The following is a 43342-nucleotide window of genomic DNA, read 5'->3' on the forward strand; positions in this document are numbered from 1 at the left end:
TTTTGCGCCAGAGCAGGCAGCCCATAGACTTGGCGAACGATTTATTTTTTTAAACAACCCATGCCACAAAACCCATTGACCCTTTTGGTTGACTTGAAGGAGCAACAAACATGGTGACCTGCTACCTGCGTTACATCATTGACCCGTACAAGCTCAAGGAATTTGAGCACTACGGCAAGCTCTGGATTCCCCTGGTCGAGAAGTTTGGCGGCCAGCACCACGGCTACTTTCTGCCCTCAGAAGGGGCCAGCAACGTGGCCTTGGCGATGTTCAGCTTTCCCAGTCTGGCGCTGTATGAGGACTACCGAATCCGATCTTTGCAAGACCCGCAGTGCCAGGCGGCCTTCCAATACGCCGAAGACACCCGCTGCTTCATCAGTTATGAGCGCAGTTTTTTCAGACCGGTTTTCGGGTAAAGGGAAATCCCATCCACACACACCGGTCTGAAGGCGCTGGGCCGCCGGTCAGGACCTGCGCCAGCTGTGGTAGCGCTCCAGCCAGGCCAATACTTTTTGCGGTGCATGGGCTCGCTTCCATGCACCGGCGACGTATTTGTTGGCTTCTGCCAGGGTGGGGTAGGCATGGAGGGTACCGAGGATCTTGTTGAGTCCCAGGCCGTGTTTCATGGCCAGTACAAACTCGGCCAGCAAGTCCCCCGCGTGTTCACCAACGATGGTCACCCCCAGAATCCGATCCTTGCCTGGAACCGTCAGGACCTTGACAAAACCATGGGCAACACCATCGGTGATGGCACGGTCCAGCTCATCCAGGCCGTACCTGGTCACCTCGTAGGGGATAGCCTTTTCTTTGGCATCCTGCTCGTTCAAGCCCACGCGCGCCACCTCGGGGTCGATAAAGGTCACCCAGGGCACGACCGAATAGTCGACCTTGAACTTTTTGAAATCACCAAACAGTGCGTTCACGGCGGCATACCACGCCATGTGGCCGGCGGTGTGGGTGAATTGATAGGGGCCAGCCACGTCACCGGCAGCATAGATGTTGGGGTACAGGGTTTCCAGATAATCATTCACGCCGACAGTGCGCTGGGTGGGAATCCCCAGCGCTTCCAGACCATAACCCTGCAAGCGGGCAACCCGTCCCACGGCGCAGAGCAATGCGTCGAATTCAATGCGTTGCTCCTGACCCTGATGCTCCACCACGATGAATTTGCGATCACCGGCACGTTCACACCGCAAAGCCTGGTGGTCTGTCAACACGTCGATGCCATCGCGCATCAGGGCGGCACGGGCCAGGTCGGAGACCTCGACGTCTTCACGGATCAGGAGGCGAGCGGCCATCTCGATCTGGGTCACCCGGGAGCCCAGGCGGGCAAAACACTGCGCCAGCTCACACCCAATCGGGCCGCCACCGAGCACCACCAGACGCGCTGGCGGCGCATCCAGCTTGGCAAATTCCTCCCACAAGGTGTCGCTGGTGACATAACCGACGTCCTCAAGTCCAGGCAATGGCGGCACCCAAGGCCGTGCCCCGGCAGCGATGACGATGGCGCGCGTGGTCAGCCGTTGGGTGCCGCCATGGTTCAGCTGGATGTCAACCGTCCATGGATCGATGATGCGGGCCTGACCTTCAAGAACCTCCACACCCAGTTGCGTGTAGCGCGCCACGCTGTCATGCGGAGCCACTTCGGCAATCACCTTCTGCACCCGGGCCATGACCTTGCGAAAGCTGAGCTTCGGCTCAGAGGCGCTCAGGCCGTAGTGCTCGGCATGACGCATCTGGTAGGCCACACGCGCCGACTTGATCAGGGCCTTGCTCGGCACACAGCCATAGTTCAGGCAGTCCCCCCCCATTTTGTGCGCTTCAACCAGCGTCACCTTGGCTTTGACCGCCGCCGCAATGTAGGACGTCACCAAACCGGCGGCACCACCACCGATGACGATCAGGTTGCGGTCAAAGATGCGCGGCCGTTGCCATTGGGCATACACGCGGCGACGCTGCAGAAGCGCCATGACCTGTTTGGCCAGCATAGGAAAAATGCCGAGCAATGCGAAGGACAGCAACAGGCCGGGCGACACCAAGCCAGACAAACTGGTGATGCGGGCCAGCTCGGTGCCAGCGTTGACATAAACCAGCGTGCCGGCCAACATGCCCAGCTGGCTGACCCAGTAATAGCTGACGGTTCGAACCGGCGTCAGGCCCATCAGCAAGTTGATCAAGAAAAACGGAAAGATGGGCACCAGTCGCAAGGTGAACAAGTAAAGGGGGCCGTCTTTGGTCATGCCATCATTGATGGCTTGCAGACGATCACCAAAACGACGCTGGAGCACATCACGCAGCACATGACGTGAAGCCAGAAACGCCAGCGTCGCCCCGATGCTCGAAGCAAACGACACGATCAAGGTGCCCATGAACAAGCCAAACAAGGCCCCGGCAGCCAGCGTCAAAATCACCGCACCCGGCAGCGATAGCGCCGTGACCATCACGTAGACGGCAAAAAAGATCATGCCAACACGGACCGGAGACGCCGCACGTTGTGCTTCAAATTGCCCGAGATTGGCTTTCATGCCGTCCAGGGTCAGATAGTGGTGCAAATCCAGCGCCAGGAACCCCCAGGCCAGCAAGGCAGCGGTGCCGAGAATCAGTATTTTTTTCATGGGTTGCCCATAGGCGTTTTGACTTCGGTGAGGCAACAAACGATGTCCCTGTACAGACATCGTCGGGCGTGATATCCGGATTCTTACATTGCGGACGAGCGGCAGGCCTGATGGGACAGCCATCAGCCGCGAACTCAGCGGCCATAACTGCATCCCGCCTGTCCTGGGCCACAGCAGCAACCACATTTCCGATACGCGACAGGCATGTGACCGGCCCTGCGGCAGAGGGTCAGGCAACGAAGCGCACCACCTTGGCCAGCACCCGTTCATCCTTGAGTATCTTGGCATGGCCCAGGTTTTCGGTAGCCAGCAGCTGCGCGCCGGCAATGGCGCGGCTGTAGGCCAGGCCGTCAGCAAAACCATTGATGCGGTCGCCACGGTCATGCACCACCAGCGTCGGCACGGAAATGCGCGGCCCCACAGCCTGGGGTTCGAACTGCGGCATGAGAATACCCTCGCGCGCTTCGATGCGCTGCTGCATGGCTGCGCGTGTGGCTTCGTTCAGACCGAACATGCGAGCGAACAGCCGGGTGTACTCATGCGGTGAAGCCGGCGGCGCCAGCAGCACCAGCCGCTGCGATTGCACACCGCGACTGATAGCGTAGGCAGCTGCATTGGCGCCAAGCGAATGCGCCACCACGGCGTGCAGCGTGTGTCCCTGCTGCTGCAGGCGCGCGGCCAGGTATTCCACGGCACGAGCAAACTGCGGCAGGTTGCTGACCATACCGGTGCTGCGTCCGTGCGCCGGCATGTCCACCATGACTGGCTGCAGACCCTGGGCACGCAACGCCTCTGCCAGCGCCAGCATCTGGCCAGCGTGACCGCCCCAGCCATGCACCAGCAGCACGATCGGCCCGGGGGCGGCGGTGGCTCGTGTGTAGAGTGTCAGGCTGGCACGTTCGAACGGCCAGCGTTCGGTCTGCCAGCCGGTCTGCCAGTTTCGATGCTGGCTCAGCCCGCTGAACGGACGCACCGGCAGCGGCGTGCCGAACAAGCGGTAGGCGGCGTGCACGGCCAAGCTGGGCCACAGGCGCTGCGAGGCGCCCAGGCCCAGGCGGAACAGTCGCATGGCAGGACTCTTGCTGAAGTAGGTCGGGGACGATGTTGAGGCGGGGGATGTCATGGCAGTATCCTGCGAGTGTGTGGTGTGACGCGACCTGGGTTGGGCTCAGTAGAAAATCCAGTCGTTGTTGTTGCGCGGCAGATTGCGCACCAAGGCGAAGACGGCGATCACGCCACGAATCAGCAGATAGAGGCCGAGACTGAAAATGACAATCCACATGGCAATTCCTTTCTTAGCACGATTGTGCGAAATTTAAGAAAAAATAGGGCAAACATCAGGAGCAACGGATTGGCAGGGGTTAAGGCTGGTAGCTCTGCAGCAAGCGCTGCCAGGTGGCCCTGGCACGCTCAGCGGCAGTCGGGTCGCGCAGGAAACGTGCGTCGTGCAACAGGCCAATGGCAATGCCGTAGATCTCGCCGACCAGTTGTTCTGGCATGGTGTCCGGTTTCAGGTGGCCGGCTTCCACCGCCTGTAACACGGTACGGCGCAAGGCGGCACGCCAGCGTGAAATTTCCTGGAACAACAGGTCACGCAGCTCACCTTCGCGGTCATCCAGCTCGAAGGCGCCAGCGGTGAAAATGCAGCCGCTTTGGACTTCGACGTCACGCATGCGCACGATCCAACGCTGCACAATTTCGTTCAGCCGCGGTAGTCCCTGGGGCTTTTGCATCGCGGGCACAAACACGTCGGCCAGGAAACGCCGACCGAATTCCTCAATCACCGCCTTCTGCAATGCCTCGCGCGAGCCGACGCGCGAGAACACGCCGCTTTTGGACAGGCCAATGCGATCAGCCACCGCCTGCAACGTCAGGGCTTCCAACCCCTCGGCCGCGGCGAGGTCGAGCGCAGCACCGACGATGGCGGTGCGTGTCATTTCGCTCTTGGCGGTTTTGGCTTCCAGATTCATGATGTACATAATTTAGCACACTTGTACGAAATTACAAAATACCCCAAACATTGGGCAATAGGTGGTTTCCAGCCATCTTCGATGTGAACCACGGCAACGTGTCGCCTGGCATGGGGGTCTGCCCTACTTGTTCACCTTTGGACCATTCGGTCGGCAAACAACCCCATTTCCGATAGACGCTCGCGCAACAACTTGATCATCAACACTTCGCCTCCCTTCGTTTCCGCTGCCCGGTCTCCTACCGCGCCACGCGACCCCATTCCATTTCGTAGGTTGTCACCAGCACCTGGTTCGACAGGCGGTTGACCTCGGCTGGCACGCGGGCCATGTCCAGCGGGAAGTCAAACAACGTCGGCAGGCTGTGCAGGTCCAGGAAACGCAAGCCAGCGGGCAGCGCAGTGGGCAGGCGGTAGGGTCTCCGGCTGGCAACCACATAACCCCATTCGCCAAAACTCGGCACATGTGCATGGTAGGGCGTGGCCGTCAGGCCGGCTGACTCGATGGTGGTCACCACGGTCCAGAAGCTCTGGCGTGCCACCAGCGGTGAAGTGGTCTGGATCACCGCATAGCCGCTGGCCGCCAGGTGTTTGTCCAGCAGGGCGTAAAACGAGTTGGTGTAGAGCTTGCCGATGTTGAAGTTGGTCGGGTCGGGGAAGTCCACCACGATCACGTCAAACACCTCCGGCGTGTGCTCCAGCCAGCTGAAAGCGTCGGCATTCACCACTTTGACCTTCGGTGACTGCAGGGCACCACCGTTGAGTGCCGAGAGCACCGGCTGATGTGTGAACAGCTCGGTCATGGCCGGGTCCAGCTCGATCAGGGTGACACTCCCGACGCCGGGGTATTTGAGGATTTCGCGCACCGCCATGCCATCGCCGCCGCCCAGTACAGCGACTTTTTTCGCCCCCCCATTGGCCGCATAAGCCGCCATCACCGGGTGTACCAGGGCCTCGTGGTAACGGTATTCGTCACGCTGGGCAAACTGCAGGTTGCCATTGAGAAACAAGCGGTAGCCGGCACGCCCCTCGCCCGGGCCATGGCTGACCACAATCCGCTGGTACGGTGTGGTCTGGGCAAACACCACCCGGTCCTGGTACAGCTTGTCTTCCGCCCAGGTGGTCACGTGGTCGGCGCCAGCCAGGCCCGCCGCCAACGCGGCAAGCGTGAGTCCGCAGGCCAGGGCGTGCGCCCGCAAGCGGCGCAGCTCATGACGAAACAGCCACAACGCCCATACCGCCACGCCGGCATTCATCAGACCAAACAACAGACCGGTTCGCACCAGCCCCAGCTGCGGCACCAACAACAGCGGAAACGCCAGCGACACCGCCAGCGCGCCCAGGTAGTCAAAGGTGAGCACTTGTGACACCAGGTCTTTGAGCGCCACATTGCGCTTGAGGATGCGCATCACCAGCGGAATCTCCAACCCCACCAGCGTACCGACCACCAGCACCAGCCCGTACAGCAGCAGCCGGAAGGCACCAGGCAACATGGCATTGGCGACAAACAACAGCGCCGGCAAGCAGCCCCCCACCAGGGCGACCAACAGTTCAATGCGTAGAAAATGGGCTGGTAACTGGCGCTCGAAAAAGCGCGACAGATACGAACCAATCCCCATGGCAAACAGGTAGCTGCCGATGATGGTGGAAAACTGCAGGACCGAGTCGCCCAGCAGATAAGACGCCAGCGCCCCTGCCGCCAGTTCGTACACCAGCCCGCAGGCCGAGACGACAAACACCGAGGCCAGCAGCGCCACCTCCAGCGGGCGCGGCCCGCCTGACCCCGCCACCGCCATCAGTGGATGGCGGCCGCCACGATCAGACAGATGCCCAGCGACATGGCTGCCACCACCATGGCCAGCGCCTTGTTTTGTTTCTCAACGATTTCTTCCCACAGGTTGTAGGGCGTGAGTTTGTCAATGACGATGAAGGCCAGCCAGAAAATGACCACCCCCATCAGCGCAAATACCAGTGAGCCCAGCAACACCCCCGGCCTGATCCATTCCATACCCATGCTGATCTCCTTCAAAAATGTGAATGACAACCACGTCTCATTTGTGTCCACCGCCACTGGAAAAACCACCAAATGACCCGCCCGAACTGCGTGAGCTGCTGCTGTAGGACGACGAGCAGTTTTCCACCGCCGGATCACAGCTGGAACAGCGGCTGATCAGCATGGCCAGCAACAGCAACACCACAAAGATGACGATCAGCGTGCGCACACTCATGGCGGCGTTGGCACTGGCCGGGCCAACATCCCCCCGCTGGAACAGGTCTTTCTTCTCATCCAGCTTGAAGGCCTCGGCCACCTTGGCACTGTCGATCTTGCTGCCAAGCGACCAGACCTGTTCCGTCGCCGATTGCTCCAGCGACAGCAGGTTGGCACCGCTGGCAAAGTCGCGATTGGCGGTACGTTGCCCGCGTGTGACCTGCCAGTAGAACTCGCCCAGTGCGTAAGTCGTCTCGGCATCGTAGCTCTCTTTGAGCCGGTAAGTGGTTCCCAGGTAGGCTGCGGTCTGGCCGTTGCTGCTCAGCACAGGAGCGCCGGTGGCGGGTTTGACCACACTCCAGCCCTCGGTGGAATCCACCAGAAAAATGAAACCCCGCTTCTGGTTGTAGAGCAGATATTCTTCCCAGCCAAAGTGTTCGTCCGGGTCACTGGGGTCCACACCCATGCGGTGCTGGAAACCCACCACCTGCCAGGACCGGCCCTGCAGCTGACCCACACTGCCCAGGGCAATCAAAGGCTGCACCGGCTCGTCCTGGATGGCGTGTTTGAGCTCGCCGCCTATACCTTGTGACACATCAATCAGGCTGTTGCAGGCCCCACAGGTGATGCTCTGGCTGGTGGCCAGCGCCACCGTCACCGGCGCGCCGCAGTTCGGGCAATTGAACTGGCGGCCGGCCTCGGTTTTGGCCGATTCGTCCCGCAGGCCAGTAAGCTGCAGGTCTTCCAGCTGCACCGACTGGCCCAGAGCCACGGTTGGCGGTTGACTGCCGTAGTCCAGGCTCAGCACCGCTGCGTTGCTCTGGCTGCGCAACTCCACCATGGCAAACGACTGGCCCAGCGCGGGCAGATGTGGCAACTCGCCTTGCGCGGCCAGCAACATCACCGGCGTGTTGGCCGCCACGCTGAAGGACTGGCCATTGATGGTGGTGCTGGCGCCAACGCGGAAACGCTCGGCGGGCGGCAACTCACGCGGCACGGCCTGAGGGACGGCCCACACATAAGCGCCGTTGTCTTCACTCAGGTAGGCGCTGCTGCCGTCTGCCAGCACGGCATGCCATTCGGTCCAGGTGCCTTCAGGGTATTTGTATTGCAGCCGCCCCACCAGGGTAAATGCCTGGCCCTGCCACTGACCCGCGCTATGCAACTGCAGCGGGCTGTGGTCTTCAAACAGCTCGGCCATCTTGCCGATGCGTGAGAGGGTCTCGCCATCACGCACGATGCTGCTCTGGCAGTAGCCACAGACCGCATGGGTAGACTGCGCGCTGGCAAACGCCACGGGCGCGCCGCAGCCCGGGCAAGGTGCACGGTAATGGCGCTGACTGGGGCTAGTGGCCATGCGCCTGTCTCCCCATGCGACCCATTCGGGGGTACTTCTTCATAGACCCGATCAAAAAACAAGCCATGGCAGGCTGCAAAACCGGTTCAAACCAGTTTTTTCAACAGTTCCGCCTTCTTCGCATCAAACTCTGACTGCGTCAGGATGCCCTTGGCCTTGAGATCACCCAATTTTTCCAGCGTGGCCATCACCTCTTCAGGCTTCACACTGGCCACTGACGCTGCGGCAGCCGGAGCAGACTGCAAGCCGGCGGCCAGGTTCTGCGCCAGCACCTGACCCAGCGCCACGCCGGCGCCCAGCCCCATGGCGTCACCGGCAATGCCGCTGCCGCCGCCTGATCCGGCGCCTTCAGCAAACTTTGGAATGGCTTGTGCCGTCTGGTACTGCATGAACTTGCCCATGTCGTTGCCAACCATGCCCATGCCGATTTTTTGATCCAGCACCTTTTGCAACTCTTCGGGCAATGAGACGTTCTGCACCGTCATGCCGTCGAGTGTCAAACCGATCTTCTCGAATTCGGGCGCCAGCTGGCGTGTCAGCGCCTGGGCGAAGCTGAGTTGATTGGCCGCCAGATCCAGAAAGGCGATGCCACTGCTGGCCACGGCGTTGCTGATGTTCTGCAACACCAGGCCACGCAACTGGCCGTCGACGTCCGCCGTCTCATAACGCTCGCGGGTGCCCGACACCTGGGTATGGAACAGTTTCGGGTCGGCGATGTGGAAGTTGTAGTTGCCAAAGGCACGCAGGCGCACCGCGCCAAAGTCAGCATCGCGGATGGTGATTGGCTGCGGGGTGCCCCACTTCTGGTCGAGCTGCTGGCGTGCGCTGAAAAAATACACGTCACTCTTGAACGGGGACTCAAACAGCTTGTCCCAGTTTTTCAGGTAAGTCAGCACCGGCAGGGTTTGTGTGGTGAGCGTGTAGGTGCCGGGACCAAACACGTCGGCGACCTTGCCTTCGTTGACAAACAGCGCCATCTGCGACTCGCGCACCACCAGCTGGGCACCGTTCTGGATTTCCATCTCGGCCATCGGGAAACGCCAGACCAGTGTGCCATCGTCGTCTTCGGTCCACTGAATGATGTCGATGAACTGTTTCTTGATGAAGTCCATGAGTGCCATGTGCTGCTCCTAAGGGGATGATGCTGCGGCAATGATACACAGGCCCCAAATGACAACGCCCACCCTGGCAACTCTGCCAGGGTGGGCGCGCATCGCCGCCAGTTGAACCGGCTGCGATTTATTCGGCCACGCTCACACGCACCACTTGCTCGCCGGCCATCGGATTGGCGGACTGCGTCTGGGCCATCATGACCGGTGCCGGACGGGTGACCCGGCCAAAGCCACGGCTGGCCAACTCGCGGCGCACCGCCTCGACACGGGCCAGATCCTGCGCGTTGCCACTGCGGCGGTATTGCGCCTGGGCTTTTTGCAGCGTTTGCATCAGGGAAGCCACTTCATGTGACATCACCGGCGTCTGCGGATTGGCTGTGGCAACCTGAACCACGGGTTGAACCGGGCTGGCGGCAGCGCCTTCCTGTGCCAGTGCGGAACCGGCGGTCACTGCCAACAACAGCGTCAACAACAGAGAAGAAAAAGATTTGTTCATGAAAAACTCCCAGATCGGTGAAAAAGTCAGCCAGTCACAAAAACCGGCCCCAAGTCTTAATGTGACCCGAAGGTAACGCACTTTTTTGGCCCCTTCATGACAAACGTAACGCCCCGGCCTCTGGCGTGACATTGGTTACAAGTGCTTGCAATTGGCGGCTGTTTTGTCCGGGATAAGCGACGTTGCAGCCCGGTTTGGGCTATGCTCACCGGCAGTTTTCAAAGTTTTTGACATGTCTTGGTCGCCCACCACCACCGCATCCCCCGCTCGTCTCCAGGTCCCTGCCATGTTGCTGGCCGCAGGTCGCGGCGAGCGCATGCGGCCCCTGACTGATCGTTGTCCGAAACCCCTGCTGCTGGTGCGGGGCAAGTCCCTGCTGCAATGGCAACTGGAGGCGCTGCTGCGTGGCGGCTGTCACCGGGCCGTCATCAATACCGCCTGGCTGGGCGACCTGATTCCCGACACTTTTCAAAGCCATTTTGCCATCCAGCCCGGACAAAATAAGCCTGACATGCTATTAAATATAGAGCAAATTCAGATCAGCTATTCCCACGAGGGGCGTGATTTTGGTGCGGCATTGGAGACTGCTGGCGGCATCTGCCGCGCCCTGCCACTGCTGTGCCCGCCAGCCGTTGAAGGCGGCGGCGAAGTGTTCTGGGTGCTGGCCGGTGATGTCTTCACGCCTGGTTTCGAATTCAATGGCCAGGCGGCCGCGCGTTTTGCGCGCAGTGGCCTGCTGGCCCATTTGTGGCTGGTGCCCAATCCGGCGCACAACCCGCGCGGCGATTTTGGGCTGGATGCCGCCAGCGGACTGGCGCTGAACCTCGCCGCCGACGACCCGCGCCCGCGCTACACCTATTCCACCATCGGTCTGTACCACCGCGCCCTGTTTGCGCCACCCTGGTGTCCCATCCCCGCGGGCAACCCGCAAGGCACCAAGGCCGCACTGGCGCCGCTGTTGCGCGCCGCCATGGACCAGGGCCTGGTGTCGGCTGAGTTGTACACCGGTGATTGGACCGATGTCGGCACCCCGCAGCGGCTGGCCCAGCTCAACACCGACTGAAAAATCTTGCTACCCTTGGGCCTCGGCCGGTTTGGCTGACCCGCCTTCACTTTCCACCTCACCAGACTCACTTATGACTGTTTCCAGCAACTCCGTTTATGCCCGGCGCCGCGCCGAACTGGCCCGCCAGATTGGCCCGGGTGGCATTGCCGTCGTGCCCACCGCTTCCGAGCAGCAACGCAACCGCGACAGCGACTTTCTGTTTCGCCACGACAGCTATTTCTACTACCTCTGCGGCTTTACCGAACCCAAAGCGTGGCTGGTCATCACCGGCGACGGTCACACCACCCTGTTTTGCCAGCCCAAGGACCTGGAGCGCGAAATCTGGGACGGCCTGCGCCTGGGGCCGGAGGCGGCGCCGCCAGCCCTCGGTGTGGATGCCGCGTTCTCGGTGACCGAACTGGATACCCGGCTGCCCGGCCTGCTCGACGGGTGCCAGACTGTCTGGTACCCGTTTGCCATCCACCCGGGGCTGGAGTCGCGCATGGACGGTTGGCTGGGCAGTTTGCGCACCCGCGTGCGTTACGGCACGCTGTGCCCGCAACAGCAGCACGACCTGTGTGCCGTGCTGGATGAGATGCGTCTGGTCAAGGACACGCATGAACAGGCCATCATGCGCCGCGCCGCGCAGATCAGTGCCCGCGCCCACATCCGCGCCATGCAGCGTAGCGCCCGGATGCTGCGGGCCGGCCAGGAAGTGCGTGAGTACCACCTGGATGCCGAGTTGCTGCACGAGTTTCGCCAGTGTGGCTCGCAGTACCCCGCCTATGGCTCGATCGTGGCCGCCGGGGCCAACGCCTGCGTACTGCATTACCGGGCTGACGCTGGCCTGGTGAGAGACGGCGAGCTGGTCCTGATCGACGCCGCCTGCGAGTTGGACGGCTACGCCAGCGACATCACCCGCACCTTTCCGGCCAACGGCAGCTTCACCGGCCCCCAACGCACCTTGTATGAACTGGTTCTGGCCTCGCAGGACGCCGCGGTGGCGGCCACCAAGGCCGGCGCCCGGTTCACCGACCCGCATGACGCCACCGTCAAGGTGCTGGCGCAGGGCATGCTGGACGTCGGCCTGCTCGATAAAAACAAGGCGGGCACACTCGACGATGTGATCGAGAACCGCAGCTACTTCCCGTTTTACATGCATCGCACCGGCCACTGGCTGGGCATGGACGTGCATGACTGCGGCGCGTATACCGAACCCTCGGAAATTGGCCAGGTCAGCACCCGCAAGGACGCCTTGACTGGCGACATCATCCGCAACCGGCCAGCACGCATCCTGCGCGCCGGCATGGCGCTGACGATTGAGCCCGGCATCTATGTCCGCCCCAGCGCGAATGTGCCCGAGCAGTTCCACAACATCGGCATCCGCATCGAGGACGATGCCCTCGTGACCGACTCGGGCTGCGAACTGATCACCCGCGACGTGCCGGTGCAAGTGGCCGAGATCGAGGCGCTGATGCGCTGAACCGTGCCCCATTCCGCCACGACCTCAACCACGCCCGACACCATGCCATTACAGACCTCTGAGCAACTTGCCGCATTTTTCAACCAGCACGGGGTGCGTGATGTGGAGTGCATCTTTCCCGACATGTCAGGCTACCCGCGCGGCAAGCTGATGCCTGCTGCCAGCTTTGCCGCCGGCGCCGAGCTGCGCATCTGCCAGGCCATCCCGATGCAGGCGATCACTGGCGAGTATTCGTACAACCCGGTGTTTCCCGACTCGGACCCCGACGTACGCATGGTGCCCGACCACCACACCCTGACCCTGGCACCCTGGGCCAGCGTGCCACGGGCGGTGGTGGTGCATGACTGCCTGGAGCTCAATGGTGAGTTGTGCCAATTTGCCCCGCGCAGCACCCTCAAAAAGGTGCTGACCCGCTACGCGGCACGGGGTTGGCGCCCGGTCGTCGCGCCCGAGATCGAGTTTTACCTGACCGCAGCCAACATCGACCCGGCACAGGCCTTGATGCCGCCAGCCGTGCGCGGTGGCCGCGCCGAGGTGGGACAAAGCGCCTTCAGCCTGAACATGCTCAATGAACTGGCGCCGTTCTGGGACGAGTTCCGCGCCGCGCTGGCCACACTGAACGTGGCGGCCGACACCTGGATCCACGAAGTCGGCCCGACGCAGTACGAGATCAACCTGATGCATGGCGACCCGGTGGCCGTGGCGGACCAGGCCTTCCTGTTCAAATACGCCGCCCGCGAAATTGCGCTGAAACACGGGCTCAATGCGGTCTTCATGGCCAAGCCGATCGCGGGCAGTGCGGGCAGTTCCATGCACCTGCATCAAAGTGTGGTGGATGCCGATGGGCACAACATCTTCAGCCAGAAGGACGGCAGCGAGACTGCGCTGTTTGGCCAATTCATCGCCGGGCTGCAGACCTACGGGCCGGAAGTGATGCTGATGTTGGCCCCCAACGTGAATTCTTATCGCCGCTACGTGTCGGGCAGCCAGGCTCCGGTGAATCTGCAGTGGGGTTACGACAACCGCACCACCGGACTGCGTATCCCAGCCAGTTCCTCCGCTGCACGGCGCGTGGAAAACCGTGTGGCCGGGGCGGATGCCAATCCCTACCTGGCCATCGCCGCATCGCTGGCGGCCGGTCTGGCCGGCATCGAGGCGCAATTGCAGCCCTCGCCCCCCCTGGCTGGCAATGGGTATGACGCCGCCCACGGTTTGCCGCGCAGCATGGAAGCGGCCCTGCCCAGGATGCAGCACAGCCATTGGGCCCGCGAGGTTTTTGGCGAGGATTTTGTGACCGGCTACTGCGCGGTCAAGGCCCTCGAATACGATCACTTCCTGAACGAAGTCAGCGCCTGGGAGCGGCGTTTTCTACTGCCCCAGGTTTAGCGGGGCATCGCTCCGGCAACGTCGGGGAACATCCGCTTACGTCTGCTTACAGGCCCCTGTCTGTGCCCGCCTAGAATGATTTGATGAAAAAATCAAATCAACTGTTGGGCCTCATCCTGGCTGTTGCGGCGCTTCACGGCACCGCAACAGCAGCCGATGTTGGTGTCTCGATCAATATCTCGCAACCCGGGTTTTATGGCCGTATTGACGTGGGCCGTGTGCCCTCACCCGTGGTGATCTACCCGCAACCCATCATCATTGAGCAAGCACCGGTGACAGTGGTGCGCCAGCCGATTTATCTGCGTGTGCCGCCTGGGCATGAAAAGCACTGGGACAAATACTGCCGGCGTTACAACGCCTGTGGCCAACCGGTGTATTTTGTCCAGGACAGCTGGTACCGCGAAGTTTACGCACCGCGCTACTATGGCCCGCCGGCAGGCCGGGACAACCGCCGTGATGATCGGCATGACAACGGCCATCGTAACCACAAGAAAGACAAAGGCCACGGCGGGGATTGAGCCGCCTGCTGCTTTTCATGACAACGCCATAGGGCCCGTGTTGGGCATGACCTGCATGGCAGCACGCCAGCAGGCCTGCAGGTTGTCCGCCACACATGTGACAACACCTGCATCCAGCTTGCCATCGAGCACCTGCTGGTGCAGGATCAGCAGGATGTCCTCGGGAGTCATGGCCTCACGGTAGGGCCGACGCTGTGCCAAGGCCTGAAACACATCGGCCACGGCAATGATGCGGGCCTCCAGCGAGATCGCTCCTTCACGCGTGTGGTAAGGATAACCGGTGCCATTCACACGCTCATGGTGCTGGGCGGCCCACAGAGCCACCTTTTCCAGTCCCTTGATATTGCACAGGATGTTGTAGGTGTCAAAACTGTGACGGCTCATGATGCGTTTTTCGACTTCGCTGAGTGGTCCGGTTTTTTCCAGCAGCTCATCGGGTACACGCAATTTGCCGATGTCGTGCAGCAAGCCAGCCAGTTCCAGCATGTCGCAGCGCTCTTCACTCAGCTGCAAATGTTCTCCCAGGTAACGCGCCAGGCTGGCGACACCGTCCGAGTGCTCCTTGGTGAACTGACTCTTGGCATCAACGATGCTGGAGAAGATGTGCATCAGGCTGCTCAGGTCTTCAAACGCCATGCCCTGCTGACGCGTCTCGGCCAGCCAGGTCGCCACATAACCGTTGACATGGTCACTTTCCAGCATGAACCAGAACGCTTCTGATTCAGACAACGCCATGAAGGCGTCCACCAGCTCGGGGCAGAACCAGTCACCGCGCCGGCTCAGAATTTGCTCGCGGATGTCATCCTTGCCCAGCAGGATGTCGGTGCCCGATGTCACGTATTTCAGGGTCAGCACATCCACACGGTCCACCAGGTAAATGCAGTTGGCACAACGCTTGATTTCGGGGGGTAAATCCAGGTTTTGCAGCTTGGTCCAATGGGTGTGGTGATGGCGCACGATCGGCGCCAGCGGACGCAGCAGGGCACAACTCTCCAGCAGGCAGGCGCCGATCTCGCAATGCTCACCTTCGAGCTCCCACTCCAACTGGGCCAGCTTGGCATGCACCGCCGTTTTTGACACCCCGCTGTCGTGCAGGATGGCCGCCTGAAACAGGTCGTCCAGTTGGGCCTTGGGCCACTTCAGCCACTTGCCGCATTCAGCCGCCATGAACGCCACCCGCTTGCCATGATGGATGTGTGTCACACCGACCAGATCCAGCGCGTCTGACAGCGAGTAGATGGCTTCATGCAGATTGATCTGAAACTGGGTCATGCCATACCTTTCATGGAGTCAATCGACGGTCATTATGCCCACGGCACAGCCATCATGGGCCAGAGTCAGGTCATGGTCACCAAATAATACTATTTTGATAGCTACAGACGATTTGTTTATGCGGGCTAAGGCCCGATTTCTTAGACATTTCCGCACAGAACGGCCCCCTCATCACCCGCATTGGGATGGTCTGCAACGGCTTCTACAACGCAGCGGCGGACCACCCCGACCCCGGGCATGGCGGTGACCTCCTGGCGCGGCTGCCAGGGCGGGTAAAGGCCGGGCATACAATGCCGCTCCCATACATCAACCGGCAACGCCACCGCGGTGGTGCGCTGCCGACTGTCGGAGACATCCATGCCCAACACCCCCAACAAGGCCGATGACAAACGCGCTCAACTGCGCCGCGCCGCACTCGACTATCACGAGTTCCCCACCCCTGGCAAGGTGTCGATTGCCCCGACCAAACAGCTGGTCAATCAGCACGATCTGGCACTGGCCTATTCACCGGGTGTCGCCATTCCTTGTGAGGAAATCGTCAAGGACCCGGCTGCCGCCTACAAATACACCAGCCGCGGCAATCTGGTCGCCGTGATCACCAACGGCACCGCGGTGCTGGGGCTGGGCGACATCGGCCCGCTGGCAGGCAAACCCGTGATGGAAGGCAAGGGGGTACTGTTCAAGAAGTTCGCCGGCATTGACGTCTTCGATATCGAAATCGACGAAAAGAAGGACCTCGACAAGCTGGTGGACATCATCGCCTCGCTGGAACCCACCTTCGGCGGCATCAACCTGGAAGACATCAAGGCGCCGGACTGCTTTTATGTCGAGCGCAAACTGCGTGAGCGCATGAAGATCCCGGTGTTTCATGACGACCAGCACGGCACCGCCATCACCGTCGGTGCGGCGATCCTCAACGGCCTGAAAGTCGCCGGCAAGCAGCCCAAGGATGTGAAGCTGGTGACTTCCGGCGCCGGTGCGGCGGCACTGGCCTGCGTGGGTCTGCTGGTCAAACTCGGCATCCCGCGTGAAAACGTCTGGGTCACCGACATCGCCGGCGTCGTCTACGAAGGTCGTACCGAGTTGATGGACCCCGACAAGATCGTCTATGCCCAAAAGACCTCGGCGCGTTCACTGGGTGAGGTGATCGACAACGCCGACATTTTTCTGGGCCTGTCCGCCGGCGGCGTGCTCAAGCCCGACATGGTCAAACGCATGGCCGACAAGCCCATCATTTTTGCACTGGCCAACCCGACCCCGGAAATCACGCCGGAGGAAGTCAAGGCGGTGCGCAGTGATGCCATCATTGGCACCGGACGCTCGGATTACCCGAACCAGATCAACAACATCCTGTGTTTCCCGTACATTTTCCGCGGTGCCCTGGATGCCGGTGCCTCCACCATCACCGTCGAGATGGAAATGGCCGCGGTGTACGCGATTGCCGAACTGGCACAGGCAGAGCAAAGCGAGGTGGTAGCCGCCGCCTATGCCGGTGAGCCGCTGGTTTTTGGGCCGGAATACCTGATCCCCAAACCGTTTGACCCGCGCCTGATGATGAAAGTGGCGCCGGCCGTGGCGCAAGCCGCTGCCGACAGCGGCGTCGCCTTGCGTCCGATCAAGGACATGGCCGCCTACCACGACAAGCTGGAAAGTTTTGTCTATGCGTCCGGCACCATCATGAAGCCGATCTTCAGCGCCGCCAAAATGGCTGCCAAGAAACGCGTGGCTTATGCCGAGGGTGAAGAAGAACGCGTGCTGCGTGCCGCACAGATCGTGGTGGATGAGCGGCTGGCCCGCCCCACCCTGATCGGCCGCCCCAAGGTGATCGCCGAGCGTGTTGAGAAATTCGGCCTTCGGCTGCGCGAGGGGGATGATTACGACGTCGTCAATGTCGAGCAGGATGCGCGTTACCGTGATTTCTGGCAGACCTACCATCGCATGACCGAACGCAAGGGGGTCACCGTTCAGATTGCCAAAATCGAAATGCGCCGACGCCTGACGCTCATTGGCAGCATGCTGCTGCACAAGGGCGATGTGGACGGGCTGATTTGCGGCACCTGGGGCACCACGGCCTTACATTTGCAATACCTGGATCAGGTCATCGGCAAACGTGCCGGTGTCAACACCTATGCCTGCATGAATGGCCTGATGCTGCCAGGGCGTCAGGTGTTTTTGGTCGATACCCATGTCAATTACGACCCCAGTGCCCAGCAGTTGGCCGAAATCACGACCATGGCAGCGGAAGAAATGATGCGTTTTGGCCTGCGACCCAAAGCGGCCCTGCTGTCACATTCCAATTTTGGCAGCAGCAACCAACCCAGCGCACTCAAGATGCGGGACACCCTGGCGCTGTTGCGTGAGCAGACGCCGTGGCTGGAAGTGGACGGCGAGATGCATGGCGATGTTGCCCTGGACGGTGCCACACGCGCTGCGCTGATGCCCAACAGTACCCTGCTGGGTGATGCCAACCTGCTGGTGTTGCCCAACATTGATGCCGCCAACATCGCCTACAACCTGCTCAAAACTGCAGCGGGTGGCAATATTGCCGTGGGCCCGGTGTTGCTGGGTGCAGCCAAGCCGGTACACATCCTGACCGCCAGCACCACGGTGCGGCGCATCGTCAACATGACGGCCCTCACGGTCGCCGACGCCAACGCAACCCGATAAACGAGACAGCTAAGTAAGCGCAAACTTAGCTTTCTTTTCCCGGTTTCACATTGCCCATTTTTAAGGCAATGACTTGCTTTTTTTTGACAGATCAACGACACTAACGCCCTTGGATGTCCGGGTTTACCCGGGGTTTTATCGGGAAAAGGTGTCATGCCGCGTTTTAATAATCTTAAGTTAGTCCTTGCTGGCTTATGTTTCACCGCGGCCTTGGTGACGGGATTGGCGCAAGCCAGAACGCCCATCTCAACTGATCTTCAAACCACCATCGGTCTGGGTGAATTGCCCCGGCAGGGCATGCAGACTTACACCTTGATTCATCAGGGTGGTCCGTTTGCAAGCGAAAAGGATGGTGTGGTGTTTGGTAACCGGGAGCGGTTATTGCCTGCCAAAAAACGAGGTTATTACCGTGAATACACCGTTCCGACGCCCGGACTCAACCACCGGGGTGTCAAACGGATTGTGTGTGGGGGACAACCCCGAGTGCCGGATGTCTGCTACTACACCGCCGATCACTATGCAAGTTTTCGCAAGATCGTGCCCTGAAATTGAATGTCTACTTTGAAAAGTGAAGAGAGAATAAATATGTCACTTGCTCAAGCAACCCTCAAGCCACCGGTCAGCGTGGCTGACACGCCCCTGAGGGGCGTGCGACCCAACATCGTCCAGTCGATCCGGGCATTTCGTGTGCCCGATCTGCAGGAGGCCGCCCAGGCCCTCGGGCACCACTTTCTGTATGCCAATCTGGCCAACGCCCAGAGCAAGCAGGATGTGCTTGACCTGATCAGCCAGCAGTTCATGCTGACCGTGGCCGTCGGCAAGAACTTTGACTCGCTGTACGACAGCATGACCGACCCGGTGCACAAGTCCGGTCCACAACCAGGCTTCATCGCCGTTCTGGAGCACATCCCGGCCAATGCCAAGTTTGACAAGGAAGCACGCGAACAACTGCTTGACATCTTCCGCGATACGGCCGACTACTGGGGGGACCGGAAAATCCCCTTCAGGTGCTTCTATTCTTTTCTGTAGCCCGTTCTGCACACACCAGCCAAGCAGAACGGGCGAACGAGGCCAGCGCAATCAGCGGCACACCTGCACCAGGCAGCGGCGCGATTGAACTCCTGACAGAAAACGGCGAAAAAATGCCCACTGACAAACTGTTGGACATTTCGCCTCAGGCACTGCGCATGAGCAGCCCCTTTAACGCAGGGTACTGGACCACTGTCTGACAATCAGCCCCAGGCCCGGGTGCGGGCTTGCCCCTGAACCTCAAAAGCCTGAGTCCCTCAGGCTTTTTTATTGGGCGGCGGCATCCAGCGCCAAGGCCAGCGCAACGTAGTCTTCCACCGGCACCTCCTCGGCCCGGCGCTGGACATTGAAATCACCGGCAAAGTGCCTGGTCTGCAACCATTGCCCCAGCGTGTGGCGCAACAGTTTTCGACGCTGGCTGAAAGCCACCTGCACCAGTTCACTGAGCAGATCCACCCTCACCAAAGCAGGGTTGTCGCGCGGCACCATGCGCACCACCGCGCTGTCAACCCGGGGTGGTGGCTCGAAACTTTCGGGTGGCACAAACAACACGTTGTCCATGGCATAACGCCATTGCAACATGACACTCAGCCGCCCATAAGCTGCCGTGGCCGGGCGTGCCACCATACGGTCAATCACCTCTTTTTGCAGCATGAAATGCTGGTCTTCAATCACATCCACATACTGCAGCAGGTGAAACAGGATGGGGGTGGAGATGTTGTAGGGCAAATTCCCCACCACGCGCAGTTTGCGGGCGTCAGCCGGTTCCCGTGGGATCTGCGCAAAATCCACCTTGAGCACATCCGACTCGATGACCCGCAGTTGATCATGAGCGCGCAGCCGCCGGGCCAGATCACGGTCAAGTTCGATCACCGTCAACACCCCCAGACGCTCCACCAGAGGCTGAGTCAGCGCGGCCAGACCAGGGCCGATTTCCACCATCGCCTGCCCAGGCTTGGGGTCAATCGCGGCCACGATGGCATCGATGATGCCGCCATCAGCCAGAAAATGCTGACCGAACCGTTTGCGGGCAATATGCGGGCCGGGTTTCAAGGGTAGATGCTCACAGTGGTGGTTCACGCATTTCCACATACGCCCGGGCGCGGATGTCCTGGACCCAGGTACGGTAGGTTTCGTCGAGTTTCTTCTCGCGCAACGTCGCGCGAATGGCCTCGCGCTGCTGCTCGGCACTCAAGCTGGCCTGCCGGCGCTCGAGCAACTGGATCAGGTGCCAGCCAAACCGGGACTGCAAGGGGTCACTGACCTCCCCCGGCGCCAAGCGGTTCATCACGGCTTCGAATTCAGGCACAAACATGCCCGGGCTGGCCCAGCCCAGGTCACCGCCCTCAGCCGCACTGCCGTCCTGGGAGTTGGCGCGTGCCAAGGCGGCAAAGTCTGCCTTTCCGGTGACCACCTGCTTCTTGAAATCCAGCAGCTTGTCGCGTGCTTGGGCATCACTCAGCCGGGTATTGGGCAACAGCAGGATGTGCCGGGCATGACTTTGGGTGACGACCATGGTCGGCTGGCCCGGCCGGACTTTTTCCACCACCTTGAGCACATGAAAACCCGCGGGCGAACGCACCAGTGCGGCGACATCACCCACCGAGAGTTGCTGCGTGGCCTGGACAAACAACTCCGGGTAACGGCTGGTCGGACGCAGGCCCAGCTGGCCACCCGTGCTCAGATCCGAGGCATCGGAAAACTCCCGCACCAGCGCGGCAAAGTCTTCGCCGCCACGCGCCCGCTCCAGCGCCCGCTGTGCCCGCGCCTTCAGGGCATCGAGCTGCACAGCGCTGGGAGATTCGGGCACGGCCACCAGAATCTGGGCCAGATTGATCTCGATGTTGCCCGAGGTGTCGGTTTGCTGCTCACGCTGAAATTGATCCACTTCCAAATCTGTCACGCGAACACGCCCCTCCACATCCCGCTCACGCAAGCGCTGCATCAGGATCTGGTCGCGCAACTGGGCACGGAACTGGCTCGCCGTCTGACCCTCACGTTCAACCCGGCGCAGCAGCTCGGGCACGTCAATCTGATTTTGCCGGGCAATCAGCTGCACGGATTCATCGACGGCAGAGTCCTCCACACGCAGTCCGGATTCACGCGCCAGTTGCAATTGGGCTTTCTGATTGATCAGACTTTCCAGCACCTCGGGGGCCAGCAACTTAACGTCGGGCAGCGGACGGCGTTGCTGGGCAAATTGCTGCAACACACGCTGAATCTCGCGCCGCACCTCATTGTTGGTAATCGGCTCCGAATTGACCACCGCCACGATGAAGTCCGACGGGGTGGGCGCGACACTTGCCGTCGCGATGGTGGGGCTGGGCGCCAGGTTCAGGCTCTGGGCCTGGGACGGCAAGCTCATCGCCAACGCCGCCAGCGTGAAAATCAAAGGTATCGGACGATAGGTCATGTTGGTTCAATCGTAATTGCTGAAACGACTTGGTACGCCAGTGGGCTCACGCAAGTTCTGGTAGCCGGAAATATTGTCCTTGAGTGATTTGAGCGGATTCACCCCAATGCGGGAAAAGCCGACAAACTCCAGCTGGAACATGAGGCGCTGGGTCGCGGTCACGGTGCTGGTTTGCAGCCGCTCAAACACAATGCGGCCGAGCCAACAACCGGCATCGTATTCAAAGCCAAGCACCGAATCGACCAGCTTGCCCTCGTTCATGCTGTAGTTCAGCCGGCCGACACTGTACCAGCGACCCTCACCCAGCCCCTGTCCATCCCCCTGCGCCTGACCACGGTCGCCCCACAGGTCAGACACGGGCCATTGCCAGCCGACATCCAGCTGTTCGCTGGTGTCACGCTGGTAACGGTAGGCGGCAGACAGCGTGCGGTAGCTGCCCGGGCGATAACGCGCGCCCAGGGTGGAGCGCACCGACTTTTCGGTGTGCGGATTAAATTGCACCGTCGCATCCACACTCCAGCGCGGGTTCCAGTTGACTGAGCCGCCCAACAACACGTCACTGATGCGGTCGGTCACGGCGGCACCACCGGGCAAGGTCACATTCTGATCACGGAAACGCAGGCGTTGCGCCATCCCCACGCGGACCGCCTCGGCGCCGGTGTCAGGGTCCAGCAGTCGGCTGGTCACTCCCAGGGTCAGCAGATCGCTGTCGGAGATACGGTCATTGCCGACAAAAGCATTCTCAGAAAAAATGGTGGCCATGTTGAAGTCACTGGCACCCGAGTCATAGTTGGGCAGCAGACTCTGGTCGCGGTAAGGGGTGTTGACGTAAAAAGCGCGCGGCTCCAGTGTCTGGCGCAGCTGGCGGCCAAAGAACTGGGTATCGCGCTCAAACACCAGGCCGCTGTCGATACTCAGGGTCGGCAACACCCGGTTGACCTGGCTGTCACCATTGGCCAGGCGGGCATCAAACTGGTATTGGGTGGCATGCAACTGCAGCTTGGGCGTGATGTAGCCGGCGGCAGCCTGCCAGGGCCGGCTGACTTGCAGCAGCGAGAACAGGCGCCGCCCATTGGGCTGCCCGGTCAGGGTGCTGTCTGACTCGAACCGCGTGAAATCCACATCCATCGACAGGTTGACCCCCTGCGCCAGGCTGCGCCCATAGTGGGTGGTCAACTGGGGCAGGCGGTCGTAGGGCGGCACGATGGGTGCCGTGACATCCTGCAGGGTCTGCCATTTCAGCGTGCGCACGCTGCTGCTGAACGGGCCATTGGTCCACGACAAGGTGGCATCGTTGGCCAGCAGACGCTGCGTCAACGATACATTGGTGCGGGTGAAATCGCGCCAGTAGTTGTCATCACTGACGCGGTTCAAGCTCAGGTTCAGCGCCGCACCGTTGTCGGTCCAGCTGCTCTGGAGCCTGGCCTGGTGACTGAAATTCAAACCCCAGCGGTTGGTTTCACGCAATTGGTCAGCCGGCATCCAGTCCAGGCGCGCCACACCAGAGTAACTGGGTTCCAGATAACGGAACTCGGCATCCAGGTTGACGCCGCGCTTGCTCATCAGGGTCGGGGTGAAAGTGAGGTCGCGGTTGGGTGCAATGTTCCAGTAGTAGGGCACCGACAGCTCCAGACCGTTGACGTTGTCCAGATCGGCAATCGGTGGCAGCACCCCTGATTTACGCTGGTCACTCAGCGGAAAACTCAGGTAGGGAATGGGCAGCAGCGGCACCCCCTTGAAACTGAGCAAGGCGCCCTCGGCGGTCCCCACATCCTCTTCGTTGTCCAGGCGGATGCTGGTGGCCTGCAGCAGCCAGTCCGGCATCCAGCTCGGGCCCGGCAAACGCCGGCAGGTGGTGTAGGTGGCGTTGTGGATCACGGCCCGCTGGTCATCCAGGAAATCGACCCGATCCGCCTGGCCATGAGCCTGGTTACGCAAAAAGTGATAAGTGGGCTGGTTGAAAAAACCCTCAAACACATCCACCCGCAGCTCCAGCAACGGGCCTTCGTAGACGTTGCCCGCGCGGTTGACACGCACGTGGCCGCTGGCCCGGGCCAGATCGGTGGGCTGGTTGTACTCCAGCCGGTCGGCCCGAATGACCACGTCACCCTTGCGCAGCATGGCATCACCTTCAACCACCGTCTCCAAGTCGGTGCGACCCGTGATGGTGTTGCCCGTGACAAAACTGGGCAGGACACTGCGCGTCAGCGGACTGATGGATTCCTCCAGCGCCAGGCTGTTGCGCAGTTGCAGCGCCGCCTCGGGTTCATGGCCCTGAGCCAGTGCCAGCCACGGGGTCACCAGCGTGGCGGCCAGACAGACACCGGCCCGATACCAGCGGCCAGCGCCCCCCCTGATTGACGGATCAAACATCAAGAAACACATCTGGCCAAAGCAAATACGGTCATGGAGGAACAAAAATGGGGGCAAGTACAGGCGGATTTGTAAAATTGATTATCCCTTAGCCGAGCCCACTCCATGCCCCATTCCTCCACCGCAGCCGCCAGTGCGGACATCGCCTGGTCCGACCCGCGCCGCGCCGCCCAATTTGACAGCTGGCTGGCGGCCATCACAGCTGCGCATGGTTTGCAGCCAAACACCCTGCGCCTAGCCAGCGCCGATGCCAGTTTCAGGCGCTATTTCCGGGTGGACAGTCAGTTGGGCAGCCGCATCATCATGGATGCACCGCCCGAGCAGGAAAACTGCCGACCCTTCGTCACAATCGCACAACTGATGCGCGACGTCGGCCTCACCGCACCCGAGGTGCTGGCCTGGGACGAGGCACGGGGTTTCATGCTGCTGACCGACCTGGGCGGCCAGACCATGATGCAGGTGATTGACCCGGACAACGCCCACGCCAATCTGCCGCTGTACCTGCAGGCGGTGGAGGTGCTGATCGCCTGGCAGCTGGCGTCCCGTCCCGGGGTGCTGCCCGCTTACGACGAGGCCCTGCTGCGCCGCGAGCTGACGCTGTTTCCCGACTGGTACCTGACCCGGCACAAGGCGCTGACCCTTGACGAGACCATGCGCAGCACCCTGGACAACACCTTTGCCCAGATCATCCGCCAGAACCTGGCGCACCCCAGCGTCTACGTGCACCGCGACTTCATGCCACGCAACCTGATGGCCCCGACCACGCCGGGCGGACCGCTGGGCGTGCTGGACTTTCAGGACGCGGTCTACGGCCCCATCACCTACGACATTGCCAGCCTGATGCGCGACGCCTTCCTGAGCTGGGACGAAGAGTTCTGCCTGGACATCACCATCCGTTACTGGGAAAAGGCACGCAAGGCCGGGCTGCCCGTGGGCGATGACTTTGGCGAGTTCTACCGCGGTGTGGAATGGATGGGCCTGCAACGCCACCTCAAGGTCGCCGGCATTTTTGCCCGCCTGACCCTGCGCGACGGCAAACCCAAATACCTGGCCGACACGCCGCGCTTCATCAACTACATCCGCGCCACCTGCGCCCGCTATCGCGAACTCAAACCGCTGCTGCGGCTGGTGGACAAGGTCGAAGGCATCGTGGAACCGAACATCTTCGGTTATGGGCGGCAGTAAGCCTTGACAAGAAAAATCCGGCTCCAGCCCACACGTTATCTACATGGATAGCTATATTTAGCATAGCAAAATTTCACCATGCCGCGTTTTTACTGCCCCACACCGTTGTTCACTGGCGCCGTGCTGGACCTACCCGCCGGCGCCGCCCGCCATGTGCAAGTGCTGCGGCTGCAGCCCGGCGACGGCATCACGCTGTTTACCGATGCGTCGGCGGCCACTGGCGAATTTGCCGCCACCGTGACCCAGATGGGACGCAGCCAGGTGCAGGTACAGGTCGGCGCGTTCACCGCGACACACCGCGAACCGGCGCGTCAGGTACAGCTGGCCGTGGGCATGCCGGCCAATGACCGCATGGACTGGCTGGTGGAAAAAGCCACCGAACTCGGCGTGGCCAGTATCCAGCCGCTGATGACCGAACGCAGCGTGTTGCGCCTGAGTGGCGAGCGCGCCGACAAAAAAATCGCCCACTGGCGCAGTGTGGCTGTAGCCGCCTGTGAACAATGCGGCGGCAACCGGGTCCCAGTGATTCACGAAGTGATGCCGTTGACCGCCTGGCTCAGCCGCCCCGCGAGCCCGGGTGCGCTGCGCTGGCTGCTGTCCCTGCAGGATGGCAGCCAGGACTTGCCTGCCGCCAGGCTGGCAGCAGACACGGCGGCAGCAACAGAGGTGACGTTTTTATCCGGCCCGGAAGGCGGCTTGAGCCGGCCGGAAGAAGACGCGGCCATCGCCGCCGGCCTGGCACCGGTGACCTTGGGGCCGCGGGTCCTGCGCGCCGAAACTGCGGCGCTGGCCGCCCTGGTGGCGTTGCTGGTGTAAGGCCCGCCACCGCTGCGCCTGAATGACCAAGCATCCGATGTTCACTGCAACACCCCCGATTCCCCAGTTCATCCGCCTGCGACGCTGGTGGGTTGTGCTGCTGCTGTCATGGGCTGCCGTGGTGGGTGTGGCGATGTACCGGCACATGGATCACATTCGTGAGCAAAGCATCCTGGTGGCACAGGAAGGGGCGCGCAACATGTTCCGCATGGTGCTGCTGACGCGCAACTGGAACGCCAGCCATGGCGGGGTGTATGTGCCCATCACCCCCAGGACGCCCCCCAACCCGTATCTGGAGGATCCACAACGCGACGTGACCACCACCAATGGCCTGGCGCTGACCAAGATCAACCCGGCCTACATGACCCGTCTGATCGCTGAAATGGCCGAGATGAACACCGGCGCGGTGTTCCGTCTCACCAGCCTGCATCCGATTCGCCCTGAAAACGCGCCCGACGCCTGGGAACGCCACACACTGGAGCTGTTTGAAAAAGGGGGCAAGGAAAACCTGTCGGTTGAAAACGGGACACAAGGCCAGCTGCTGCGCTACATGGCGCCGCTGATCGTCACCGCATCCTGCCTGGAATGCCATGCCAAACAGGGCTACCGGGTCGGTAACGTCCGGGGTGGCATCAGCGTCTCGCAGCGTTATGCCCCCATCGAACAGGCCACCGCACGTGGTATTGCCGAAGTGCGCCTCTCCTATGGCGGCGTGTTCCTGCTGGTAGCCGGCCTGGGCTGGCTGGTGCTGGAAATGCTCCGACGCCGCTGGTTTGAACTGATCGACAAGGCCGGGAAACTGGGACTGGCCCAGCAACAACTGCTGCAGGCGGAAAAAATGGCTGCCGTGGGTCAGCTTGCCGCCGGTGTGGCTCATGAAATCAACAACCCGCTGAGTTTTGTCACCTCCAACCTGAGTGTCCTGAAGACCTATGGCGACAGCTTGCTGGCGCAGCTTGACGCCAACCCTGCCATCCCGGCCAACGATGCAGACCGTGCCCAACTGGCGAACATCCGGCAGGATCTGCCTGAGCTGCTGCAGGAGTCGCAAGACGGCCTGCTGCGCATCAGGACCATCGTGGCCCAGCTCAAGGATTTTTCGCAGGTCGACAAGACCCAATGGCAACCGACTGACCTGCAGGCAGGCATTGAAAGTACCGTCGGCATGGCCCAACATGCTTTCCAGGGCAAACAGATCGAGCTGGTGCGCGAGTTCGGCACCTTGCCATTGGTGCCCTGCATGGCAGGACGGATTAACCAAGTGGTGCTGGCCCTGCTGCTCAACGCCGCCCAGGCCATCACCAGGCAAGGGTGCATCACGATACGCACCGGCTGCGATGACACGCAGGCCTGGATTGAGGTGGCCGACAACGGCTGTGGCATGCGCCCGGAGGTGATGCGGCGCATGTTCGATCCGTTCTTCACCACCCGGCCGGTCGGCAAAGGCACTGGCCTGGGGCTGTCCGTGGCCCATGACGTGGTCGTGGCCCACGGTGGCCACATGGACGTCACCAGTACCCCCGGCCAGGGCACCACCGTGCGGGTCTGGCTGCCTTTGCAAGCCACGAGCGGCATCACCGGGCAAACATCGTGATGCACACTGCCAACCGCCTACAGGGCCTGGCTGCGCTGGTCAACACACAAACCCGGCTGCTGGTGTTGGGCAGTTTTCCTGGCCTCACCTCGCTGGCGCGCCAGCAGTACTACGCCCATCCGCAAAACGGTTTCTGGCCCATTCTTCAAGCCATTTGGCCCCTTGGCCCGCATGAACAATGGCCAGACAGCTATGAAAAACGTATCAACTGGATGTTGGGCAAAGGTCTGGGCCTGTGGGACGTGTATGCCTCCTGTGTGCGCGAAGGCAGCTTGGACACGGCCATCCGAGAGCCGCAGGTCAATGACCTGGCCAGCCTGGTGCAGCGTTGCCCCGAGCTGCGGGTGATTGCCCACAACGGTGGCGAAAGCTTCCGCCATGCCCGCCACAGCCGCGCCCTGGGCTTGCCGGTCTACCGCCTGCCATCCACCAGCCCGGCCAATGCCAGCTGGAGTTTCGAGCGCAAGCTGGCCGCCTGGCGCGAGGTGATGGCGGCCGCCGATTTACTGTGACACCCCCGATGAAGACGATTGATCCCACACCAGTCACCGACGAGCTCGAAGTCCTGGCCGAACTGGTGCACTTGCCTGGCGCCAACATCATCGAATTGGGCTGCGGCAGCGCCCGCCTGGCGCGCAAACTGTTGCAGCGTTACCCGGACAGCCAGCTCACCGGGCTGGAGGTGGATGCCCGCCAGCATGCCAAAAACCTGCTGGCGCCCCAGGAGCGGCTCCACTTTGTGGCCGGTGGTGCCCAGGCCATGGCGTTTCCCGATGCGTCGTTTGACCTGGCCCTGATGCTCAAGTCCCTGCACCATGTGCCGATCGAGGTCATGGCCCAGGCGCTGGCCGAGGTGGCCCGGGTGTTGCGCCCGGGCGGCCACCTCTATGTTTCGGAGCCGGTGTATGCCGGCGTCCTCAATGACATTGTCAAGCTGTACAACGACGAAGGTCTGGTGCGCGCCGCCGCCCAGGCGGCGCTGGACAGCGCCCTGGCCAGCACGCCACACTGGCAGGCCGTGACCCAGCGCTGGTTTGACATGCCGGCCAGCTGGAGCAGTTTTGACGCGTTCGAACAACGCATGATGCGCCCGAGTTTTGCCGATCACCAGTTGGACGCGGCCAAGATCGCCCGGGTTCGTGCCGCCTTTGAACCCCACTGCGGCCCGCAGGGCGCCCAATTCATGCGGCCCATGCACGTGCGGCTGCTGCGCCGCACAACGGCATGAGCCGTGCGCGTTACTCGCCGCAAGCCCGGATAGGTAAACTCGGAGCCGCTTTTTTTGTCACACACCATTTTTATTTGCCGGGAGAATCTCTTGAAGTCCATGTCCTTCAAACACCACCTCTGTTTCACCGCTGCGCTGTCTGTCCTGGCGGCGCTGCCAGCACACGGGCAGACCCTGGGGGGTGCCAACACGCCTGCCAGCGACACCGCACAGGCAGAAAAGTGTGACGCACCCAAGGGCACCCTGGCCGTTGTGGAGCCGCAATCGGAAGTGGTGTCCGCCCTGCTGCGCGTTGGCTTGCAGTCGCCCACCGGTTTGTTGCGCATGATCGTTCAGCAATCGAACTGTTTCCAGGTGGTGGAACGAGGTGCGGCGATGAAGAACCTGATGCAAGAGCGTGCTTTGGTAGAAGGCGGTGAAATGCAAGGGGGACAAAATCTGGGCAAAGGGCAAATGGTGGCCGCTGATTTTGTCGTCACCCCCAGCGTGGTGATCTCCAACCCCAACGCGGGCGGTGTTGGCGGTGGTTTGGCCGGTTTTGGTGGCGCCCTGGGCGTCTTTGGGGCCGTATTGGGCAACCTGAAATTCAAGGAAGCTTCCACCTCCATGGTGATGGCCGATGTGCGCAGTGGCCTGCAGGTGGCCGCCGCGGAAGGAAGCGCCCAAAAAACCGATTTCAACATTGGCGGGATGTTGCTGGGGGCTGGCGGTGCTGCCGCTTTGGGCGGCTACACCAACACGGCTGAAGGCAAGTTGATCGCCGCCAGTTTTCTGGACAACTGGAACGCCATTGTTCGCGATATCCGCAACAAACCCAGCCTGATTCAAGCCACCGGTGGTGCTGCCTCCAAGGCTAACGCCAGCGCCAGCGTCAAGGCCGGTGCGGGTTCTGCCGGTGACATCTATCTCGCCAAAATTGCGGGGGTCAAGGTGTACCGCAATGCCGGTGGCGGGGCAGAACTGGCCAGTTTGTCAAAAACCGACGAGGTCATTTTTGAAGGTGAAGAGCAAAACGGTTTCATGAAAGTTGAAACTTCCAAGGGCAGCGGCTGGGTCAAGTCCATCATGATGCGCAAACAACAGTAAAAACCTTCGGGTGTCTCTGGCCTGTCAGCAGCTTTCCGGAAAAAGTGCCGGGCTAGAATCCATACTGAGCCGGGTATGTCGGCCGTAGGGAGATGTATGCCGTGTTCGCCTGCGGAGCTCCAGAAAAAGAGCGACGAATTTTTGTCCAGATGGCAGTCGTGCAAAGACCATCCTGGCGTTGATGCGTTTGTGGAATTTGCCGTCGCGGCATCCAGCTTCACCGAGTTCCTGGACGCCCGGGGCCTGCCGGGCCTGCACCAGAACGCGCGTGCGGTCGAGCAACAGGTGCTTTCGCAATTTGACCGGTGGAACACTGACCCCATGCCCGAGGCCCCCATCGGTGATCTGGATCGACAGATTGCGGAATTCGGGGTTCGCATTGCGGCCTTCCTGAACGACAACACCGACGCCAGTCCTGGGCGTCGCCTGTACCAGGACGACACCATCCTCACCGAATTCCTGCCGGCCAAGAAAATCTGGTTGCTCACCTCGAACCCGGATGACTGGAAGGACGTGATCACGCAGGCGGGTTATTTCAACATCCAGGTAGAGGTGTGCCGCCAGCACAAGGACCAGAAAACCAGCCCGGACCCGACCATTGTGCTGGTGGATGCCAAGGCACTAGAACCCGCGGCATTCAACGCGCGGGTTCAGGCCCTGCGCAGCCGTTTTTTAGCCAGCAGCATCATCGGCCTGCAACTGCCGCCGGATTTTGAAGGTCTTCATCTGGCCTTGCGCCATGGCTGCGACCTCTGCTTCCCCAGAGGCACGGCGCAGTCGGCCATCATGGCGCGTCTTGTCAAGCTTTGTGGCGGCGAGCAGGAGCCGCCCTACCGGGTGCTGGTGGTGGAGGACTCCAAGACCGCCAGCACCGTGATCCAGCGCACCTTGAAAGAGTCCGGTGTCGAGTCCATGGCGATTTCCCGCCCGCAGGAAGTCTTGACCGCCCTGAGCAAGTTCCAGCCGGATCTGGTCCTGATGGACATGTACATGCCAGGGTGCACCGGCGTTGAAGTGACACGTGTCATCCGTCAGCATGAGGAGTTCTTGTCCACCCCGGTGGTGTATCTGTCCGCCGACACCAGCATCGCCTTGCAGGTGGACGCCTTGCGCCTGGGCGGTGACCATTTCCTGACCAAACCCTTCAACCCGGTCATCCTCAACGCGGTGGTGCGCAGCAAGATCGAACGTTACCGCATCCTGCGACGCTCCATGTACCTGGACAGCCTGACCGGGCTGCTCAATCACACCACCTCCAAACAGCGGCTGGGTGCTGCCGTCAGCACCGCACTCGCAGAAGGCAGTCCGCTGTGTGTGGCCATGATCGACATCGATCATTTCAAAAAAGTCAACGACACCCATGGCCACCCCATGGGTGACCAGGTGATCCGCAGCCTGGCCTGGCTGCTCAAGCAGCGACTGCGCAAGACCGATGCCGTCGGTCGTTATGGCGGGGAAGAGTTTCTGGTGATCCTGCCGCTGGCCCATGCCGACCGGGCCCATCGTTTGCTGGACCGCATCCGTATCGATTTTTCGCAGTTCAGCTATCCAGTGCCAGGCGCCGCCTTTGCCTGCTCCTTCTCGGGTGGTATTGCCCAACTGAAACCCGGCATGAACGCCCCTGCTTTGGTCAAGCTGGCGGATGACGCCTTGTACCAGGCCAAGCGCCAGGGGCGCAACCAGCTGGTTGCCTGCAGCTAAGGCAGCCCGCGCGTGTTCACTGTGGCATCGGCGGGATGCGCCGGTGCACAACGGCTACTCCAGCCCCCGCCCCAGCCGCCATTGCTTGACCAGCGCATAGATCGCCGGAATCACCACCAGCGTCAGCACTGTACTGGAGAGCATGCCCCCCACCATCGGCGCGGCGATGCGGCTCATGACTTCGGAGCCAGTGCCAGTGCCCCACAAAATCGGCAGCAAGCCAGCCATGATGGCCACCACCGTCATCATCTTGGGCCGCACCCGTTCCACGGCGCCTTCCATCACGGCGGCATACAAATCCTGCGTGCTGGGCACGCGGTTCGCGGCACGGCATTGGGACCTGGCCGCTTGCCAGGCGTGGTCGAGGTAAATCAGCATGATGACGCCGGTTTCTGCCGCCACGCCTGCCAGCGCAATGAAACCGACCGCCACCGCCACCGACAGGTTGTAATTGAGCAGCCACATCAGCCAGATCCCCCCCACCAGCGCAAACGGCACCGACAGCATGACGATCAGCGTTTCGGTGATGCGGCGGAAATTCAGGTACAGCAGCAAAAAGATGATCAGCAGGGTGAGCGGAACCACCACTTTCATCTTCTCCATGGCGCGCTCCATGTTCTCGAACTGACCGCTCCAGGTGGCGTAGTAGCCACTGGGAAATTTCACCTGCTCAGCCACGGCTTTTTTGGCATCGGCCACATAACTGCCAATGTCACGGTCACGGATGTCCACATAGATGTAGGCTGACAACAGCGCGTTTTCGGTGCGGATGCCGGGTGCCCCTTTGACCACCATCACCTTGGCCAGTTGCCCCAGCGGGATCATCGCGCCATCCATGGTGGGCACCAGCACCTGGGTCGCGATCTGCTGCGGGTCAGCGCGCAGTTCACGCGGGTAGCGCACCGTGACGCCATAACGTTCACGTCCTTCCACCGTGGTGGTCACCATCTCGCCGCCCAACGCCGTTCCGACCACGTCCAGCACGTCACCCACCGCCAGACCGTAGCGCGCCAGTTGCGCCCGGTCCGGTTCAATGTTGAGGTAAAAGCCCCCGGTGATGCGTTCGGCAAAAGCACTGCTGGTGCCGGGCACGGTTTTGACCACCGCCTCGATCTGGCGTGCCAGCTTTTCCATTTCATCGAGGTCTTTGCCAAACACCTTGATGCCAATGGGGGTACGGATGCCGGTGGACAGCATGTCAATGCGCGCCTTGATCGGCATGGTCCAGGAGTTGGCCACGCCAGGAAACTGCAGCGCCTTGTCCATCTCGGCAATCAGGGCGTCCATGGTCAGCCCCGGGCGCCATTCGGATTCGGGTTTGAGGTTGATCACGGTCTCGAACATCTCGGTCGGCGCCGGGTCGGTGGCGGTGTTGGCGCGGCCGGCCTTGCCAAAGACTGAGGCCACCTCCGGAAAACTCTTGATGATCTTGTCCTGGGTCTGCAGCAACTCGGCGGCTTTGGTGATCGACATGCCGGGCAGCGAGGCGGGCATGTAGAGCAGGCTGCCTTCATTGAGGGTCGGCATGAACTCCGAACCCAGCCGGGCGGCTGGATACCAGGACGCGCCCAACACCAGCAAAGCCAGCGCAATGGTCACTTTTTTATAGCGCATCACGCCCGAAATCAGCGGACGATAGGCCCAAATGAGCACACGATTGACCGGATTCCTGGCCTCGGGCATCACCTTGCCGCGAATGAACAGCAGCATCAACACCGGCACCAGCGTGACCGACAGCAGCGCCGCGCCGGCCATGGCAAAGGTCTTGGTGTAAGCCAGCGGCGAAAACAAGCGCCCTTCCTGCCCTTCCAGGCTGAACACCGGCAGGAACGACACGGTGATGATCAACAGCGAGAAAAACAGCGCCGGGCCAACTTCCTTGCAGGCCGTCAGCATGGCCTCAACACGCTCAGTGACGCCGTGTTCTTGCGGCAGGCGCTCCAGATGTTTGTGCGCATTTTCGATCATCACAATCGCCGCGTCGATCATCGCGCCAATGGCAATCGCAATGCCGCCCAGGCTCATCAGGTTGGAACTCATGCCCAGCAGCCGCATGGCAATGAAGGCCATCAAAATCCCCACCGGCAGCATCAAAATCGCCACCAGGGCGCTGCGCACATGCATCAGAAAAACGACACACACAGCGGCCACGATCAGCGACTCTTCCAGCAGCGTGCGCTGGAGCGTGTCGATGGCACGCTTGATGAGTTCAGAGCGGTCATACACCGTCTGCACCGTCACCCCTTCGGGCAGGCCCGGGCCAATCTCGGCGATCTTGGCCTTGATATTGGCAATGACCTCCAGCGCGTTCTGGCCGTAGCGCGCCATCACGATGCCTGAGACCACCTCACCCTCGCCATTCAACTCGGTGATGCCACGGCGTTCGTCGGGCACCAGTTCAACCCGCGCAATGTCACGGACCAACACCGGCGTGCCCTGATCGGCCTTGACGACCAGCATCTCAATATCACCCTTGCCACGCAAATAGCCCTGACCGCGCACCATGTATTCGGTCTCGGCCATCTCCACCGCACGGCCACCCACGTCCCGGTTGGAATCACGGATCACCTGCGCCACCTTCATCAGCGGGATGCCATAAGCGCGCAGCTTGACCGGGTCCACCGTCACCTGATAGGTCTGCACAAAACCGCCGATCGAGGCCACCTCGGCCACGCCGTGGGCCTTGGTCAACTGGTAACGCACATACCAGTCCTGGATGCTGCGCAGTTCGGCCAACGTCTTGTCCCTGGCCAGCAAAGCGTATTGGTAGACCCAGCCGACACCGGTGGCGTCCGGCCCGATCTGTGGCGTGATCCCCTTGGGCATGCGGCTTGAGGCAAAGTTCAGGTACTCCAGCACACGCGAACGGGCCCAGTAGATGTCGGTGCCGTCCTCAAAAATGATGTAGACAAAAGACGCGCCAAAGAAGGAGAAGCCGCGCACCACTTTCGACTTCGGCACAGAGAGCATGGCGCTGGTGAGCGGGTAGGTCACCTGGTCTTCCACCACCTGCGGCGCCTGGCCGGGGACTTCGGTGTAGACGATGACCTGAACGTCCGACAGGTCCGGCAAGGCGTCAATCGGTGTGCGCAACACCGCCAGCACACCACCGAGCACCATGGCCAGGGTCGCCAGCAGCACCAGAAACCGGTTGCGGCCTGACCAGTCAATGAGATGCGACAACATGCCGGGGCGTCCTGTCAGTGGCCGGTGTGGGCGGCGCTGGCAGCCGGACCGGCCACCAGTGGTCTGACACTGGTGATGACCCATTCGCCCGCTGCCCGCTCCACAAACTCAAAGTCGATACGCAAACCCGGCTGTAGCCCCTTGAGCAGCGCTGCATTGGCCATCTTGAACTCCATCGTCATGGCCGGCCACTGGAGGCTGGCTACCGGACCGTGACTCACGCTGATGGTGCCAGTCCCGGCGTCCACGCTGTCCACCGTTCCGTGCGCCTGGTGACCGGCATTCACTACAGATTTAATAGCATCCTGAGCAGGTTTCACATGGGCTAGAGCCCCATTTGATGCAGAACCAAAGCCACCGATGGCGGCCTTCAGGTTGCTCTCGGCATCAATCAGGAAGTTGGCCGCCACCACCACCTGTTCGCCCTCACGCACACCACTGAGCACTTCCACATGGCTGTCACTGCGCGCCCCGAGCCTGACCTCCCGCGGCTCGAACCGGCCTTCCTTCAGCTGGACCAGCACGATCTGCCGGGTGCCGCTGTCCATCACCGCCGACAGCGGCACCGTCACCCCCAGGGCCTTGCCGGTCACCTGCACCTCCATCTGGGCAAACATGCCGGGCTTGAGCAGGCCACCCGGGTTGGGCAGTTCCACCCGCACCGGTACCGTGCGGGTTTCGGACTTGAGCGTGGGATAGACATAGGTGATCCGGCCAGAAAAAGTCTTGTCCGGGTAGGCCTGGACGCTGAGCTGCACCTTGGCCCCGGTTTTGATCAGCCCCAGGTCCTGCTCGAACACGTCAGCGATCACCCAGACGGCGGACAGATCAGACACTTGGAACAGCGCCTCACCGGGCATGAAACGCATGCCTTGCAGCGCCTTTTTTTCGGTCACGATGCCCGACACCGGTGAGCGGAACGTCATGGTGCGTTTGACCTCGCCCGAGGCCATCAGCGTCTTGATCTGCTCTTCGGAAATGTCCCAGTTTTTCAGCCGCTGCAGGCTGGACTCGACCAGGCGTCCCATGCCCAGCTGGGCCGGACTGTCAGCCCCCTTGAGGGCCGCCGCCCCCTGCACCGCAATCACGTATTCGCGCTGCACCGACACCAGTTCCGGGCTGTACACCTCAAACAGCGGCTGGCCTTTGGTCACGGGCTGGCCGGTCACGTTGACATGCAGACGCTCCACGTACCCTTCAAACTTGGGCGCAACCATCACAATGCGCCGCTCATCGGGCTCCACACGCCCCGCGGCACGCACGGTCCGCGCCAGGCTGCGCACCTGGGCGGCCTCGGTACGCACTCCGAGCTTTTGCACCTTGTCGGTGCTGATCCGGACCTGGTTGGCAGCAGCGGGTTCGTCGCTGGCGTCGCCCTCATACACCGCGATGTAGTCCATGCCCATCGGGTCTTTCTTGGGCACCGGCGAGGTATCTGGCAAACCCATGGGGTTGCGGTAATACAGCAGTTTGGGCTTCTTGGCCATGGACTCGGAGGCACTTGTCATAGGCGTTGCCGGACTCGGCCCCGGATTGGCCTGGCCAAAGCGCCCCCACCCGTAACCGGCGGCCACTGCGCCCGCCAGCGCTAGCAGCCCGACCGCCATGGCCGCACCTGGCTTCATAACTCTTCTCCCAACAGTTTTTCGATGTCGGCCAGACGCATCTGTGCGTCCACCTGGGCCTTGATCTGGCTCAACCGTGCCTGACGAATTTGCCGTTGTGCATCCAGCAAGGTCGCGAAATCCGCCTTGCCATTCTCATAACCGGCCAGGGCCGCACGCCAGGTCAGCTCAGCCTGCGGCATCAGGCTGTAGGTCATCAAATGTTCGGTTTGCCGCGCCGTTTCCAGGGCACTCAAGCTGTCAGACAGGTCAGCCAGGGACTGGTTGAGTGCCGCTTCCTGGCGCGACTGCGCCGCCACCAGCATGGCCTCGGCCTCACGCTCCTGGGCACGCAGCACATCCGTCTGAATCGGCAAGTTGAGCTCAACCATCACACCCCACTCATTCACGCTGCCCTGGCGCTGCATGGCATTGATGCCCACGGTGAAGTCCGGGTAACGGTTCTTGCGGCTGAGTTCGCGGGCTTTTTCAGCCGACCTGACCCGTGCCGACTCCTGCAGCAACTGGGGGCTGGCCTGACGCAGGCGCTCGGCCAGTGCGGCAAATGTCAGTCTGGCCGGCTCTGGCAAGGGCCGCAGGCCTTGTGGTGCGGCCAGTGGGGCATCCACCGGTCGCGCCAACAGCGCATTGAGGCGTGACTGGGTCTGGCGCCACTCGCCCGCCAGTGCCACCAGCTCGGAACGCATGGCGGTATGTTCCACATGGATGCGGGTGATGTCCTGCTGCGCGGCCAATCCACCGGCATAACGCACCTGCAACACTTGCTCCAGCTTGAGCATCAGGTCCAGGTTTTCATTCGTCAGGCGCTCGCTGGCCTGTACCAGATAACGCTGGGCAAACAGGGCCTTGATGCGGGCAGCAGTGTCAGACCAGGTTTGCTGGGCACGGCCCCGGGCCGCTTCAACCTCCTGCGTGGCGATCTCGCGTTTGAGCTCACGCTTGCCAGCCCATGGCAAATCCTGCGACAGGGTGTAACGTGTGCTGCCAACATCCGAGGGCCACAGGGTCGGGCTTTGCTGGCCGGCCTTGGTGACATCTTCCCATTCCAGCTTGAACCGGGGCGCCATCAACGCCCCGGCGGGAAGGACCCGCTCGCTCGCGGCAGTCAGCTCATGCTGCAGGGCAGCATAGTCCGGGTTATGTTCCCTGGCCAGCGCCAGCAGGCTGTCCACACTGGCACCGGGCAGCGGCGGCACTTCCTGCGCGCTGACCCAGCCCCCCCAAACCAGCAGGGTGATCGTCACCCCGGTGCGGACGACCGATGGCATGAAGGCAGCTCGCGTCATTGGCACGGTCAACTTATTTGAGCAACTCAAAAGCCGTCACCGTCATGCCACCCAGGGCCGGATCGGCGGCAAAACGAATTTTTTGCCCGGCCTGCAGCGTGTCAAGCCAGCTGGCCTCTTTCACCTTGTAGGCCATGGTCATGGCCGGCATGCCGTTCATCGGGCCGTGCGCCAGCGTGACCGTGCCTTTGGTTTTGTCCACCCTCTTGACCAGGCCTTCTCCCAGGGCCGACGTCTTGGGTGCAGCGGCGGCCGGCGAACTGCCGTGCGTGCTGTGATCGGCCTGCGCCATGGCCGGAGCTGCAAAAACCATGGTCATGGCCATCAACATCGGGGCAACAACTGTCTTCATGAAATTTCCTGCAGCTTGAGGGTTGAAACAAAAGAGATGGCGACAAGTCTGCCCAAGCCGCACCAACAACAAGCTGACGGCCAGATGACAATCCTGTTATCTTGGCGCCCACCCTTTCAGCCAGCGGAGAATCCTGTTCATGAAAATTCTGATTGTGGAAGACGAACCCAAAACTGGCGACTACCTCCGGCAGGGCCTGATGGAAGCAGGTTTTGTGGTTGATCTGGTGCGCCATGGCGGCGACGGTCTGCACGCCGCGCTGACTGAGCACTACGACCTGGCCATCCTGGACGTCATGTTGCCTGGCAGTGACGGCTGGACGGTACTGGCCGGTATACGTCGCTCGGGCCAGGACATGCCGGTGATGTTCCTGACCGCCCGTGACCATGTGGATGACCGGGTCAGGGGCCTGGAACTGGGCGCTGATGACTACCTCGTCAAGCCATTTGCCTTTTCCGAGCTGCTGGCGCGGGTCCGCACACTGCTGCGCCGCGGCAGCAAGGTGCCAGTCAGCCCCTTCCTCAAGGCCGCCGATCTGGAGCTGGACCTGCTGCGCCGACGTGTCACCCGCGCGGGCCAGCGTATTGACCTGACCGCCAAGGAATTTGCCCTGCTGGAATTGCTGCTGCGCCGCCAGGGTGAGGTGCTGGCACGTTCGCTGATCGCGTCGCAGGTCTGGGACATGAATTTTGATTCCGACACCAACGTGATCGAAGTGGCCATGCGTCGCCTACGTGCCAAGGTGGACGACGGATTCGAGCCCAAACTGATTCACACCGTGCGTGGCATGGGTTATGTCCTGGAGCAGCCCGAGTGCGCCGCCTGAGCCAGATGTCTCTGACCCGGCGGCTGACGCTGATGTTTGTCACCGCCGCCACGGCGGTGTTGCTGCTGCTGGGTTGGGTGGTGGCCTCTTCGGTGGAACAGCACTTTGAAGACCTGGACATGGAGGTGCTTTCCGGCAAGATGGAGCTGATCCGGCAGGGCCTGCAGACCGTCACCTCCCCCGAGGGCCTGATACCTTTCACCCACCAGCTGGCCCGTTCCCTGGTCGGCCACCATGGACTGGAAGTGATGGTGCTGGACGCTGACCGCTCCGTCATTTTTGCCACCACACACGCCGGCTTCAGCCCGGAACTGGTGGTGACCCACGCCACCCGGGTGCCGCCCCATCCGGCCCTGTGGACGCTGGAGGGCCAGACCTACCGGGGTATCGCCGCCCAGATGCCGCTGGCCACCCCGGATGCAGCCGGCCACCCGATGCAGGTTTTTGTGGCGGCCGCCACCGACATCGGTCACCACCAGGCCTACATGCGGTCATTCTTGCGGACACTCTGGCTTTTTGTGGCCGTTGCGGCGCTCCTCACCGGTGCACTGGGCTGGGCCGTGGTGCGCCGTGGACTGGCACCGCTGCATGCGATGCGCGAACAAGCGCAGGTCGTCACAGCGCAGCAACTCAACCACCGGCTGCCCGTGCAACACATGCCGGCAGAACTGGCCGAGCTGGCCCAGTCGCTCAATGACATGCTGGCCCGGCTGGCGCTGGCGTTTGCGCGCCTGTCGGATTTTTCATCCGACATTGCACACGAGTTACGCACCCCGGTGAGCAACCTCATGACACAAACCCAGGTGGCCCTGTCGCGCACGCGCAGCGCCACCGAATACCGAAGTGTGCTGGAGTCCAACGCCGAAGAGTTCGATCGTATGGCACGCATGATCTCGGACATGCTGCTGCTGGCCAAGGCTGACCATGGCCTGGTTTTGCTTCAGCGTGAAACGCTTCAGCTGGCGCAAGAGGTACGTGCCGTGTTTGACTATTTTGAGATGCTGGCCGAAGAAAAAAAACTGTCCCTGCAATGGAGCGGTGAGGCCACCCTGATGGCGGACCGGCTGATGCTGCGCCGCGCCCTGGGCAATCTGCTGTCCAACGCGGTACGCCATGCCACACCTGCTACCGAGGTCCGAGTCACACTGAGTCAGACGGCACAAGAAGTGGTGATTGCGGTACAAAACACCGGGGACACCATTCCCCCGGAAGCATTGGCGCGGGTGTTTGACCGCTTTTTCCGGGTTGACCCCGCGCGTCAGCGCAACTCGGAGGGCACGGGCCTGGGGCTGGCCATCACCCGATCCATCATCAACGCCCACGGCGGAACCATCTCCGCCAGCTCCATGGACAAGCTCACCACCCTGACCATCAGACTGCCTCGGTAGACAAGAACTACGGCTTGTCTTCCTGTTCGGCTTCAGCCTGCAGGCGTTTGGTCAGCGCTTCTATCTTTTTCATATCAATGTTGACCTCACCCTCAGGTGTCGAGATGGCAACACCACTGGCGCTGTGCATGGGTGACATGGGCGAGGGCAGCAACATCGTGCCGGCGGCACTGATCAACACACTGCCGACGATACCCACCACGGCGGCCACGGCAGCGTAAGGCAGTGATTTTTCCGCCGGGTTCTTCATCAACACCGGCAGTCCCAGGTACAAGAGATACAACGCATACAGACCGCCCAGCAGCCCCAGAATGGCCAGCGATGGGATGACGTTGAACACGCCAGCCACCATCGCCGGGGTGCTGGCATACACCGACAGCTTGACCGCGTTCATCAGATTGGCCTGGCCGCCAAATGACCCCGCCAGCAGATTGATCACCCAGCCCCAGACCGCCACCATGACCAGGGTCATGATGTACTGGCTGATCATCATGGCCAGCCCGGTCCCCAGCGGGAGACGCAGTGATACGCCGAATCCACCCATGCCCACCAGGGTCCAGCCAACCAGCCCAGCCACCGCCGGAATGGCAGCCAGCCAAGCCAGGTAGGGCAGGTAGAGTTGTGACCAGCCAGTGATCTCCTGTTCAACAACCAGCCAGGTCTCGGCTGGTTTGACCATCATGTTTTTGGCGCGCTCGGCAACAGCCATGGTGAACCCCCTGTTTAAGATCGATAACAAGAACGGACCTGCCTGCGACGCAGAGCACCGGCACAGTCATCTATGCATAGAAAGGCCGGAAGAAAAAGCCACAACGCCTAGAACTTGACCAATTCGACGCGGCGATTGCGGGCGCGGCCGTCTTCGGTGCGGTTGTCAGCCACCGGAACACTGTCCCCCTTGCCGCTGGCCTTGAGCCGCTGGGCCTGGATGCCGTGGGCCACCAGGTAGGCCACGACCGCCTCGGCCCGGCGCCGGGAGAGTTCGGCATTGGCCTTGGCGTTGCCTACGTTGTCCGTGTGGCCTTCAATGGCCAGGTTCAGTGCCTTGTCGTTGGTGAGCACGGTCAGCACTTCTTTCAGTAGTGCTTCGGATTGCGGCTTGATGCTGGCCTTGCCGGTGTCGAACAGGATGCCGGTGAGCGCCACGTGGCCTTGTTTCTTCAGGGCGTCGGCCATCTCGCTGGCCGAGAACTCCACCTTTTGTGCCATGGCAGCGACGTCAACAATGTTCAGCTGGTAGCGCGCGCCTTCGGCATCGATGTTGATCTGCACCCAGCGCTCGCCGCCGCGACCCAGTGGCATGCGGTAGACCGCGCTCTCGGGCGGGTCGCGGTAGACCATGCTGCCCCCCAGCTTGCGAAAGGCATTTTCGTAGTTGCGGATCAACTCCACCGCGCTGGGCTGGCGCGCACCGTCTTTCAGGATGTAGTCAATGAACCAGTACTGGCCGGCCTTGAGTTCCCCCACCGGTTGACCGTCACGATCACGGTTCTTGCTGGAGAAACTGAATTCATTGAAGTCATTGTGTTTCGAGTTGTCGATGTAGAAACCGGGGAAACGGGACACCTCCGGGTGTTCGGTGGTGGACTCGGCATCGGCAGGGTCACTGGCAGCATGTGCTGGCGACAACAAAACCATCAGTGCGGCGACCAAGCCAACAAGCAGGGATCGGTAGGAAAAAGGCACAGGAGCTCCTGAGGGAAGAAACAGGTGCGACGGCATCACCGTCAATACGACTTGAAAGAAAGAATCGGCATCCAACGTGCCGGCTGCGGCACGAGAGCCTGAATGACTGGTCAGCCCATCACACCGCAAGCCAGGCGGGCTCCGCCACCCCCCAATGGAGCCGGATGGTCGTTGTGGTTGTCGGCACCCACATGAATCATCAGCGAGCGGCCAACAAGATCACTCATCTTCAGGCGTGGTGCCAGCACCGGGTTGGCAGCCTGGCCACTGGCATCAACATACAACGGCGGCAGGTCACCCAGATGGCCACGGCCCCAGGGGAAACCGTGACGCCCGCTGGCAGCGGGGTCGTAGTGGCCCCCCGCTGCCAATGCGGGCACCATCTTGCCGTCCTTCTCCTTGGCAGCGCAGCTGGGATGCTCATGCACATGGAATCCATGCAACCCTGCCGGCAGGTCGGTCAGCGCGGGTGTGAATACCACACCAAACGGGGTTTCACTGACGATGACCTGGCCAATGGCTCTGACAGATCCACCTTCATTCACCAGATTCATGGGAACTTGCAAATCGGCTTGCGCCGCACCACAGGCCAGCCATCCGGCGGCAGCAATCAGCTTGAAATTCATGGGATTCACTTTCTTGTCTCGATACATCAGCGCACGGTTGGCGCGCGCCCGTTGCACTCCGCTTTGCCAGGCAAAACGAAGCGAAGGTCGGCATGCTAAGTTGGGGGAAGTTGTGTTGCCAGCCCCCTGCGTGGGGGGATTTCAACAAGCCAGTCGGAAAGCAGGCACCCGGCGTCGACCTATACTTGGCAGAAATCACAGGGGCCGCAGGGGCACCCGGCGACGGTGCAGCCATCCTGCCGGGACAGCGCTGACAATGAACCGTCCGATTCCATTTTTTCGCTGCGAAGTGAGTTCGTGAAATGGCAAGCAAAAAGAACATACGACAGTGGTCACAGCTGCGCATGCTGTGCTGCAGTGGCCTCGACCTGATGGCGATTGCGCCGGACGCTTTTACCATCGCCCACGATCTGGTGCCCAACGCCGCCTCGGCGCTGTTCCTCACGTCACACCACGGTGAGCAGCAGGCCACTTATCACGAGGATTGCCCGGATGACGTGCAAGCGTTATGCGCCAGTGACGGCTCGCTGTTTGCCGGGCCCACCGAACTGAATCTGCAGCGGCTGCTCACCAACCGGCGCGCCCCCAAAGTGGGTCAGCTCTGGAAGCCCCCGCGTGAGTATTTTTCCAGCAACACCTACCAACTGCTGGTCCGTGGTTGTGGCCACCACCACACGATTGAGGCCCGCCTGGAAGTCAACGGCCGCCCCCTCGGTATGGTCTCGTTGTTCCGCGAAACCGGCCTGGGTTTTGATGAACAGGACCTGGTCGACCTGGGCCGGATCGCCCAGTACTTCGAACATGCGGCCAAGCTCC

At 61.5% G+C, this 43342-nt stretch carries 36 protein-coding genes and 1 pseudogene; 18 read left to right on the forward strand and 19 right to left on the reverse strand.

Annotated features, from left to right (window positions below; genetic code table 11):
* Positions 1 to 110: 110 nt before the first annotated feature.
* Positions 111 to 416: an NIPSNAP family protein gene (locus PHW99_RS06960; RefSeq protein WP_300175106.1), complete on the forward strand. Its 306-nt coding sequence runs from the start codon at positions 111 to 113 to the stop codon at positions 414 to 416.
* Between the two features lie 48 nt (positions 417 to 464).
* Here the strand turns inward: PHW99_RS06960 and PHW99_RS06965 are convergent, their stop codons facing one another.
* The 8 genes from PHW99_RS06965 to PHW99_RS07000 all read right to left on the reverse strand — a co-directional run bounded on the left by PHW99_RS06965 (position 465) and on the right by PHW99_RS07000 (position 9755).
* Positions 465 to 2615 carry an FAD-dependent oxidoreductase gene (locus PHW99_RS06965; protein WP_300175107.1) on the reverse strand — a complete coding sequence of 717 codons (2151 nt, stop codon included), beginning with the start codon at positions 2613 to 2615 and terminating at the stop codon, positions 465 to 467.
* A 229-nt stretch (positions 2616 to 2844) separates the two neighbouring features.
* Entirely contained in the window at positions 2845 to 3738 is an 894-nt protein-coding gene (locus tag PHW99_RS06970; RefSeq protein WP_300175109.1) for an alpha/beta fold hydrolase, read from the reverse strand.
* Between the two features lie 238 nt (positions 3739 to 3976).
* Entirely contained in the window at positions 3977 to 4579 is a 603-nt protein-coding gene (locus tag PHW99_RS06975) for a helix-turn-helix domain-containing protein (protein WP_300175178.1), read from the reverse strand.
* A gap of 244 nt (positions 4580 to 4823) precedes the next feature.
* Positions 4824 to 6377: a polyamine aminopropyltransferase gene (locus PHW99_RS06980; RefSeq protein WP_300175111.1), complete on the reverse strand. Its 1554-nt coding sequence runs from the start codon at positions 6375 to 6377 to the stop codon at positions 4824 to 4826.
* On the reverse strand, positions 6377 to 6595 hold the full coding sequence (locus PHW99_RS06985; protein WP_300175113.1) for a DUF350 domain-containing protein: 219 nt from the start codon (positions 6593 to 6595) through the stop codon (positions 6377 to 6379). The genes PHW99_RS06980 and PHW99_RS06985 overlap by 1 nt, the downstream gene beginning before the upstream one ends.
* Positions 6596 to 6632: 37 nt before the next feature.
* The gene (locus PHW99_RS06990) at positions 6633 to 8147 is read right to left on the reverse strand and encodes a DUF4178 domain-containing protein (protein ID WP_300175115.1); all 1515 of its coding nucleotides are present in this window, start codon (positions 8145 to 8147) and stop codon (positions 6633 to 6635) included.
* Positions 8148 to 8233: 86 nt separating this feature from the next.
* Positions 8234 to 9268: an SPFH domain-containing protein gene (locus PHW99_RS06995; RefSeq protein ID WP_300175117.1), complete on the reverse strand. Its 1035-nt coding sequence runs from the start codon at positions 9266 to 9268 to the stop codon at positions 8234 to 8236.
* 118 nt (positions 9269 to 9386) lie between these two features.
* Positions 9387 to 9755 carry a hypothetical protein gene (locus PHW99_RS07000; protein WP_300175119.1) on the reverse strand — a complete coding sequence of 123 codons (369 nt, stop codon included), beginning with the start codon at positions 9753 to 9755 and terminating at the stop codon, positions 9387 to 9389.
* A 232-nt stretch (positions 9756 to 9987) separates the two neighbouring features.
* On the opposite strand from PHW99_RS07000, the gene PHW99_RS07005 reads away from it, so the two are divergent.
* From PHW99_RS07005 to PHW99_RS07020, 4 genes are all read left to right on the forward strand, one after another.
* Positions 9988 to 10818: a nucleotidyltransferase family protein gene (locus PHW99_RS07005; protein WP_300175121.1), complete on the forward strand. Its 831-nt coding sequence runs from the start codon at positions 9988 to 9990 to the stop codon at positions 10816 to 10818.
* A 73-nt stretch (positions 10819 to 10891) separates the two neighbouring features.
* The gene (locus PHW99_RS07010) at positions 10892 to 12283 is read left to right on the forward strand and encodes an aminopeptidase P N-terminal domain-containing protein (protein ID WP_300175123.1); all 1392 of its coding nucleotides are present in this window, start codon (positions 10892 to 10894) and stop codon (positions 12281 to 12283) included.
* Between the two features lie 42 nt (positions 12284 to 12325).
* The gene (locus PHW99_RS07015) at positions 12326 to 13669 is read left to right on the forward strand and encodes a glutamine synthetase family protein (protein ID WP_300175125.1); all 1344 of its coding nucleotides are present in this window, start codon (positions 12326 to 12328) and stop codon (positions 13667 to 13669) included.
* A gap of 83 nt (positions 13670 to 13752) precedes the next feature.
* On the forward strand, positions 13753 to 14187 hold the full coding sequence (locus PHW99_RS07020; protein ID WP_300175127.1) for a hypothetical protein: 435 nt from the start codon (positions 13753 to 13755) through the stop codon (positions 14185 to 14187).
* Positions 14188 to 14202: 15 nt separating this feature from the next.
* Here the strand turns inward: PHW99_RS07020 and PHW99_RS07025 are convergent, their stop codons facing one another.
* Positions 14203 to 15459 (reverse strand): HD domain-containing phosphohydrolase, encoded by a 1257-nt coding sequence (locus tag PHW99_RS07025; RefSeq protein WP_300175129.1) that lies wholly within the window; start codon positions 15457 to 15459, stop codon positions 14203 to 14205.
* 357 nt (positions 15460 to 15816) lie between these two features.
* Between PHW99_RS07025 and PHW99_RS07030 the strand changes: the two genes are divergently transcribed.
* The 3 genes from PHW99_RS07030 (at position 15817) to PHW99_RS07040 (ending at position 19155) form a co-directional block, all read left to right on the forward strand.
* Positions 15817 to 18126: an NADP-dependent malic enzyme gene (locus tag PHW99_RS07030; protein ID WP_300175131.1), complete on the forward strand. Its 2310-nt coding sequence runs from the start codon at positions 15817 to 15819 to the stop codon at positions 18124 to 18126.
* Between the two features lie 153 nt (positions 18127 to 18279).
* Complete coding sequence (locus PHW99_RS07035) at positions 18280 to 18672, forward strand: ribonuclease (protein ID WP_300175133.1); 393 nt, start codon at positions 18280 to 18282, stop codon at positions 18670 to 18672.
* A gap of 39 nt (positions 18673 to 18711) precedes the next feature.
* The gene (locus tag PHW99_RS07040) at positions 18712 to 19155 is read left to right on the forward strand and encodes a barstar family protein (protein ID WP_300175135.1); all 444 of its coding nucleotides are present in this window, start codon (positions 18712 to 18714) and stop codon (positions 19153 to 19155) included.
* A 267-nt stretch (positions 19156 to 19422) separates the two neighbouring features.
* Here the strand turns inward: PHW99_RS07040 and rsmA are convergent, their stop codons facing one another.
* From rsmA to PHW99_RS07055, 3 genes are read right to left on the reverse strand one after another with little or no spacing between them, the layout of a single operon-like run.
* Positions 19423 to 20208 carry a 16S rRNA (adenine(1518)-N(6)/adenine(1519)-N(6))-dimethyltransferase RsmA gene (gene rsmA / locus PHW99_RS07045; RefSeq protein ID WP_300175137.1) on the reverse strand — a complete coding sequence of 262 codons (786 nt, stop codon included), beginning with the start codon at positions 20206 to 20208 and terminating at the stop codon, positions 19423 to 19425.
* A 10-nt stretch (positions 20209 to 20218) separates the two neighbouring features.
* Positions 20219 to 21568: a peptidylprolyl isomerase gene (locus PHW99_RS07050; RefSeq protein ID WP_300175139.1), complete on the reverse strand. Its 1350-nt coding sequence runs from the start codon at positions 21566 to 21568 to the stop codon at positions 20219 to 20221.
* Between the two features lie 6 nt (positions 21569 to 21574).
* Positions 21575 to 23941 (reverse strand): LPS-assembly protein LptD, encoded by a 2367-nt coding sequence (locus PHW99_RS07055; RefSeq protein ID WP_300175141.1) that lies wholly within the window; start codon positions 23939 to 23941, stop codon positions 21575 to 21577.
* Between the two features lie 105 nt (positions 23942 to 24046).
* Between PHW99_RS07055 and PHW99_RS07060 the strand changes: the two genes are divergently transcribed.
* From PHW99_RS07060 to PHW99_RS07090, 7 genes are all read left to right on the forward strand, one after another.
* On the forward strand, positions 24047 to 25126 hold the full coding sequence (locus PHW99_RS07060; protein ID WP_300175143.1) for a phosphotransferase: 1080 nt from the start codon (positions 24047 to 24049) through the stop codon (positions 25124 to 25126).
* Between the two features lie 78 nt (positions 25127 to 25204).
* Positions 25205 to 25942 carry a 16S rRNA (uracil(1498)-N(3))-methyltransferase gene (locus PHW99_RS07065; RefSeq protein WP_300175145.1) on the forward strand — a complete coding sequence of 246 codons (738 nt, stop codon included), beginning with the start codon at positions 25205 to 25207 and terminating at the stop codon, positions 25940 to 25942.
* Positions 25943 to 25979: 37 nt separating this feature from the next.
* Complete coding sequence (locus PHW99_RS07070) at positions 25980 to 27536, forward strand: ATP-binding protein (protein WP_300175147.1); 1557 nt, start codon at positions 25980 to 25982, stop codon at positions 27534 to 27536.
* Positions 27536 to 28048, forward strand: a complete 513-nt coding sequence (locus tag PHW99_RS07075; RefSeq protein ID WP_300175180.1) for a DNA-deoxyinosine glycosylase — start codon at positions 27536 to 27538, stop codon at positions 28046 to 28048. Before PHW99_RS07070 ends, PHW99_RS07075 begins: the two co-directional genes overlap by 1 nt.
* An 8-nt stretch (positions 28049 to 28056) precedes the next feature.
* A complete protein-coding gene (locus tag PHW99_RS07080) occupies positions 28057 to 28764 on the forward strand; it encodes a class I SAM-dependent methyltransferase (protein ID WP_300175149.1) in 708 nt (235 codons plus the stop codon).
* Positions 28765 to 28863: 99 nt separating this feature from the next.
* On the forward strand, positions 28864 to 29850 hold the full coding sequence (locus PHW99_RS07085; protein WP_300175182.1) for a CsgG/HfaB family protein: 987 nt from the start codon (positions 28864 to 28866) through the stop codon (positions 29848 to 29850).
* A gap of 96 nt (positions 29851 to 29946) precedes the next feature.
* Positions 29947 to 31551, forward strand: coding sequence for a diguanylate cyclase (locus tag PHW99_RS07090; RefSeq protein WP_300175151.1), 1605 nt, complete (start codon positions 29947 to 29949; stop codon positions 31549 to 31551).
* Between the two features lie 54 nt (positions 31552 to 31605).
* Here the strand turns inward: PHW99_RS07090 and PHW99_RS07095 are convergent, their stop codons facing one another.
* Genes PHW99_RS07095 through PHW99_RS07110 form a run of 4 tightly spaced genes read right to left on the reverse strand, consistent with a single transcriptional unit; the run spans position 31606 to position 38000 of the window.
* A complete protein-coding gene (locus PHW99_RS07095) occupies positions 31606 to 34737 on the reverse strand; it encodes an efflux RND transporter permease subunit (protein WP_300175153.1) in 3132 nt (1043 codons plus the stop codon).
* Between the two features lie 14 nt (positions 34738 to 34751).
* A complete protein-coding gene (locus PHW99_RS07100) occupies positions 34752 to 36362 on the reverse strand; it encodes an efflux RND transporter periplasmic adaptor subunit (RefSeq protein ID WP_300175154.1) in 1611 nt (536 codons plus the stop codon).
* Positions 36359 to 37630 carry a TolC family protein gene (locus PHW99_RS07105; protein ID WP_300175156.1) on the reverse strand — a complete coding sequence of 424 codons (1272 nt, stop codon included), beginning with the start codon at positions 37628 to 37630 and terminating at the stop codon, positions 36359 to 36361. The genes PHW99_RS07100 and PHW99_RS07105 overlap by 4 nt, the downstream gene beginning before the upstream one ends.
* 31 nt (positions 37631 to 37661) lie before the next feature.
* Positions 37662 to 38000, reverse strand: coding sequence for a copper-binding protein (locus PHW99_RS07110; protein ID WP_300175158.1), 339 nt, complete (start codon positions 37998 to 38000; stop codon positions 37662 to 37664).
* A 139-nt stretch (positions 38001 to 38139) separates the two neighbouring features.
* On the opposite strand from PHW99_RS07110, the gene PHW99_RS07115 reads away from it, so the two are divergent.
* Together PHW99_RS07115 and PHW99_RS07120 are read left to right on the forward strand one after the other, a co-directional pair.
* On the forward strand, positions 38140 to 38826 hold the full coding sequence (locus PHW99_RS07115; protein ID WP_300175160.1) for a heavy metal response regulator transcription factor: 687 nt from the start codon (positions 38140 to 38142) through the stop codon (positions 38824 to 38826).
* The gene (locus tag PHW99_RS07120) at positions 38814 to 40214 is read left to right on the forward strand and encodes a heavy metal sensor histidine kinase (protein WP_300175162.1); all 1401 of its coding nucleotides are present in this window, start codon (positions 38814 to 38816) and stop codon (positions 40212 to 40214) included. Before PHW99_RS07115 ends, PHW99_RS07120 begins: the two co-directional genes overlap by 13 nt.
* Positions 40215 to 40221: 7 nt before the next feature.
* On the opposite strand, the gene PHW99_RS07125 is transcribed toward PHW99_RS07120, so the two are convergent.
* The 3 genes from PHW99_RS07125 to sodC all read right to left on the reverse strand — a co-directional run bounded on the left by PHW99_RS07125 (position 40222) and on the right by sodC (position 42526).
* Positions 40222 to 40923, reverse strand: a complete 702-nt coding sequence (locus PHW99_RS07125; protein ID WP_300175164.1) for a Yip1 family protein — start codon at positions 40921 to 40923, stop codon at positions 40222 to 40224.
* Positions 40924 to 41030: 107 nt separating this feature from the next.
* A complete protein-coding gene (locus tag PHW99_RS07130) occupies positions 41031 to 41900 on the reverse strand; it encodes an OmpA family protein (RefSeq protein WP_300175165.1) in 870 nt (289 codons plus the stop codon).
* 110 nt (positions 41901 to 42010) lie between these two features.
* Positions 42011 to 42526 (reverse strand): superoxide dismutase [Cu-Zn] SodC, encoded by a 516-nt coding sequence (sodC, locus tag PHW99_RS07135; RefSeq protein WP_300175167.1) that lies wholly within the window; start codon positions 42524 to 42526, stop codon positions 42011 to 42013.
* 344 nt (positions 42527 to 42870) lie between these two features.
* Here sodC and PHW99_RS07140 point away from each other — a divergent pair.
* Positions 42871 to 43342 (forward strand): annotated as a pseudogene (locus PHW99_RS07140) (hypothetical protein); the annotation flags it as partial.

This window comes from Rhodoferax sp., assembly GCF_028689305.1.
Classification (GTDB): domain Bacteria; phylum Pseudomonadota; class Gammaproteobacteria; order Burkholderiales; family Burkholderiaceae_C; genus Rhodoferax.

What these genes read in the sequence shown, in the direction of transcription:
- PHW99_RS07055 (WP_300175141.1), bottom strand. Translation starts at nt 23,941, where the DNA reads ATGTTTGATCCGTCAATCAGGGGGGGCGCTGGCCGCTGGTATCGGGCC.
- PHW99_RS07065 (WP_300175145.1), top strand. Translation starts at nt 25,205, where the DNA reads ATGCCGCGTTTTTACTGCCCCACACCGTTGTTCACTGGCGCCGTGCTG.
- PHW99_RS07095 (WP_300175153.1), bottom strand. Translation starts at nt 34,737, where the DNA reads ATGTTGTCGCATCTCATTGACTGGTCAGGCCGCAACCGGTTTCTGGTG.
- PHW99_RS07100 (WP_300175154.1), bottom strand. Translation starts at nt 36,362, where the DNA reads ATGAAGCCAGGTGCGGCCATGGCGGTCGGGCTGCTAGCGCTGGCGGGC.
- PHW99_RS07020 (WP_300175127.1), top strand. Translation starts at nt 13,753, where the DNA reads ATGAAAAAATCAAATCAACTGTTGGGCCTCATCCTGGCTGTTGCGGCG.
- PHW99_RS06970 (WP_300175109.1), bottom strand. Translation starts at nt 3,738, where the DNA reads ATGACATCCCCCGCCTCAACATCGTCCCCGACCTACTTCAGCAAGAGT.
- PHW99_RS07000 (WP_300175119.1), bottom strand. Translation starts at nt 9,755, where the DNA reads ATGAACAAATCTTTTTCTTCTCTGTTGTTGACGCTGTTGTTGGCAGTG.
- sodC (WP_300175167.1), bottom strand. Translation starts at nt 42,526, where the DNA reads ATGAATTTCAAGCTGATTGCTGCCGCCGGATGGCTGGCCTGTGGTGCG.
- PHW99_RS06965 (WP_300175107.1), bottom strand. Translation starts at nt 2,615, where the DNA reads ATGAAAAAAATACTGATTCTCGGCACCGCTGCCTTGCTGGCCTGGGGG.
- PHW99_RS06960 (WP_300175106.1), top strand. Translation starts at nt 111, where the DNA reads ATGGTGACCTGCTACCTGCGTTACATCATTGACCCGTACAAGCTCAAG.
- PHW99_RS07125 (WP_300175164.1), bottom strand. Translation starts at nt 40,923, where the DNA reads ATGGCTGTTGCCGAGCGCGCCAAAAACATGATGGTCAAACCAGCCGAG.
- PHW99_RS07080 (WP_300175149.1), top strand. Translation starts at nt 28,057, where the DNA reads ATGAAGACGATTGATCCCACACCAGTCACCGACGAGCTCGAAGTCCTG.
- PHW99_RS07005 (WP_300175121.1), top strand. Translation starts at nt 9,988, where the DNA reads ATGTCTTGGTCGCCCACCACCACCGCATCCCCCGCTCGTCTCCAGGTC.
- PHW99_RS07030 (WP_300175131.1), top strand. Translation starts at nt 15,817, where the DNA reads ATGCCCAACACCCCCAACAAGGCCGATGACAAACGCGCTCAACTGCGC.
- PHW99_RS07025 (WP_300175129.1), bottom strand. Translation starts at nt 15,459, where the DNA reads ATGACCCAGTTTCAGATCAATCTGCATGAAGCCATCTACTCGCTGTCA.
- PHW99_RS06995 (WP_300175117.1), bottom strand. Translation starts at nt 9,268, where the DNA reads ATGGCACTCATGGACTTCATCAAGAAACAGTTCATCGACATCATTCAG.
- PHW99_RS07085 (WP_300175182.1), top strand. Translation starts at nt 28,864, where the DNA reads ATGTCCTTCAAACACCACCTCTGTTTCACCGCTGCGCTGTCTGTCCTG.
- PHW99_RS07040 (WP_300175135.1), top strand. Translation starts at nt 18,712, where the DNA reads ATGTCACTTGCTCAAGCAACCCTCAAGCCACCGGTCAGCGTGGCTGAC.
- PHW99_RS07060 (WP_300175143.1), top strand. Translation starts at nt 24,047, where the DNA reads ATGCCCCATTCCTCCACCGCAGCCGCCAGTGCGGACATCGCCTGGTCC.
- PHW99_RS07050 (WP_300175139.1), bottom strand. Translation starts at nt 21,568, where the DNA reads ATGACCTATCGTCCGATACCTTTGATTTTCACGCTGGCGGCGTTGGCG.
- PHW99_RS07070 (WP_300175147.1), top strand. Translation starts at nt 25,980, where the DNA reads ATGTTCACTGCAACACCCCCGATTCCCCAGTTCATCCGCCTGCGACGC.
- PHW99_RS07075 (WP_300175180.1), top strand. Translation starts at nt 27,536, where the DNA reads ATGCACACTGCCAACCGCCTACAGGGCCTGGCTGCGCTGGTCAACACA.
- PHW99_RS07115 (WP_300175160.1), top strand. Translation starts at nt 38,140, where the DNA reads ATGAAAATTCTGATTGTGGAAGACGAACCCAAAACTGGCGACTACCTC.
- PHW99_RS07090 (WP_300175151.1), top strand. Translation starts at nt 29,947, where the DNA reads ATGCCGTGTTCGCCTGCGGAGCTCCAGAAAAAGAGCGACGAATTTTTG.
- PHW99_RS07035 (WP_300175133.1), top strand. Translation starts at nt 18,280, where the DNA reads ATGCCGCGTTTTAATAATCTTAAGTTAGTCCTTGCTGGCTTATGTTTC.
- PHW99_RS07010 (WP_300175123.1), top strand. Translation starts at nt 10,892, where the DNA reads ATGACTGTTTCCAGCAACTCCGTTTATGCCCGGCGCCGCGCCGAACTG.
- PHW99_RS06985 (WP_300175113.1), bottom strand. Translation starts at nt 6,595, where the DNA reads ATGGGTATGGAATGGATCAGGCCGGGGGTGTTGCTGGGCTCACTGGTA.
- PHW99_RS07105 (WP_300175156.1), bottom strand. Translation starts at nt 37,630, where the DNA reads ATGCCATCGGTCGTCCGCACCGGGGTGACGATCACCCTGCTGGTTTGG.
- PHW99_RS07110 (WP_300175158.1), bottom strand. Translation starts at nt 38,000, where the DNA reads ATGAAGACAGTTGTTGCCCCGATGTTGATGGCCATGACCATGGTTTTT.
- PHW99_RS06980 (WP_300175111.1), bottom strand. Translation starts at nt 6,377, where the DNA reads ATGGCGGTGGCGGGGTCAGGCGGGCCGCGCCCGCTGGAGGTGGCGCTG.
- PHW99_RS06990 (WP_300175115.1), bottom strand. Translation starts at nt 8,147, where the DNA reads ATGGCCACTAGCCCCAGTCAGCGCCATTACCGTGCACCTTGCCCGGGC.
- PHW99_RS07015 (WP_300175125.1), top strand. Translation starts at nt 12,326, where the DNA reads ATGCCATTACAGACCTCTGAGCAACTTGCCGCATTTTTCAACCAGCAC.